The sequence below is a fragment of the Acetivibrio straminisolvens JCM 21531 genome (assembly GCF_000521465.1).
In the GTDB taxonomy this organism is placed as follows: Bacteria; Bacillota; Clostridia; order Acetivibrionales; family Acetivibrionaceae; genus Hungateiclostridium; species Hungateiclostridium straminisolvens.
Window position 1 is genome coordinate 1 of the sequence record NZ_BAVR01000014.1, and the last position, 57,671, is coordinate 57,671.

General features: G+C 39.2%; 39 protein-coding genes and 12 pseudogenes (1 of these 51 running past the window's edge). All 51 read left to right on the forward strand.

Going from position 1 to position 57,671, the window contains the following annotated elements:
* Positions 1–25: 25 nt before the first annotated feature.
* Complete coding sequence (locus JCM21531_RS20780; RefSeq protein ID WP_243467272.1) at positions 26–199, forward strand: hypothetical protein; 174 nt, start codon at positions 26–28, stop codon at positions 197–199.
* A complete protein-coding gene (locus JCM21531_RS05435) occupies positions 169–2,148 on the forward strand; it encodes a condensation domain-containing protein (protein ID WP_243467273.1) in 1,980 nt (659 codons plus the stop codon). Before JCM21531_RS20780 ends, JCM21531_RS05435 begins: the two co-directional genes overlap by 31 nt.
* A gap of 56 nt (positions 2,149–2,204) precedes the next feature.
* A complete protein-coding gene (locus JCM21531_RS17620; protein ID WP_243467274.1) occupies positions 2,205–6,779 on the forward strand; it encodes a non-ribosomal peptide synthetase in 4,575 nt (1,524 codons plus the stop codon).
* 14 nt (positions 6,780–6,793) lie between these two features.
* Positions 6,794–8,059, forward strand: a complete 1,266-nt coding sequence (locus tag JCM21531_RS20785; protein ID WP_038288055.1) for a hypothetical protein — start codon at positions 6,794–6,796, stop codon at positions 8,057–8,059.
* The gene (locus JCM21531_RS05450; RefSeq protein WP_038288058.1) at positions 8,046–9,908 is read left to right on the forward strand and encodes a B12-binding domain-containing radical SAM protein; all 1,863 of its coding nucleotides are present in this window, start codon (positions 8,046–8,048) and stop codon (positions 9,906–9,908) included. The genes JCM21531_RS20785 and JCM21531_RS05450 overlap by 14 nt, the downstream gene beginning before the upstream one ends.
* A gap of 205 nt (positions 9,909–10,113) precedes the next feature.
* Positions 10,114–10,767, forward strand: coding sequence for a copper amine oxidase N-terminal domain-containing protein (locus JCM21531_RS05455; protein WP_038288061.1), 654 nt, complete (start codon positions 10,114–10,116; stop codon positions 10,765–10,767).
* Positions 10,764–10,988, forward strand: coding sequence for a hypothetical protein (locus JCM21531_RS05460; protein ID WP_038288064.1), 225 nt, complete (start codon positions 10,764–10,766; stop codon positions 10,986–10,988). The genes JCM21531_RS05455 and JCM21531_RS05460 overlap by 4 nt, the downstream gene beginning before the upstream one ends.
* Positions 10,951–12,915: a tetratricopeptide repeat protein gene (locus JCM21531_RS05465; protein ID WP_038288066.1), complete on the forward strand. Its 1,965-nt coding sequence runs from the start codon at positions 10,951–10,953 to the stop codon at positions 12,913–12,915. The genes JCM21531_RS05460 and JCM21531_RS05465 overlap by 38 nt, the downstream gene beginning before the upstream one ends.
* A 116-nt stretch (positions 12,916–13,031) precedes the next feature.
* Complete coding sequence (locus JCM21531_RS05470; protein WP_038288069.1) at positions 13,032–14,144, forward strand: hypothetical protein; 1,113 nt, start codon at positions 13,032–13,034, stop codon at positions 14,142–14,144.
* Positions 14,145–14,178: 34 nt separating this feature from the next.
* Positions 14,179–15,135, forward strand: coding sequence for a copper amine oxidase N-terminal domain-containing protein (locus tag JCM21531_RS05475; protein WP_038288072.1), 957 nt, complete (start codon positions 14,179–14,181; stop codon positions 15,133–15,135).
* A gap of 38 nt (positions 15,136–15,173) precedes the next feature.
* Complete coding sequence (locus JCM21531_RS05480; protein WP_131464395.1) at positions 15,174–15,740, forward strand: hypothetical protein; 567 nt, start codon at positions 15,174–15,176, stop codon at positions 15,738–15,740.
* A 180-nt stretch (positions 15,741–15,920) separates the two neighbouring features.
* The gene (locus tag JCM21531_RS05485) at positions 15,921–17,261 is read left to right on the forward strand and encodes a dockerin type I repeat-containing protein (protein WP_038288079.1); all 1,341 of its coding nucleotides are present in this window, start codon (positions 15,921–15,923) and stop codon (positions 17,259–17,261) included.
* Between the two features lie 222 nt (positions 17,262–17,483).
* On the forward strand, positions 17,484–18,398 hold the full coding sequence (gene hprK / locus JCM21531_RS05490; protein WP_038288082.1) for an HPr(Ser) kinase/phosphatase: 915 nt from the start codon (positions 17,484–17,486) through the stop codon (positions 18,396–18,398).
* A gap of 59 nt (positions 18,399–18,457) precedes the next feature.
* The gene (locus tag JCM21531_RS05495; protein ID WP_038288085.1) at positions 18,458–19,183 is read left to right on the forward strand and encodes a phosphatase; all 726 of its coding nucleotides are present in this window, start codon (positions 18,458–18,460) and stop codon (positions 19,181–19,183) included.
* A 114-nt stretch (positions 19,184–19,297) separates the two neighbouring features.
* Positions 19,298–20,211, forward strand: a pseudogene (gene murB, locus JCM21531_RS05500) (UDP-N-acetylmuramate dehydrogenase).
* A 40-nt stretch (positions 20,212–20,251) separates the two neighbouring features.
* A pseudogene (gene rapZ / locus JCM21531_RS05505) lies at positions 20,252–21,126 on the forward strand (RNase adapter RapZ).
* Positions 21,123–22,441, forward strand: a pseudogene (gene mgfK, locus JCM21531_RS05510) (gluconeogenesis morphogenetic factor MgfK). Before rapZ ends, mgfK begins: the two co-directional pseudogenes overlap by 4 nt.
* A gap of 26 nt (positions 22,442–22,467) precedes the next feature.
* A pseudogene (locus JCM21531_RS05515) lies at positions 22,468–24,434 on the forward strand (amylo-alpha-1,6-glucosidase).
* A gap of 98 nt (positions 24,435–24,532) precedes the next feature.
* A pseudogene (whiA, locus tag JCM21531_RS05520) lies at positions 24,533–25,476 on the forward strand (DNA-binding protein WhiA).
* Positions 25,477–25,478: 2 nt separating this feature from the next.
* The gene (locus JCM21531_RS05525; RefSeq protein ID WP_038288088.1) at positions 25,479–25,745 is read left to right on the forward strand and encodes an HPr family phosphocarrier protein; all 267 of its coding nucleotides are present in this window, start codon (positions 25,479–25,481) and stop codon (positions 25,743–25,745) included.
* 191 nt (positions 25,746–25,936) lie between these two features.
* Positions 25,937–26,272 carry an anti-sigma F factor antagonist gene (gene spoIIAA, locus JCM21531_RS05530; protein WP_038288091.1) on the forward strand — a complete coding sequence of 112 codons (336 nt, stop codon included), beginning with the start codon at positions 25,937–25,939 and terminating at the stop codon, positions 26,270–26,272.
* 13 nt (positions 26,273–26,285) lie between these two features.
* Positions 26,286–26,734, forward strand: a pseudogene (gene spoIIAB / locus JCM21531_RS05535) (anti-sigma F factor).
* Positions 26,735–26,811: 77 nt separating this feature from the next.
* Positions 26,812–27,559 (forward strand): annotated as a pseudogene (gene sigF, locus JCM21531_RS05540) (RNA polymerase sporulation sigma factor SigF).
* Between the two features lie 157 nt (positions 27,560–27,716).
* Positions 27,717–27,944 carry a hypothetical protein gene (locus JCM21531_RS05545; protein ID WP_054847010.1) on the forward strand — a complete coding sequence of 76 codons (228 nt, stop codon included), beginning with the start codon at positions 27,717–27,719 and terminating at the stop codon, positions 27,942–27,944.
* Positions 27,922–28,365 (forward strand): stage V sporulation protein AC, encoded by a 444-nt coding sequence (gene spoVAC / locus JCM21531_RS05550; protein ID WP_038288093.1) that lies wholly within the window; start codon positions 27,922–27,924, stop codon positions 28,363–28,365. Before JCM21531_RS05545 ends, spoVAC begins: the two co-directional genes overlap by 23 nt.
* A 46-nt stretch (positions 28,366–28,411) precedes the next feature.
* Positions 28,412–29,432 (forward strand): annotated as a pseudogene (spoVAD, locus tag JCM21531_RS05555) (stage V sporulation protein AD).
* A gap of 56 nt (positions 29,433–29,488) precedes the next feature.
* Positions 29,489–29,845 (forward strand): stage V sporulation protein AE, encoded by a 357-nt coding sequence (gene spoVAE / locus JCM21531_RS05560; RefSeq protein ID WP_157833649.1) that lies wholly within the window; start codon positions 29,489–29,491, stop codon positions 29,843–29,845.
* Positions 29,846–29,899: 54 nt separating this feature from the next.
* Positions 29,900–30,463, forward strand: coding sequence for a stage V sporulation protein AE (locus tag JCM21531_RS05565; RefSeq protein WP_038288098.1), 564 nt, complete (start codon positions 29,900–29,902; stop codon positions 30,461–30,463).
* Positions 30,464–30,537: 74 nt separating this feature from the next.
* Entirely contained in the window at positions 30,538–31,002 is a 465-nt protein-coding gene (locus JCM21531_RS05570) for a chemotaxis protein CheX (RefSeq protein WP_038288101.1), read from the forward strand.
* Between the two features lie 219 nt (positions 31,003–31,221).
* Positions 31,222–31,716, forward strand: coding sequence for a tRNA (uridine(34)/cytosine(34)/5-carboxymethylaminomethyluridine(34)-2'-O)-methyltransferase TrmL (gene trmL / locus JCM21531_RS05575; protein WP_038288104.1), 495 nt, complete (start codon positions 31,222–31,224; stop codon positions 31,714–31,716).
* 248 nt (positions 31,717–31,964) lie between these two features.
* Complete coding sequence (locus tag JCM21531_RS05580; protein WP_038288106.1) at positions 31,965–33,482, forward strand: bifunctional diguanylate cyclase/phosphohydrolase; 1,518 nt, start codon at positions 31,965–31,967, stop codon at positions 33,480–33,482.
* 203 nt (positions 33,483–33,685) lie between these two features.
* Positions 33,686–34,162, forward strand: coding sequence for a beta-ketoacyl-[acyl-carrier-protein] synthase family protein (locus tag JCM21531_RS20790; RefSeq protein WP_243467275.1), 477 nt, complete (start codon positions 33,686–33,688; stop codon positions 34,160–34,162).
* The gene (locus JCM21531_RS20795; protein ID WP_243467276.1) at positions 34,096–34,428 is read left to right on the forward strand and encodes a beta-ketoacyl-[acyl-carrier-protein] synthase family protein; all 333 of its coding nucleotides are present in this window, start codon (positions 34,096–34,098) and stop codon (positions 34,426–34,428) included. Before JCM21531_RS20790 ends, JCM21531_RS20795 begins: the two co-directional genes overlap by 67 nt.
* Positions 34,429–34,469: 41 nt before the next feature.
* A complete protein-coding gene (locus JCM21531_RS20800; protein WP_243467277.1) occupies positions 34,470–34,706 on the forward strand; it encodes a 3-oxoacyl-[acyl-carrier-protein] synthase III C-terminal domain-containing protein in 237 nt (78 codons plus the stop codon).
* Between the two features lie 128 nt (positions 34,707–34,834).
* Entirely contained in the window at positions 34,835–35,080 is a 246-nt protein-coding gene (locus JCM21531_RS05590; RefSeq protein ID WP_038288108.1) for an acyl carrier protein, read from the forward strand.
* Positions 35,081–35,161: 81 nt separating this feature from the next.
* Positions 35,162–35,896 carry a thiolase family protein gene (locus tag JCM21531_RS05595; protein WP_243467278.1) on the forward strand — a complete coding sequence of 245 codons (735 nt, stop codon included), beginning with the start codon at positions 35,162–35,164 and terminating at the stop codon, positions 35,894–35,896.
* The gene (locus JCM21531_RS23565; protein ID WP_279378983.1) at positions 35,853–36,089 is read left to right on the forward strand and encodes a 3-oxoacyl-[acyl-carrier-protein] synthase III C-terminal domain-containing protein; all 237 of its coding nucleotides are present in this window, start codon (positions 35,853–35,855) and stop codon (positions 36,087–36,089) included. Before JCM21531_RS05595 ends, JCM21531_RS23565 begins: the two co-directional genes overlap by 44 nt.
* Positions 36,086–36,196, forward strand: a complete 111-nt coding sequence (locus tag JCM21531_RS23570; protein WP_279378984.1) for a 3-oxoacyl-[acyl-carrier-protein] synthase III C-terminal domain-containing protein — start codon at positions 36,086–36,088, stop codon at positions 36,194–36,196. The genes JCM21531_RS23565 and JCM21531_RS23570 overlap by 4 nt, the downstream gene beginning before the upstream one ends.
* Positions 36,197–36,327: 131 nt before the next feature.
* Positions 36,328–37,811, forward strand: a pseudogene (locus JCM21531_RS05600) (class I adenylate-forming enzyme family protein).
* Positions 37,812–37,831: 20 nt separating this feature from the next.
* Entirely contained in the window at positions 37,832–38,818 is a 987-nt protein-coding gene (locus JCM21531_RS05605) for an alpha/beta hydrolase (protein WP_038288109.1), read from the forward strand.
* A gap of 52 nt (positions 38,819–38,870) precedes the next feature.
* Positions 38,871–47,100: pseudogene (locus tag JCM21531_RS25015) on the forward strand (SDR family NAD(P)-dependent oxidoreductase).
* Positions 47,097–47,822 (forward strand): 4'-phosphopantetheinyl transferase family protein, encoded by a 726-nt coding sequence (locus JCM21531_RS05615; protein ID WP_243467281.1) that lies wholly within the window; start codon positions 47,097–47,099, stop codon positions 47,820–47,822. The pseudogene JCM21531_RS25015 and the gene JCM21531_RS05615 overlap by 4 nt, the downstream one beginning before the upstream one ends.
* A 263-nt stretch (positions 47,823–48,085) precedes the next feature.
* The gene (gene gap / locus JCM21531_RS05620; protein WP_038288110.1) at positions 48,086–49,096 is read left to right on the forward strand and encodes a type I glyceraldehyde-3-phosphate dehydrogenase; all 1,011 of its coding nucleotides are present in this window, start codon (positions 48,086–48,088) and stop codon (positions 49,094–49,096) included.
* 262 nt (positions 49,097–49,358) lie between these two features.
* Positions 49,359–50,552: a phosphoglycerate kinase gene (locus tag JCM21531_RS05625; protein WP_038288111.1), complete on the forward strand. Its 1,194-nt coding sequence runs from the start codon at positions 49,359–49,361 to the stop codon at positions 50,550–50,552.
* Positions 50,553–50,566: 14 nt separating this feature from the next.
* Positions 50,567–51,322 (forward strand): triose-phosphate isomerase, encoded by a 756-nt coding sequence (tpiA, locus tag JCM21531_RS05630; protein ID WP_038288112.1) that lies wholly within the window; start codon positions 50,567–50,569, stop codon positions 51,320–51,322.
* 179 nt (positions 51,323–51,501) lie between these two features.
* Positions 51,502–53,035 (forward strand): annotated as a pseudogene (gpmI, locus tag JCM21531_RS05635) (2,3-bisphosphoglycerate-independent phosphoglycerate mutase).
* A gap of 268 nt (positions 53,036–53,303) precedes the next feature.
* Positions 53,304–54,389, forward strand: a complete 1,086-nt coding sequence (locus JCM21531_RS05640; RefSeq protein WP_243467282.1) for a GGDEF domain-containing protein — start codon at positions 53,304–53,306, stop codon at positions 54,387–54,389.
* A gap of 28 nt (positions 54,390–54,417) precedes the next feature.
* Entirely contained in the window at positions 54,418–54,921 is a 504-nt protein-coding gene (locus tag JCM21531_RS20830) for an HD-GYP domain-containing protein (RefSeq protein ID WP_243467283.1), read from the forward strand.
* A 181-nt stretch (positions 54,922–55,102) separates the two neighbouring features.
* A pseudogene (eno, locus tag JCM21531_RS05645) lies at positions 55,103–56,403 on the forward strand (phosphopyruvate hydratase).
* 172 nt (positions 56,404–56,575) lie between these two features.
* A complete protein-coding gene (secG, locus tag JCM21531_RS05650; RefSeq protein WP_038288114.1) occupies positions 56,576–56,812 on the forward strand; it encodes a preprotein translocase subunit SecG in 237 nt (78 codons plus the stop codon).
* 314 nt (positions 56,813–57,126) lie between these two features.
* Positions 57,127–57,671, forward strand: the 5' portion of a protein-coding gene (locus tag JCM21531_RS05655; protein ID WP_038288122.1) for an HDIG domain-containing metalloprotein. 7 nt of this gene lie beyond the right edge of the window; the window shows 545 of its 552 coding nt (coding positions 1–545); the start codon lies at positions 57,127–57,129; its stop codon lies off the right edge, out of view.

Below are 57,671 nucleotides of genomic sequence, written 5' to 3' on the forward strand. Positions count from 1 at the left end.
AAAAGTTTAATACCTGTACCCGTAGGTGAGGGGTGAAATATATATATCCGGTGAAGGTCTGGCAAGAGGATACTTGAACAATCCTTCTTTGATAGGTGAAAAATTTATTTTCAATCCTTTTGCGAAAGATATGGGCAAATTCCCGGCCGTATGTACAGGACGGGAGATATGGGAAAATATCTGCCCGATGGAAGCATAGTGTTTTATGGAAGGTCCGACAATCAGATAAAAATCCGGGGTTACAGGATTGAACCCGGGGAAATAGAAGCTCAGCTCTTAAAATTTGAAAAAGTTAAAGAAGCCTTTGTCATGGCAAAGGAGGACGAAAACAGGGATAAATATATCCTGGCGTATATTGTGTGCGATGAAACGGTGGAGGAAAAGGAGCTTAGGGAGTTTTTGTCAGAACGTCTTCCCCATTACATGATACCATCCTACTTCGTAATGATTGAAAAAATGCCTCTTAACTCGAATGGCAAGGTTGACGTAAGGTCACTTCCGGAGCCAAACCCGGTAAAAGGACGAAATTATGAAGCTCCCTCAGACCCAATAGAAGAGAAGCTTGCGGGGATTTGGAAAGATATATTGAATCTGCAAGAAGTAGGAGTTAACGACAATTTCTTTGAACTGGGAGGCCACTCGCTGAAGGCTACGGTTTTGGCAAACAGAATTTACAAGGAATTTAATGTAAAGATGCCCCTAAGAGAAATATTCGCATCTCCTACCATAAAGGGCATTGCAAAATACATAAGGGATTCGAAAAACAGTATTTATTCTTCAATAGAACCAGTGAAAAAGGATAAGTACTATGAAATATCCTCTGCCCAAAGAAGGATGTTTGTGTTAAGCAGGCTTGAGGGAACCGGCATTGCATATAATCTGCCGGGGGTGGTTCAGATATATGGAAACCTCTCTAGGGAACGTTTTGAAGAGGCCTTTAATGAATTGGTAAGACGGCATGAATCACTGCGAACAACCTTTGAGTTTCAAAATGAAAAACCGGTTCAGGTTGTCCATGAAAATGTAAAGCTTCATATAGAGTACGAAGAAGCGGACGAGAGAAGCATAGAATCAATGATAAAAGAGTTTGTTCGGCCGTTTGACCTTGGAGTTGCCCCGCTTTTGAGAGTCAAGCTTGTAAAACTACCCGAGAATGATGAAAGCAAGGAGGACAGGCATATTTTAATGTATGATATGCATCATATCATATCCGACGGGGTATCAAGAAAAATTATGATAGATGAATTTGTCAGCTTGTATGAGGGAAAAGAACTTAAGCCTCTAAGATTGCAATATAAGGATTTTGCAGCTTGGCAGAACAGATTGTTTGAGTCCGAAGAGATTAAAAAACAGGAAAATTATTGGAAGAAAAAGTTTGAAGGAAATATTCCGGTGCTCAACATGCCCACTGATTTTGAAAGACCCGGTATCAAAACCTTTAGCGGAAGCAATATAAGCTTTTGGGCAGGAAGTGAGTTGACATCGAAGTTAAAGGAGCTTTCCGGAAGGACTGGCACGACCCTCTATATGGTGCTTCTTACCGCATATAAGGTTCTTCTTTCCAGATATTCGGGCCAGGAAGATTTGATAGTGGGTTCGCCCATAGCCGGAAGACCTCACGCAGATTTGGAAAATATTATGGGAATGTTTGTAAACATGATTGCAATAAGGAGTTTTCCGGTGGGAAGCAAGACTTTTGCAGAATTTTTGAATGAGGTAAAAGAAGACTGCCTTATGGCTTATGAAAACCAGGACTACCAATATGAAGAACTGGTAGAGGCATTGGGGGCAAGAAGGGACATGAGCAGAAACCCATTGTTCGATGCATCCTTTACCTTGCAGAATCTGGATATAGAGGAGATAGAGACAGAGGAACTTAAATTTAAGCGCTATCCCTTTGAAAATACGGTGGCAAAATTTGATTTGACACTGTGGTGTGCTGAGGCAAACGAAGATATAGAATTCATTTTGGAATACTGCACTGCACTTTTTGAAAAGAAGACAGCCCAAAGGCTGGGAGAAGACTATTTGAAGATTCTTAAAAGCATTGTTGCAGATGAAAACATAAGACTTAAGGATATTGAACTGGAGGGAAGGTATGTTAGAAGAGACAAAGTCTTGGTAGAGGATATACAGTTCAATTTCTAACATAGTATCGCTTGACGGTATATGACTTGTTTACGCTAATTAGAAATTTGGGGGGTATGGTGATGAAAATTGACAGGTATTCTAAAAATATTTTAATGTCCGCAGGGGAGTTTGAGACGGAAAGGAAATATTGGACAGAAAGGCTTCAAGGGGAAGCGGTATCGTCAGGTTTGCCCCTGAGCTTTGCCCGGACTAAAAGTGAGCAGCCTAAAAAAGCTCTAAAGAGCATTGAATTTCCTCATGAGACTTCCAAAAAGTTTATTTCCATGAGCGGAAATTCACCTTATGCACTGTATATGATACTGTTGTCCTGTGTAAACTGCCTAATTTACAGATATACGGGAATTGAAGATATAATTGTAGGAATGCCGGAATTTAAGCAGCAGGGGAGTGAGAATGTAGAAACCCGAAACATTCTTCCTTTGAGGGTTCATATAAAAAATCAAGAGACTTTCAAGGAATTGCTGATGGATGTCAAGGATGCCGTAAAATACTCAGACGAAAATAAAAACCTTCCGATGGAGATTATAGAGGAGCTTTTGCACTATGACCCTAATGATATTTCTCCTTTGTTCAAAACGGTAGTAATGCTGGAAGGAATACAGGATAAGGCTTGTGTGGAAGAAAGAGAATACGATATGCTGTTTTGCTTTTCCTCAGAGCAAGAATCGATAAGGCTTGAACTAAGTTATAGAGAGGATTTGTTTAGGGAGCAGTTTGCCGCTCAGACAATGGTCCACCTTGTCAATATTGCTGCTAATTTAGCTTTAAGTCCCGATAGTGTGATTTCACAAATGGAGATTCTTTGCGATGAGGAAAGAAAAAGAATTCTGTATGATTTCAACGACACCCGAAAAGCGTACAGTGACAGAAAGACAATTCATAAAATGTTTGAGGAACAGGTTGAGAAAACTCCGGACAATACGGCAGTAATATTCGGAAACAGGGAAATTACATATAGAGAGTTGAATTCAAGGTCCAACAAGCTTGCATCATTGCTAAGAGACAGAGGGGTAAAAACGGGGACGTTTACAGCCGTCTTGATGGAGCGCTCTATGGAAATGATAACGGCAGTAATGGGAATAATTAAGGCGGGAGGAGCTTATGTACCTTTTGAGCCTTCGTTCCCCAAGATGCGTATTCAGAAAATTCTTGCGGATCTCAACATTAATTGCATTGTTACCCAGAGTACATTTCTAAACATGGTAAGGGAAATGCAGTGGAGCCTTCCATGTCTTACTGATGTTGTGTGTATGGATGTAGAGGATGAAGAGATTCCCATGGAGCAAATTGACCAAAAGGTAGTTTCGGAATTCTGGGATCATATTTCCGATGAATCTGTAGATGACGTAACAGCCGGAGGATTTATAAGCAGCTATACGGGAAAACCTTTTTCAAAAGAAGAAGTTGATCAATACAAGAATAGGGTAATTTCGCTTATAAGTCCTTTGCTTGACAAAGAGAAAAAAGTTTTGGAAATAGGCTGCGGCTCAGGAACCGTAATGTTTTCTGTCGCTCCTTTGGTAAAAGAGTATACCGGCATTGACCCTTCCGAGGCAACCTTGGAGAAAAACAAAGAGCGCATAGCTTCAATGAATATCGGCAACATCAGGATTTTAAAGGGATTTGCCCATGAAGTGGATGCTTTATGCCAGGATTCCTATGATGTTGTAATTATTGCCAGCACCGTTCAGTTCTTTCCGGGATATGTATATCTCGAAAGGACAATAGAAAAGGCGTTGAAGCTGCTTAGACCGGGTGGAACTCTTTTTGTGGCGGATGTTATGGATGCGGAAAGAAAAGAGGAATTTAGAAGGTCGCTGGAGGAGTTTCGGAGCAAAAACAGGGATAACAAGGAAATAAGAACCAAAACCGACGTTGATGGAGAGCTTTATATTGATAAACAGTTCTTCTGTGAATTGGAAAATAAAATACCGGAAATTGAAGAAGTAAAGGTACAGCATAGAGAGGATGAATTTGATAACGAACTTGCGTACCGCTATGATGTTTTGATTGAAAAAGGTCATGCGGAAAAAGAAGAGTATTTATCCAGGCTATCCAAGAGAAGAAATGACTGGACTCTTTGGCACATTTCCAAGTACTCCGGAGAGAATCTTGACATAGAGATAGATTCAAAAGAGCTGGCCTATGTCATATATACTTCCGGTTCCACAGGAGTGCCCAAGGGTGTTGCCGTGTCCCACAGACCGGTTATAAACCTTATTGAGTGGGTTAATCGTACCTTTAGAATTGATTCTAAAGACAGGCTGCTTTTCGTAACCTCTTTGTGTTTTGACTTGTCGGTGTATGACATTTTTGGAATTTTGGCATCGGGAGGCTCAATACGTGTGGCATCAAGAAGTGAATTGAGAAATCCCGAAGCCCTTTTGGATATTCTCCATAATGAGCCTATAACTTTCTGGGATTCTGCGCCTGCGGCGCTAAATCAGCTTGTACCGTATTTTAATGCAGAAAAAGGCCGATTTGCTTCCTTGAGGTTGGTGTTCTTAAGCGGCGACTGGATACCTGTGACATTGCCGGACAAAATAAGGGAAGTTTTCCCCAGAGCGGAGGTTATAAGCCTTGGAGGGGCAACGGAGGCAACGGTGTGGTCAAATTATTACCCCATAGGGGAAGTGGATCCGTTGTGGGCAAGCATACCTTATGGTAAACCCATTCAGAATGCATTTTATTATATTCTTGATTCCAATCTAAATCCTTGTCCTATCGGGGTTATTGGGGATTTGTACATTGGCGGAGAATGCCTTGCCACAGGATATATCAATGATGAAAAGTTGACGAAAGAAAAATTTATTCCCGATCCCTTTAATAAGAGTGTGGACGGACGCATGTATAAAACCGGAGACACTGCAAGATGGTTTGAGGACGGCAATATGGAGTTCATGGGAAGAAAGGACTTCCAGGTAAAGATTCGGGGCTACAGGATAGAGCTTGGGGAAATTGAAAGCCACCTTATAAAGTACGAAGCCGTTAAGGATGCAGTAGTCGTGGTGAGAAAAGATGATGGCGACAATTATATATGTGCCTATTATGTTTCAGACAGGGAGCTTACGGTGTCCGAGCTTAGGGAATACCTTCTTAAGGAGCTGCCGTCCTATATGATACCTTCATACTTTGTACGTCTTTCCCATATGCCTGTTACGGACAACGGAAAGCTGGACAGGAAAGCATTGCCGAAGCCTCAGGAGAATGTAAACACCGGAACGGAATATGAGGCACCAAGAAATGACGTTGAAAGAAAGCTTGTGGAAATCTATAAAGAAGTACTTGGTGTTGAAAGGATAGGAATAAGGGATGATTTCTTTGACCTTGGGGGCGATTCCATAAAAGCGATACAGGTAACATCTGCGGCTGAGCAGCAGGGGATTAATATTTCCGTATCGGATGTGCTTAAATATAAAACCATAATGGAAATTGTAGAAAACGTGGATTATTCAAAGAAGAAGGAAACAGCATCCCAGACAGAGGTTGAGGGAGAAGTACCGCTTACTCCTGTGCAGAAATGGTTTTTCGAAGAAGAACGGGGCTACGCCCACTACTGGAACCAGACAAATCTCTTTGCATTGGATAAAAATGTGGATTTAAAGCTTTTGGAAGATGTGTTTAAAAAGGTAATCGAACACCACGACGCCCTGAGGATGGGATATAGTTTTAAGGGTGAAGAGGTGGTGCAGTATAACAGAAAGGTAAGTGAGACAGATTTCAGACTTGAGGTTATTGATCTGTTGTCATATGATTATGAGGTTCAAAAGCAGAAGATAAAAGAATTGAGCGTAAAAATACAGGAAAGTCTTGATCTGGAGAAGGACCTTCTTATCCGTGCATATGTGTTTGATTTAGGTGAAAACGGCAAAAGGCTTTTAATCCCTGTGCACCATCTTGTGATAGACGGAGTTTCATGGAGAATCCTCATAGAAGATATAGAAAGACTGTACAGGTCCAAAATGGAAGAGTCTCTGCCTTTGAAAACCACTTCCTTTAAAGAGTGGAGTGAAAAGCTTTACGATTATGCTGCTAACGGACCTGTAGACATAGAATATTGGGAAAGCATTGACAGTACCAAAATAAAATCTGTTGCCAACAGAAGAGTGGATGATAATTATTTGAAAGACCATAAAAAGATTAACTTCACATTGTCTAAAGAGAATACCAAAAAGCTTTTAACTGAAACCAATAAAGCTTACGGCACAGAGATTAATGACATTTTGCTGTCAGCCCTTACCCTTTCTTTGGGAGAAGGTTTTGGTCTTGATAATGTGCTACTTATGCTGGAGAGCTACGGCAGGGAGGAAATAATTGAGGGTGTAAATCTATCAAGAACTGTGGGATGGTTTACTGCCATGTATCCGGTATGTCTTGAAAGAAAGAATGGAATAGAGGATACCATTGCCCAGGTAAAGCAAAATCTTGGCAAGATTTCATCGAAAGGTATTAATTTCGGTGTTGCCAGATATATAAGCAAAAATGAGAAATTAAAAGTTTTAGAGCCTGAAATTTCTTTCAACTATTTGGGACAATTCGATAATCCCGGCGAAAAGGACAGTCTTTTGAAAGCTCAACTGAAGATTTCGGAAGGAGTATCCATGAAAATAACAGGCATGGTTATCTGATAGACGTAACCGGCATGACTGTAGATGGGAAGCTTCAGTTCCTTATCGGATACAACGAAAAGTATGTGGATGAAGAGGCAGTGCAAAAAACGGCACAATGCTTTGAAAAGACCCTTGTTGAATTGGTGGAGTACGCCGAAAAGAAGCTTGCAAATGCCATTCGAGTAAAAAATCCGGCTCTTTATCAGATAAACCGGCCAGATGCAAAGGAGCTTAAAGTAGTACTTCACAACGATATAGTCACCTATTTGTGCCACTCTCTGGCGATATGTATCATATTGGCGGATGAAAGGATTCATCCTTGGTACTATGAACATTATGTCAAGCTTTATACCGAGATGCAGTCAAGCGGCATGCTGATCATGGATTTTCTTGAGCTTCGAGCGCCGTACAATGAGGTGATTCAAGAGGTCTACATGGGTTATGAATTGTTAAAGGATGTAAAGGACATTGTAGACTATATAATTGATAAGATAAATCTGGGTTACTATGTCATAGTAAATGTTGACGAGTATTATCTTCCGGCAAAAAAAGCCTATAAAACCAAGCATTATGTTCACCACTCCCTTATTTACGGTTATGACAATTCGAAGAGGGAGCTTAAGGCAATCGGATTTAATGCGGAGCAAATGTTTGCAAAAATGACCTTTGACTATGATATGTACCGGGAGGCTTTTGAAAGTGGAAAGATGTATTACAAGGATTCGGCGCCTTGGGCTGAAACCAATGCCATCGAACTTTTGAGGCTTAGGGACTTTATACAGGAATATCCCTTCAGCCTTGAGAAGTTTACCAATAGGTTGCAGGATTATGTAGACTCCAAAGAGGACCTTCAGGTAATTTATGCCCAGAGATTTGACCAATATTTTTTGGGCAAAGAACAACTGAAATTCGGCATGGATGTTTATGACGAAGTAATCCGTCACCTTGAGAATCTTAAAAAAGGCGTTGTAACTGTCGATTATAGAGCGCTTCATCTTATGTATGAGCACAAGAAGTCTATACATAAAAGATTGGAGTTTATTTCGTCGAGGTTTGACATGCCTCTGAGATTTAAAGAACTCGTAGAAGAGTATCGCAATGTAATGGATACGGTTGATTCGGCAAGACGTCTTATGTTAAAGCATACCATCGGAAGCGGTGAAGGCTATAACCTGTTACCGGACAAAGAGGTCATTGATGAAATATCTAATATTTTAAAGCAGGTAAAAGTTATGGAAAAGCAGGTTCTCACAGAAATATGCGATAATCTGCGGGAGGTATATAATGCGATCGGATAATAAATTGTGTGTAAAACTTATTCATTGCGGCAATAAAAATATCGCAAACCCTGCGGATAATGCCCAGAAAAACGTGTTTTTCATGCCTATAGGTTTCTGTGCATTAGGATATGAGCTAAAGAAAAATGGATTTGATGTAGAGATAATCCATTCAGACCTTATTGACAGGAATGGAATACTTGACACAATCGATTTTAGCAATGTGGATGCTGTGGGCTTTGATTGCCACTGGGCCAATCAAAGCCTTGCAGTAATAGAAACTGCCGAATATATAAAAAAAGTGAATCCCGATATATTTGTATTCCTCGGGGGATACACAGCCAGCCTCTTTGCGGAGGAAATAGTGCGGGAATACCCGCAGGTAAATGCTGTTATAAGAGGGGATGGAGAGGTGCCCATAGTGGAGCTGTGTAACGCCCTTTATGAAAACAAAGCTTTCCCAACTCCTAATTTCGGACTTCTTTGGAAACTTCTTAAAAAGGTTCAAAACCTGGTTTGGAAAGACCCGGAAGGCAATGTAAAATCCAATGAATTTTCGTATATCGGAACACGGGATATAATTGACAACATGAATTTTGCAGCACTGGATCTTCTAAAGGATTGGAAGCAATACCAAATGCTCTGCAAATTCTGGACAAGGTTTGACGAGATAAACTCAGGTCCGTTGTTTTTCCTTTGCGTAGGAAGGGGTTGCCAGTATGCTTGTCTGTTTTGCGGAGGCAACTGTGAAGCCCAAAGAAGGATGAACAATAGAAATTCTGTTGCAATAAGGTCCGTAGATTCGGTTCTAAAAACTGTAAAAGATGCTGTATCTAAGGGTTTTACCACAATGTATACATGTTTTGAGTTTGAAGGAAGTGAAGAATGGTATATTGAGCTTTTAAAAAGGATAAAGCAGGAAGGACTTGACATAAACTTTATTTACGGCTCCTGGAGACTTCCTTCAAAAGAGCTTGTGGATGCCTTTTCGGAATGCTGCAGACAAGTTATGATGGAAATATCGCCGGAAACTGGGGATGAAGAGCTTAGGAGAATAAACAAGGATGTCCGCCTTTACTATTCCAATGAGGAACTGGAAGAATGTTTGGAGTATATAAGAGCAAAAAAGAACATTAAAATACAGCTTTATTACGGATATTTCCTTGTAAAGGATACGGAGCAAACCATAGAAAATACTCTTAAGTATATAATGAAACTGGCCATAAGGTTTTCCGATTTTGTTGAACAGGAATATTTCAATTTTTCCACGGATCCCGGTTCGTTGATATTTTTATACCCTGAAAAGTATGATATTGAAATGGGAGTTCGTAGCTTCAGAGACTATATTGAGTATATAAAAGAAAACTATATTAATAAAAAGGAGAGCTCTGCTGATCTTAGGGTGTTTAATCCTAAGAATATGTCCCTTGAGACTGTAGGGGAGATAGATAGAAAAATAAGGCTGTTAAATTATCTGTTTAGCACATATAGAGGAACAGTTTCAACTATACTTAAAAAGACACACAATCCCGATATTATAGTGAGCCTCCTAAAAGACAACAACTTGTTGGACAGTACCAAGAGCAAGATTTTGCCTGAGGAATTCAAAGAATTGCTGATAAACGCATGCAATAAGAGCAATTGTCTTGATACGGAGCTTATTAGAATGATAAGCATTGAATGTGAAAAGCAAAAGACGGAATACAAAGCATCAAAACCTGCACCGCAGATATGGCTTGATGAGGTGTCTCACAGTCTTGATGAAAGCGATGCGGTTAGGGCGATGATGGAGTTTATTAATAATGAGAGCAAAATTTCAAAAGAAGATAAAGAAGATATGGATTTTGATTTCGATTTGTCTGTTTTGTGAGAGGATTAAAGTACATATATATCAGTTTGTATGATATGTTTATAATATCTATTAAAAGCATATAGTTATATATTTTGAATAAAAATCATGAGTATTCTGCATTAAATAATGGAATATTACATGGTTTTTCTTTTTTTATTACAGGTAAGTGATAAAATAATAAAAAAGAAAACGATACGGAAAAAATATGTAGGGGGAGTAGGGGATGACAGTCAGAAAGATAAAAGTATTTGTTGTTTTAATAATTTTGACAGCAATATACTCAACAGGACTGGCAAGTTCAAACGGCATGAAAGTAAAAATAAACGATGTGGACGTCAGATTTAACATATATCCCCGTATTGCAGATGACAAGCTGCTAATTCCGGTAAGAGAGCTTTTTGAGTTTTTCGGATATAAAGTTATCTGGAACGGTACCGACAGAACTGCTTTGTGTACCAAAGACGGCAAAGAAGTATTGTTTGATGTTGACAAAGGTGAAATTCGATTTGACGGCAGAAGTGAAGTATTGGATTCTCCTTTTCCCATAATTGAAGGAAGAATTTTTACACCGCCAAGAATAATTGAACAGACTCTGGACGTGAAGGTTCAGTGGCATGAAGATGAATCTACAGTTTATTTTTGGGACGAGGAAAATGCGGATATATCTGTTTCGGGAAGTGAAAATATTGTTGCAGTAGGAGAGAATATAATTGTAAACATAACCAGAAGATATAGAATAGAGAAGGTAAATGAGATTATTGCCGAGGCAGACAGATTGTATCTTGACAATAATCTTGTCCGGGCTGTCGATAAATATGAGGAAGTGCTAAAACACATTCCAGTACTGAAAATCCCGAAGAATACGGACATGTTATGATTAATCTCGGAAGTACCTATCTTGAACTTTCAAAGATATTGGACAAAGAGGAGAATATCGGTAAAGCAATTCTGATATTTGAAGAAGTTCTTAAAAAGATTCCTAAAGAGCAATATCCTTCTATTGATGCTTATGCCCATATAGGCTGGGAGATGCTATATGAATCTTTCCATGATACGGGATATGAAAAACAATTCTTTGAAATCCCTTGCGGAATATGATGAAGCCTTAAAGTTCATTAATAAGGAGGATTACCCCTATCATTACGCAGGGATTTGTCATTCAAAGGGAGTGGCTTTTATATGCTTGGCGCAGACTGAGCAAATGGAGGAAAATATTGAAAAAGCCTTTAGGTCTTATGAAGAGGCCTTGAGCATATACCGGGAAGAGGATTATCCAAAGGAATTTGCAAAAGTTAAAATCAATCAGGCTCTGGCCTATACATATCATTTCAGAATGAGAGGAGAGAATGATGATTTAGAGAAAGGAATTGATGCATATAATGCCTGTCTTAAATACGTTTCGAAAGACGAGGATCCGTTAGGTTACGCGAAAACACTGAGTAACCTTGGAATCTTATACATTCAAAACTTCATGGTAAAACCTACAAAGGAGAATCTGAATAAAACTGTAAGTACGATAGAAGAGGCATTGAAGATTTATACAATGGATAAATACCCTTTACTTTATGCTGCAAATCAAAACAATCTGGGTTTTGTATATTTAGTGTCTCCATACAACGAAGATAGGGAGAAAAACCTATACAGAGGACTTGAAGCTTTAAACAATGCATTAAAAGTATATACCGCAGGTGATTATCCGTACTATTACGGTATAGCTCATATAAACAAAGGGCGAGTATATACTTACTTGTCTGATTTTAAAGACAGTGAGGAGAACTGCCGGGAGGCCATAAGACATTTTGAGGAAGCATTAAAGGTTTTCACCGCAGACAGATATCCGTTTTATTATGCCGAGGCGTGTACCCACATGGCTCTGGCCTATAAGAAGTTGTCCAATTATGACGATCTCAAAGGAAATACTCTTAAGTCCATAGAGAGATATAACGAGGCTTTGAATTTTTACACCCTCGAAAGTTATCCGGTTTACTTTGCTTCAATTTTGCAAAGCCTTGGGAGTTCATACATTCAATTATCCTATGTTGAGAATTCAAAGGAAAACATATATAGGGCTATCAGAGCTTATGAAAATGCCTTCAAGGTATATACCGAGGAGAGCTTCCCTTATTATTATTCGGATACTCTTATATATATGGGGGATGCATACGAGTATCTGTCGACCATAGAAAATACAGTCGAAAACAGTCTGGAGTCCATAAGATATTACCAAAAAGCCCTGGATTATTCCATTGAACAGGGAATAAATCTAAGAACGTCATGGCTATATCTTAGGATGGCGAAAAGTTATGTCCATATGGCTTGGGCAAAGGACAGAAAGGAAAATATCAAAAAGGCCTTGGAAGCCTGTAATAAGGCTTTAGAAATAGAAGACACGAAAAATAATGCTACAGCCTATGGGAATGCAAATTTTGTGTTGGCACAGATTCATTTAATTCTTTCGGATTTTGAAGAAAAGGAAGAAAACCTTGTCAAAGCATTGAATGCCTCTGATGAAAGTCTAAAGATTTTTGGAGTTAATGACGGTAAAACCCGTGTTGAGATTTTAAGAATCAAAGGAGATATTTACTGTAAATTGGCTGAGGTGAAAGACAGCGAAGAGAATCTTCAAAAGGCACTGGATATCTATGATGAGGCATTGAATATTTTTAAACTGAGAGGAGAGCGTTTTCCTGAAATATATGCAAGCATTTATTGCAGCAGGAGTGAAGCCTTAAACAGACTTGCCCATATAAAGGACAGGGAAAAATATATTGGGGAGGCTTTACTGTCCTGTAAAGAAGCTATGGAAATTTATACTGTTGATGCTTATCCTTTAGGCTATGCAAGGGCATGGCATATCATGGGAGACATATACATGAACCTTGGAAGTATAAGAGACAGAAATGAGAACTTAAGATTGGCTAGAGAAAGCTATGACAAGGCTCTTAAGGTATATACAATGGAAAAGAATCCGCAGTTCTACAAGGAGATAACAGAAAAGAAAAGTATTATATATAATGAAAAATAATATTTCCAAGATTCAAAAGAATAAGATACAAAAGGCAATACATACATAATATCACAAGCATAAGGATGTGACGGGTATTCAATTAACAAAAGATTAAGGGTTTAGGGGAGGTAAAAATGGATAAAGCTTTTTTAAGTATTAGGGATATTCTGGATATTATATTCAGAATCACCAACAAGAATGCAAATATTCTTGCCGACTGTTACCTTATAAAGGACTCTTCCATTATCTCGAAATGGAAGAATAACAGGGCAAAACCCAAGAGCGAAGATTTAATGAAGATCGTCGACTTTACGTATGGAGAATCTACAGCAACGCAGCGCAAGATGATCAGAAATGAGATTGAGATTTTAATTTACAACTCTTCTTTGAATAATGAGATTAAGGAGTCATTGCTGCATATCGTAGAATTTAAGGAGTTTTTGATAGAAGTTTTAAATGTGTCGTCATCCTCTCTTGGAAGAATTTCCAAACAAAAAAACTTAATCGTTCAGCCTTCAGATGAGGACGAATTTGATAAGGCATCCGTTTCCGAGCCGATTACAGCATTTCACAATTTTGTGGAGGGCAATTACTCCGGGGTGGTGGAGTTTAACCTGGTTTTATCAAAAAGTGGAGAGAATGGTTCAAAAGGAACATTAAATGGCGTGGTGAACTATAAGAATAATATCAGTGAGAACATAAAAAGCAGAGTGGGAAATCTTAGAAAGCAGCTTAAATCTAAAAGTATACTGGGTACAATTATAATTATTGTTATTACCGGTTTTATGGCTGCTCAGGCTGCAAGCGGCAATCAAAACGCAAAAGCTGCCGTATCTTCGAAAAATCCTTCTGAGGTTTTGCAGAACATATCAAGTACCGATTCCGGCAACCCTAACAATTTACCGGACACTTCGGCTCAAGCAAACATATATGAAGATAAGTTTGAAGAAATGTCTGATAAAGCTGAAGTTGATGCCGGCGTTGAACATGGTAGAGCTGAAAGCAATGGGGATTTAGCTAAACCAAATATCGAAGCGGAAATTGATACAAAAAGTGATGCTCAAACTGATGCAGCAAGTTATCCAACAGCAAGCACAACGGCAACTGCCGGTGAAGCAACCGATTCAACTGCAGATAAAGTAACCAATACTTCTGACAATGCAACAATAAATAATAGTGTCGTTATTGAAGGAGATAACAATATATTGGGGCAAGGAAGCAATATTTATATACATATCGGGGATTAATTAGAACGGTTGTAAAAACTGGGAGGATTTATTTATGAAGAGAAAAACTCTGGTATTGTTCTCTATTGCAGTAATACTGGTAACGGCTTTTTCAGAAATTACTAATGTGAAGTCTTTTGCTGAAAGTAGTGACAAAACCCGAAAAATAACGTTGAATCTGAGTGATAACGGAAGGATATCGGAAGTTCGTCAAGTCATAATTAATAATGTTGTTTATATTCAGTTAAGACCCATTCTTGAAGCACTTGGATGGATAATTGAGTGGAACCCGGTTACAAAAGATATTATATGTAAAAACGGAATGAGGAATTTAGTTTTCAATTCAGGCAATGGAACGGTTTTTATTGACGGCGAATATGTAATTTTGGATAACCCATTGGTGATTTTAGACGGAGCTGCTTATTTACCCGGAAGTTTTATTGCCCGGCAATTTGGGACCCAAATAAGCTGGGACGGAAGCAGTAACCTTATAATTACAACGGGTTATGATGATGAAAAAATATCGGTAAAAGGCGAAAAAAATATTGTTATTGCCGGAAATGGAATTATTGTAAACATATTCGAACCCTATAGTATTTTTACCGTTTACGATATGGTGAGTTATGCAGACGGTCTTCTTGCAAGAAACAGAGCAGAAAGTGCCGTTATAAAGTATAAGGAAATACTTGGTAATCTTTCTGCTGATGATTTCCCGGAAATATATGTTCATGTGTTGAGCAATTTGGGCAATGCGTACAGCCTGCTTGCAGAGAAAAAAGATGTTAAAATGAACCTGCTTCTTGCCAAAGATATGTATGAAAAGGCCTATCAGTTTTTCAAAACCCGAAACATCAAAGAGAATTATGGCTCTTTTCTACTCAATTTCGGAAATGCCTGTAGAATTTTATATGAGATTAGTGGTGACAGAGGTTATTTGGTACGGGCTGTAGACTTATATAATGAGGCTTGGGATTATTGTTCTTCTAACGGATATTCGCCCGACAGCGGTTGATTCAGTATAATCTTGGTTTGGTATACAGGGAACTTAAAATGAAAAATTCGGCCCATTCCTGCTTATTACAAGCTGCTGATCTATTCATAAAGGCTCTTGATGCATATGCCTTGGAAGCTAATCCTTCTTTTTATGCCTATATTCAGTATAATTTAGGAAATGTTTATCTATTGCTTTCGGAGAGCGAGGATACATATATTAAGAAGTCTAAAGCGGCCTATGAAGAAGCATTAGAGGTCTGGATTCCGGAAATCCATCCGTTGAACTACGCCAGAGTCCACAGAAGTATGGGCGATGTCTACAACAAGATGTACCGGATGGACGAAAATGAGGATAATTTGAAATTCGCTTTGGCAGAATATAATGAGGCTTTGAAGTTTTTTACTATAAAAACTTATCCATTGGACTATGCTAAAACAAATACCGAGCTTGGAAATACGTATTTAATGTTGGCACAAGAGGAGAAAGACGGAAAGTGGACTGAAGATTGTGAAAGGGCATATCGGCAGGCCTTGGAGATTTTTAATTCAACTGATTATCCTGTATATTACAAGTATCTGGCTGGAAAGCTTTATGAGACAGAAGATGTTGAAATCTTGTACTGATAATGGTAAAATAATTATGTGTAATTATTTTTGCCGATCATATATGTATAAACGCAATATTTCTTTTGATATTGTCAAACTCTCTTTATTGTATAAATTGTGGTTGTATTTGCTCTTAACATTTCCACATTTTTAGCAAAATATTAATTTTTTTAAATTATTTTTAAGGGGGTTTGGAAAATGTCAAAAGGAAAAATTTCATTTCTTCTCGTCGTTTTCTTGCTTATGACTGCTCTTTTACCAACGGTAGTATCGGCTGAGGCATCGGAAGAAACTTGGATAAAGTTTGCACCTAGAAGTGAAGATGTCTCGATTTCTGTAAAACCGGATGACACAGGAGAGTATGTTGCTACTGTAAAGATTATGTTCCCAAGCTCCGGTTACAGAGTTAACTATGAGGATGCTGTAGAAGTTGTGACAGGCCTTTTACCGGACGGTACAAAGAAAGTATCTATTATAGGTCAGGCTGATATCGAGGCATGGACAGGCGGTTCTCTAACAGTTATGACTGAGAAAACTCTAACATACCATTTGGGTAAGCTCGATAGGGGTGTTTACCTTTTTACCTTTAGAAGCTACAACTTTAGTAAGACATGTGAGTTTGAAGTTACTGAAGATTATGTGGATTGGATTCTCAAAGATGATCAAGTATCAATTTCCGCAGAACCGAACAGGAATGGAGAGTATATAGTTAGTGTCAAGCTCACTCTTCCCCATCCATGTTTTATGGTAGATTATCATGAAATCTATCCGATAGTTCCTCCTGACGGTTCGGAGAAATTTCCGTTTCTGGGAGGGGCTACTGTCAAGGAGTGGACAGGGCCTGCACCACGAGTAATAACCGAGAAGGTTCTTAGGTATAATGTGGGTAAGCTTAAACCTGGAATATATTATTTTGAGTTCTTTGCCAACGACTATAAACAATTATTCAAATTTGAAGTACCCGAAGATAAGTATATAATCTACGATGGTCTAAATGACAAAAATGTATCAATTTCTGCAGAACCGAACAAAAATGGAGAGTATGTAGTTAATGTCAAGCTTACTCTTCCCCATTCAGGCTTTAGAGTAAGTTATGATGACACCGTGTCGATTCCGGAAATAGATCCTCCTGACGGCTCGGAGAAATCTCCGTTTTTAGGAGGAGCTATTGTTGAGGAGTGGACAGGGCCTGCTCTTCAAGTAATAACCGAGAAAGTTCTTAGTTACAATTTGGGTAAACTTAAACCGGGAGTATATTATTTTGTGTTCTTTGCAAACAATTATAAGCAATTATACAAGTTTGAAGTAGCCCAAAATGTACGCATATGCTACGGTGATCTGAATGATGACGGTAAAGTTAACTCAACAGATTTTAGTTTAATTAAAAGATGTATTCTTGAGAGAATATATGATGATAGAGCAGACGTAAATGCAGATGGGAATGTGAATTCAACCGATGTGGTAGTATTTAAAAGATATATATTCAGAATGATTGATACTCTTCCATTTAACAGCGATAGTGAGTATGTGATACATTAAGCGGAGTAAAATTTTAATCTGTGAAAGGTATTTAATAGTAAGCTTTAAAGAGGATGGTGAATAATTTGCCATCCTATTTTTGTGTGTTAAACCTATGTTTTTTTATTGCTATGATATAATATAATAAATTATGGATGAATTTTAGGTATCAGTGTCTTTTGGTGATATTATGTAAAGGTTAATCGGAAAGGTATAAAATATTTTGTGTAAGGGGGAGAAATTGTGTTTTCGGTAACATTAAAAAAAATAAAGGAAGATTTTTCGCTGGAGCTCGTTACAAATGATGAGAACAGGTTGGAAGATATTCTGGTAACGTCTACAGATGTGAATAGACCCGGTTTGCAACTGGTTGGATATCTTGAGTATTTCGGAACCGACAGAATACAGATGATTGGTAAGGTTGAGACCAGCTATCTTGCAGGCTTGACACCTAAGGAAAGATACTCCCGTCTTGATGAGTTTTTTAAGTGTGGTTTTCCATGTATGGTGGTGGCAAGAGGGCTTGAAATTTTTCCTGAAATGCTGGAGGTAGCTCAAAAATACGGTATTCCGATTTTAAGGACGAAAGATGTTACATCAAGAATATTAAGTGCGTTAATCAGCTACCTTAATGTTGAGCTTGCTCCAAGGGTAACAAAACACGGAGTACTTGTTGAGGTATATGGAGAAGGTATCCTGATACTGGGAGAAAGCGGTGTGGGTAAGAGTGAGACTGCTTTGGAGCTGGTGAAGAGAGGTCACAGGCTTGTGGCAGATGATGTGGTGGAAATCAGAAAGGTATCCGACAAGACATTGTTTGGAACTGCTCCCGACATTATAAGACACTTTATTGAAATAAGAGGAGTTGGAATACTTGATGTCAAGAACCTTTATGGTGTGGGTTCGGTAAAGGTTACTGAAAACATAAATCTTGTTATACAGCTTGAGTTTTGGGATCAAAAGAAAAACTATGACCGGCTGGGCCTGGTTGACGAGTATACGGACATACTGGGAATCAATGTTCCATGCCTCACCATTCCTGTAAGGCCGGGTCGAAATCTTGCCATAATCGTGGAAGTGGCAGCTATGAACAACAGACAGAAGAATATGGGTTATAATGCTGCCAGAGCTTTAAATGAGAGGGTGCTGGGGAGATAAGCAAATCATCCGATGAGTAAGCCTTAAGGCCTGACGCCTTGATGATTGGAGGAGTAGTTTTGAAATTTGTAGTCGATACACATACACACACCATATCCAGCGGTCATGCGTACAGTACCGTTCAGGAAATGGCTAGAGAGGCTTCGGTGAACGGCATTGAAATGTTTGCAATCACTGACCATGGTCCCGCCATGAAAGGAGCTCCATATCTTTATCATTTCGGCAATCTCAGGGTTATACCGGAGATTATATATGGAGTAAGAGTACTAAAGGGTGTGGAGGCAAATATTATTGATTATTCGGGCGGGCTGGATGTGCCCGATGAGTATTTAAGGAGGCTGGATTTTGTCATTGCGAGTTTCCATGATATTTGCATTGAGCCAAAAACTCAAGAAGAACACACAAGAGCTGTGATAAATGTTTTGAAAAATCCTTATGTGGATGCAATTGCACATCCCGGAAATCCCCAGTTTCCGGTAGATATCGAAAAGGTTGTGAGCGCTGCGAAGGAAAATGGAAAACTGATAGAATTAAACAATCAGTCTTTTGTGACAAGAAAAGGCTGTGAGGAGAATTGCAAAGAATTTGCCCGAGAGTGCAAGAAGCAGGGAGTCAGGATTGTATGCGGAAGTGACTCTCATATCAGCTTTGATGTAGGACGTTTTGAGAAGATATACAAGCTCCTTGAAGAGATAGATATGCCTTCAGAGCTCATCATGAATACATCCGTAGATAAACTAGATGAGTATATAAAGCAGAAAAAGGCGAGAATCAGAAGGAAATAAAGTGTACAAAGCTTAATTTTTGTTTAAAATAATATATTGAATTCTATATGCTGCGCTGCTCAAGTAGAATAATAGTATGGACTGCAAAATAGTTAGAGTAAGGAGCTGACGTTATTGGAAAAAGAGCTTTTTGTGGGGAGAATTAAGGAAATTGTCGGTTCGGAAAATGTCAAACTGGATGAACCTATGAAGAATCATACTTCATTTAAAGTTGGGGGACCGGCAGATATTTTAGTTACTCCTGTATCTGTCTTGCAATTAAGCCAGCTTATGAAGTTTTGCAAAAGTGAAAATGTTCCCGTATTTGTTATGGGCAATGGAACGAATTTGATCGTTAAAGATAAAGGAATAAGAGGAGTAGTTATAAAAATATATGATAATCTAAATGAATTTACCGTTAAAGACGATATTATTACTGCATATGCCGGCGTGCTTCTTTCAAAAATTTCCATGGCTGCTTATGAAAACGGTCTCGCAGGTCTTGAGTTTGCCTCCGGCATACCCGGGACGCTGGGAGGAGCTGTTGCAATGAATGCAGGAGCATACGGCGGGGAAATGAAGGACGTCATAATTGAAACCGAATTTATGGATAGAGACGGTGAGATTAGGGTCATACGAAATGATGAGCATCAGTTTGGGTACAGGACCAGTCTTATCCAGAAACTCTCCGGCATAGTTATAAAGTCTTCAATGAAGCTTAAAAAGGGAAATAAAGAGGAAATAAAAGCATTGATGGATGATTTGACCAAAAGGAGGCAGGATAAACAGCCTCTGGAGATGCCCAGTGCAGGCAGTGTCTTCAAAAGGCTGAAGGGTACTTTGCAGGAAAGTTGATTGAAGATTGCGGACTTCGCGGATACCGTATAGGGGGAGCTGAAGTTTCAAACAAGCACTGCGGTTTTATTGTCAATTCGGGAAATGCAAAAGCCAAAGATATATTGGATTTAATACAATATATTCAAAATACGGTGAAGATGAAATTTGGGGTTGAAATGCAAACAGAAGTGAGAATTGTTGGGGAAGGGTAAATAGTTTCCCGCTGACAGATGGATATTTTGGGAGGTACAAATGAGATTACTGATAATTACTGGAATTTCGGGAGCTGGAAAGAGTCTGGTTGTTAAATATCTGGAAGATATAGGTTTTTTCTGTGTAGATAATCTTCCGCCGTTGCTTATAGGTAAGTTTGCCGAAATTTGTGTTAAAAGCAGGGGAAAGATAAGCAAAGTGGCTCTTGTTATAGATATTAGAGGGGGAGAGCTTTTTAACGACCTTGTGCCTGAGCTCAATGCTTTAAAAGAGTCGGGAATTGATTATGAGATTCTTTTTCTTGAGGCATCGGATCAGGTGCTAATTAAAAGATATAAGGAGAGCAGGCGTATTCACCCGCTTGCGGCAGAGGGAAGACTGGTTAAGGGTATAAAAGCCGAAAGGGAAATACTGTCCCAAATCAAAAAAAATGCAACTTATGTTATTGATACGTCAAATTTGACGCCAAGGCAGCTAAAGGAAGAGATTTTGGCCATATTTGTTGATGGCAGAAAGTTTGACGGGATGATAGTGAATATTATTTCCTTTGGTTTTAAATACGGTATTCCCATTGAATGTGACTTGGTTTTTGATGTCAGATTTATTCCAAACCCATATTATATAGAGAATATGAGGCATAAGACGGGCAAGGAAGAAGCGGTCAGGGATTATGTGATGGGGTTTGACGAAACTACTGATTTTCTCACTAGACTTAAAGAGATGCTGGATTTTTTAATACCCAACTATATAAGGAAGGCAAGTCCCAGCTTGTCATAGGAATCGGTTGTACTGGCGGAAGACATAGATCCGTGGCTATTTCCGAAGCATTATTTTCATATCTTTGCGGCAAGGAACACAGGGTGTTTATTGACCACAGAGATATAGACAAAGATGGCAGGAGCAATCGAAAATGAAAAATTATAATTTGCTGCAAAAAATCATTGCAGGATATAAGAGGTATCTTTTGACTGTTTTTGGGATTATCCTGATAAGTGCAAGTATGTTTTTGGCATATAAGCAGGACAGCATTTTGGACATCATTTGTTCGATACTTCTGATTATGTCGGGCTGTATTTTTATTGTTGCTTCTATACGGCTTATCCCAACCGGCATTATGTCAAAATACATGGGAAACAGTACGAAAGGAACATGCGGCAAAGACATAGACGATTACTCATATGAAAAGAAAATTCTCGACAAGGTCCTAAAATAGTGGCTATTGGAGGAGGCACCGGCCTTTCAACCATGCTTAGAGGGCTTAAGGAATATAGCTCGAATATAACGGCAGTGGTTACGGTTGCCGATGATGGGGGAGGATCCGGAGTTCTGAGGCAGGACTTGGGGATACTTCCTCCCGGAGATATCAGAAACTGCATTATGGCGCTTGCCAATACTGAGCCTATTATGGAAAAGCTGCTTCAGTACAGGTTTCAGGATGGAATGCTGAAAGGACAGAGTTTCGGAAATTTATTCCTTGCAGCAATGGACGGCATTTCTTCAAGCTTTGAGCAGGCTGTTCAAAGAATGAGTGATGTGCTTGCGGTAAAAGGGAGAGTGCTTCCGGTTACCCTTGAGGATATCAAACTTTGTGCAGAGCTGGAAGACGGATATATTATTGCCGGAGAGTCTAAAATCGGTAATCATAACAGCTTTCACAGGTGTGCAATTAAGAGGGTGTATTTGGAACCGGGAAGGGTAAAGCCTTTGGATGAGGTCATTCATGCAATTGGAGAGGCGGATGTGATTGTCTTGGGGCCGGGAAGTCTTTTTACGAGTATAATTCCCAATCTTTTGGTTGACGGTGTATGCAGCGCGATAAAGAATTCAAAGGCTTTGAAGGTATATGTGTGCAATGTTATGACCCAGCCTGGGGAAACTGACGGATATACAGTTTCGGATCATATAAAGGCTCTTGAGAGACACTCTTTCGAGGGAATTGTAGATTACTGCATTTTTAATACCTCCGATATACCGGAATTGCTCAAAAAGAAGTATAGTGAGGATGGAGCGCAAATTGTCAGAATTGACTTTGATGAATTGGATAAATTAGGTATTAGATTCTTGGGAGGGGATTTTGTCTGTATAAATAACGGCTATATTAGACATGATACAAGGAGATTGGCACAGGCCATAATGGATTTGGTTTTTGAGAACGCATTTGGGAAAGACAATAGAGAGTCAGCCGGGTATGTTAATGCAATTAAGCAGTATAAAAATATGGTTGGATAAAAAACTAAAAATGCGGAGGAATGCTCATGAACTTTGGAAAATCAAGTTGGAGAACTTACGAACAAGGTATTCAGAGGGAATGGCTTTTGACCAATGGCATAGGAGGATTTTCGTCATCTACAATTATAGGTGCCAATACCAGAAGATATCACGGTCTATTGGTGGCAGCCTTGAAACCTCCTGTAAGCAGGCACTTGATATTGTCGAAAATTGATGAATGCGTGACTGTTGATAATGAATCGTACAATTTGTTTTCCTATGAAGTGCCGGGTTTTGTAATGGCTGGACATCATCATCTGGAAAGATTTGAGTATGATTTTATTCCAAAGTACATTTACAGGGTCAAGGATGTTTACATTGAAAAGGAAATATGCATGGTTTACGGTGAAAACACTGTTGCAGTGGTTTACCGTATCATTAATGGACCAAGCAGGACCAATTTGAGACTTACCCCTCTTGTAAACTTCAGAGACTATCATTTCAATTCCAGTAGAGCATATATGAATTTCGACAGGAAGGTTGAAAAGGATGTTTTAACGATTCGCCCTTCCTTCTACGATATTGATATTAAATTGTACTTAAGCGACGGAAAGTTTGCAGAGCTTGACGATACCTGGTTTTACAATATGGATTATGCGGTGGAAAGGGAAAGAGGCCTATCTTCTACTGAGGATCATTATATTCCCGGGTATTATGATGTTGAAATTATGCCTATGGAAGAAAAATGTATTACCTTTGTTGCCACCGTGGAAAAGAGCATAAATCATAGAGATGGCCTTGCAATAATAGAAAAAGAAAAAATGAGACTGAAAAAGCTGATAAGCAAATCCGGATATAAGGATGAACTGGCAAAAAGACTGGTTTTGGCAGCAGACAACTTTATAGTGCATAGACAATCTACAAATGCGAAAACCATAATTGCCGGATACCCATGGTTTACCGATTGGGGAAGGGATACCATGATAGCTCTTACCGGCCTTACTTTATCAACCCGGCGTTTGACGATGCAAAGGAAATTCTCTATACATTTTCAAAATATGTCAAGGACGGATTGATACCGAATATGTTCCCCGATGCAGGGCATGAGCCGCCATACAATACTGTTGACGCCGCATTATGGTATTTTGAGGCTGTAAGCAAATATGTGAAATATACTCATGACTATAAATTTATAAAGGAAAATATTTACGATGGTCTAAAAGAAATAATTGACTGTTACTCAAAAGGAACTCACTTTAATATAAAAGCTGATGAGGATTATCTGATTACTGCCGGTGATGAACATACACAGCTTACATGGATGGATGCCAAGGTGGGTGACTGGGTGGTTACTCCCCGTCATGGAAAAGCTGTAGAAATAAACGCATTATGGTACAATGCATTAAAGATTATGTCTCAGCTTTCAAAGCATTTTAAAGAAGATGCCGAAATGTATGACAAGATGGCTGAGAAAGTAAAAAAATCCTTTGTCGATAGCTTCTGGAATGAGGAGAAAAAGTGCCTTTATGACTGTCTGACGCAAAGCTACAAGGATGACAAAATAAGACCCAACCAGATATTGGCCGTAAGCCTTTCAAATCCGATAATAGAGGGAGACAAGGCAAAGAGTATTGTAGACACTGTTTTAAAAGAGCTCTATACTGCCTACGGTTTAAGGAGTCTATCCCCTAGAGAAAAGGAATATGTAGGAGTGTATGCCGGCGATCAGTACAAAAGGGACGGAGCATATCATCAAGGCACAGTCTGGACATGGCCTTTAGGTCAATTTATAACTGCATATCTTAAGGTAAATAATTATTCACCGGAAGCCAAGAAAATGGCCATGAGGTTTATTGAGCCCTTTAAGGACCATCTTGAGGATGCATGCCTTGGTTCCGTTTCCGAGATATTTGACGGAAATGAGCCGTTGATACCTAGGGGATGCTTTGCCCAGGCATGGAGTGTGGCAGAGATACTTAGGGCTTATGTTGAGGATGTAATGGAATTAATATAGTTAAAACACTAGAAATTTATTGCGATATAGGGTATAATTTGTGTGCGATTTGTAGCTTTTTGTAATAAATCAATATTTTATTATATGGGGTGTCCGCCTTGTCGTTTTCATCGGCAGTTAAGAATGAGTTGTGTAGAATTGATACGGAACATAATAGCAGCTTGTTTGAGCTTGCGGCTGCAGCGAGGATAAGCGGGCTTATAAAGGTGGTTAACAGCAATGAGATTAATTTGAGGCTCATAACCGAGAATGCTGCGTTTGCCCGCAGGATATTTTCTCAGATTAAGGATTTGTATGGGATTAACACCGAAATAAGCATTAGAAGAAGCCCTAAACTTAAAAAAAATATTGTTTATATCCTCGTGCTGACTTCATCGAAAGGTTTGATGAAGGTGCTTGAGGATATTAATATTAGAGTATCCGAAAAGGTGGAGTATGTGCCCTATGCCGAATGTATGAAGAAAAAGGAATACAGAAAGGCATACTTGAGGGGTGCATTTTTAGCGTCGGGGTCAATGAGTGACCCGGAAAAGACATATCATCTGGAGATAACCTGCACAATATGACCTTGGCAACGGAAGTCAGTGAATTGATGGACAGTTTTAAATTAAACTCAAAGGTTACCAAGAGGAAGGGAAACTATGTGGTTTACCTCAAAGAAGGGGAAAATATAGTCGACTTTTTGAATATAATCGGAGCACATTCTGCGCTTTTGGAGCTTGAAAACATCCGGATTTTAAAGGAAATGCGGAACAATGTCAACAGAATAGTAAACTGTGAGACGGCAAACCTGCAAAAGACAGTGGATGCTTCGGTAAGGCAGGTGGAAAATATCAATTACATAAAAGATAATCTCGGATTTGATAAACTGCCGGAAAATCTCAGAGAAATAGCAAAAATAAGGCTTGATTACAGTGATGCCACCCTAAAGGAGCTGGGAGAAATGCTAAGTCCACCCCTCGGAAAGTCTGGAGTTAATCATAGATTGAGAAAGCTGGATAAGATTGCTGAGAGCTTAAGAAACATGAAAGGAGAGTTATGAAAATGGTTGAGAAGACTATTACGATAACTAATCCGGAAGGACTGCATGCACGGCCGGCAGCACTTTTTGTACAAACTGCAGGGAAGTTTACTTCAAATGTCTGGATTAAGGCAGGAGAAAAAAAGGTAAATGCCAAGAGTATAATGGGACTTATGTCTTTAGCTGTTTCACAGGGGACAGAGGTTGTAATAGGCGCGGAAGGAGAAGATGAAGAAAAGGCCGTAAATGAACTTATTGACCTTGTCACATCGGGTTTGGAAGAGGTTTAAAATAGGATCTAATTTACCAAAAGTAAAGATATCGACAAGTCGTAACTAAATTAACATTTAGATGTTGGTTTTTGATACGGTTTGTCGATATTTTTTTGCCTCTGTTACAAAAGTTTACAATATTCTTTGAAGGGGGAAATAATGTTTTGAAGAATAAAGGTTAGGACAACTGACAGTGGAGGAGGATAAGCTTGAATATAAGATTAACTAACCGGGGTAATACTTTAGTTGCGGTGTTAAATGGCGAACTGGATCACCATACTGCCGAATATATTAGGCAGAAACTGGATGCTGAAATGCTGAAGTCTACTACAAAAAATATGGTTTTGGACTTTTCGAAGGTCACATTTATGGATAGCTCGGGAATTGGAGTTATTATGGGAAGATATAAAAATATACAGAAGTTAAACGGTAAAATGTCTTTGGCCGGTGTTAACGAGCAGATTAAACGCATTTTTGAAATGTCGGGACTCTTTAAAGTAATGCCGGCTTATGATAGCATTGATGAAGCTATTAATAAAATGTAAAGGGGTATTAAGAATGAATCCAATAAATGAAGTTAAGCTTGAGTTTGTTAGCAAATCAAGTAATGAGGCGTTTGCCAGAGTTGTGGCGGCGGCTTTTGTGTCTCAAATAGATCCGAATATTGAAGAGCTTGCGGATGTGAAAACGGCAGTTTCTGAAGCTGTGACAAATGCTATAATCCATGGATATGAAAACAAAACAGGTTTGGTGAAAATGATCTGCAAACTCTATGAAGACGCTGTGGAAATAAGTGTAATTGATGAGGGGAAAGGAATAGAAGATATAGAGAAGGCACGACAGCCTATGTTTACCTCAAGGCCTGATATGGAAAGGTCAGGTATGGGATTTACCGTAATGGAGAATTTTATGGACAGGGTTGAGGTTGTTTCTGAAGTTGGCGGGGTACTACCGTAACAATGTTTAAGGCTTTTAAATCTGTCAGGGACAGAAACGATACCCCGTGACAAAAATCATTTTTTTGCTTGCGTCATAAAAGTGCAGGTGATTTTTCAATAGAACTAATACCTGAGAGGATATGGGGATGAATATGGACGAATTGTATGAAAAGGAAACTCTGGAATTGATAGCCGCTGCTAAAGCAGGAGATAAAGAAGCCCAGTCCGTATTGGTGGAGAAAAATGTCGGTCTTGTATGGAGCATCGTACGAAGATTTCAAAACAGAGGGTACGAGGCCGAAGATATTTTTCAGATCGGGTGCATAGGTCTTATTAAGGCGATTAACAAGTTTGATTGTTCCTTTGATGTCAAATTTTCTACCTATGCGGTTCCGATGATAATTGGAGAAATAAAACGCTTTATTCGGGACGACGGAATAATAAAGGTAAGCCGCTCCCTCAAGGAATTGTCAAACAAGGCCAGGATTACGAAGGAAATTATGTCAAAGGAATTGGGGCGGGAGCCGACCGTAAGTGAAATATCTGCTCAGCTCGGCATTCCTGTTGAAGAGCTGGTCATGGCAATGGAGGCGAACTGTACTCCCGAATCCTTATACAGTACGTTGGGTGAGGGGGAGAATTCTTCTACCCTTCTTATTGATAAAATTGCAAATGAAAGCGATAGCCAAGAAGTAGACATTGTCGACAGGATTGATTTAAGGAAGGTTCTGGATACCTTAAAGCCAAGAGAGAAACAGATTATAGTTTTGAGGTATTTTAAAGAAAAAGACACAGGTTCAAATTGCAAAAATGCTTGGAATATCCCAAGTACAGGTATCAAGAATTGAAAAGAAAATATTGGAGGAAATCCGGAAAAAAATAAAATACAATTAGACTAAAATCTATATTTTTTTGATACTAATATATAAAGCAATATGTTCCTGCATATTGTTTTTTTATTTCCTAATAATAAGTAATAACAATTTGTATACAAAGTTTTAAAAAACCTATTTTTATAGAAATTTATAGCATAAGGGGATTGAGTTTAAATATGACTGAAGCACTAAGAAGGTATAAGATGATTTTAATAATTCTGGGCCTGACATTGGTGATAGCGTTTTTGACTCTTGCTATTTTTGCTCAAAAACCCGAAAAAGTTCCTTCAAAAGGAATTTTCGTTTTTGAGAATACAAATGACGCAGGCTCGGTAAACGTATTCATAAAAAAAACAGCTTGGCAAGATTTGGAGGTTTTATATGCAGAAAACAATGACCAATAAAGAGTACCAGTCCTATGTGGAAAAGAAGACACCTAATTCCAAAACAAGAAGAAATGTGCTCAGAGCTTTTTTGGTCGGGGGACTGATTTGTGTGGTCGGTCAGTTTATAACCAATACTTTGAAGATGATGGGCTATGGACAGGAGCAGGTTTCTTCGGTAGTATCGCTGATAATGATTTTTTTGGGTGCGCTTTTAACAGGGCTAAATATTTATGATGACTTAGGAAGGTTTGCAGGAGCGGGTTCTATTGTGCCTATAACAGGCTTTGCAAATTCAATAGTCTCACCTGCGATGGAATTTAAAAGTGAAGGATATGTTTTGGGTGTTGGAGCAAGAATGTTTGTTATTGCCGGCCCGGTACTGGTATATGGCATTTCAACATCAATTATTGCGGGAATTATTTACTTTCTTTTAAAATAGCGTGCTGATTTACCGGCGCTGCTTCAAAACCGGAGGGGAGTGAATTATGGCATCTAAAAGATTGGGAAAACAAACTGTAATGCTTCAAAATCCGCCAAGTATTACTTCGACAGCTTCGATTGTGGGACCGAAAGAAGGAAAGGGACCTTTGAGACTCTATTTTGACAATATTATTGATGATGAGATGTGGGGAGAAAAAAGCTGGGAGAAGGCTGAAAGCAAGCTGATTAGAGAAACTTTTTCAAAAGTTTTGCAAAAAGCCAATAAGACAAGTCAGGAAATAAATTATGTAATTTCAGGAGACCTTCTTAATCAATGTATTGCTGCAAACTTTGGGCTAAGAGAGTCGGATGTGCCGTTTTTTGGGGTTTACGGTGCCTGCTCCACAATGGCGGAGTCTATGAGTATTGGAGCCATGCTGGTTGATGGCGGGTTTGCCGATGATGTTGTATGTATAACATCCAGCCATTTCTGCTCTGCGGAAAAACAGTTCCGGTATCCGCTGGAATTGGGAACGCAAAGACCGCCTTCTGCGCAATGGACAGTAACCGGCTCCGGAGGTGCACTGATTTCGAGCACGGGTGCAGGTCCCTATATTACGCATATTACTACCGGCAAAATCGTTGATATGGGAATTAAGGATGCAAACAATATGGGAGCTGCTATGGCACCTGCAGCAGTTGACACAATAGTTACCCATTTTAAAGATACGGCTTTACTCCCGAAAGCTATGACCTTATAGTAACGGGAGACCTTGGTGCCATAGGAAAAGAAATATGTATTGAACTTGTAAGGGAACAGGGTTTCAATATTGCCAATATATACAATGACTGCGGTGTGATGATTTATGACCGTGATAGACAGGACACACATGCGGAGGCAGCGGCTGCGGCTGTGCAGCAACTGTATTTGCGGGATTTATTTATAAGAAACTTATGGACGGAAGCTTGAAAAATGTTTTGTTTATTGCCACAGGGGCTTTACTAAGCCCGGTAAGTACACAGCAGGGAGAATCGATACCTTCTATAGCTCATGCAATCAGCATTACAACATCCCTACAGCAATAGGGGCTGTATAAATATGCTATTACTCGTTTTGAGGTGGTTATATGGATAAAGTTTTAATGACATATATAAGTGCGTTTATTGTTGGAGGAGTGATTTGTGCTGTAGGACAGGTACTAATCGACAAGACCAAGCTTACATCGGCAAGAATTCTTGTGCTGTTTGTATCTTCAGGTGCAGTGCTGACAGCACTTGGGGTTTATCAGAAATTGGTTGATATCGGCGGTGCGGGAGCTACTATACCGCTTACAGGATTCGGTTACAACCTGGTAACCGGGACCTTCAAGGAAGTTGATAAATTGGGTGTGCTTGGTGCGTTTACAGGAGGAGTAAAAGCCGCAGCGGCAGGAATTGCTGCAGCTATATTCTTTGGATATCTTATGTCTGTTGCTTTTACACCCAAAGCAAAAAGATAGCCGAATGTGTTTAAAGTATTAGGCAAATTTATTTGAAATGTGGGTATGATAACTATGAGTAAAAGAAAAGTTATCCTTGTTACCGATGGTGATATGGTAGCTAAAGCAGCAGTGGAGATTGCCACTTCAAATATCGGAGGAAGGTGCATTTCTTTTTCTGCCGGAAATCCCACTGTTTTGACAGGACATGAAATTGTTGAGCTTATAAAAGCGGCCGAAAAAGACCCTGTGGTTGTTATGGTTGATGACCGGGGACGTAAAGGTATGGGACCCGGAGAAGCTGCAATGGAGTCGATTTTAAACAACAAGGATATTGAAGTAATCGGTGTTGTGGCAGTATCCTCCGACGGTAAGGATTGCAATGGGATAAAGCTGACTTGCTCTATTACAAGGGAAGGAAAAGTAATTAAGGGCTCTGTGGACAAAAATGGAGTGAAAACTCGCAATGGCAAGATTTGCGGAGATACTCTGAGTATTTTAAGAGGACGCGAAGACTTGGTTATTGTTGGAATAGGTGATCCGGGAAAGATGAACTTTTATGATTCGATTGAAAAGGGTGCTCCCATAACTACAAAGGCACTGGAAGAGATAGTAAAGAGAAGTACTGTAAGACATTAAGTCTTACAGTAAGGCTTTATACCTGCTTGTATGTGCCTGCTCTATCCGGCGAAAGTGAAAGGTGGTATTATTTTATGAATGTTGAATACATTAATCCCTTCATAGAAGCAAGTCAAACAGTTTTAAAGCAAATTGCTGGAATAGATGTTAAGCTGGGCAGCGTTTCTTTAAAAACCTCTCCTTACACTAGCGATAACATAGTAATTTTGGTTGGTCTTACGGGAAAAATCAGAGGACAAGCGATTTTTTCCATGAATAAAATTGCTGCTTTGACTATTGCTTCAGGCATGATGGGAGGCGCGGAATTGACGGAGTTGGACGAAATATCAAAAAGCGCACTGTCGGAGCTGACCAACATGATTCTCGGAAATACCGCTACCATTCTTTATAATAGGGGAATTGGTGTTGAAATAACTCCACCATCTTTTCTAGTGGGAGAAAATATGCAGATATCACCTTCGAAAATGAAGACTATATGCATTCCTCTTCTTTTAGGGGAAAATAAAAAAATTGAGTTGGATATTTCGGTGGTTGATTAACTTTTATGTGTAATTTAAAATAGAGCATAGCAGAGTTTGCTAAAAATAAGTTCTGCCATGCTCTATTTTTCGCTTGGTCTCTTGGAATTAAATAGAAAAGGCGAAATATATTTAGCATTTTTTATAAGGATAGGTCTTAAATATAGCGGACATATGTGTTATTATGATATTTATAATCAAGAGAGATATAACAGTTAATTAATGAGAGGGAGAAAAACAATGGCAATTAATGTTGTACTGGTAGAGCCGGAGATACCCCAAAATACTGGAAATATTGTAAGGACTTGTGCAGCAGTGGGGGCAAATCTTCACTTAGTCAAGCCTTTGGGGTTTTCGGTTGAAGACAGATACCTAAAGCGTGCAGGTTTGGACTATTGGGATAAAGCAAATATAAAATATTATGATAGTTTCAATGAATTAAGGGATAAGTACAAGGAGCATACTTTTTATTATTCTACTACTAAAGCTCAGAATACATATGCAGATGTAAGATATCCGGAGGATTGTTTTATTGTGTTTGGAAAGGAAACAGCAGGTTTGCCGGAAGAGCTTCTTAGAGAAAACAGAGAATGGTGTATTCGAATTCCGATGAAAAATGATATCCGTTCCTTGAATCTTTCGAATTCTGTTGCTGTAGTTGTTTATGAAGTATTAAGACAGAGTAATTTTGCCGGACTTGTTACTTGTGGGAAATTATCTAAATATACATGGTAAAAAGCAGCATTTCATGTCGTAATAATTGCTTCCTTAAGACAAGTAAAGTAATGGTAATATTGGGGCGATATTGTTGCTGATGTATTCGAGAGTTGTTTTATTTGAATATTTTTGTACTTTATGGGGCCTTTATTCGTTGTTTTTGTAGAAATATTTCGAATACTAAAGTATAATATATAGATATAATGATAGATATATAGAGATTATGTTGACGACTCAATGATAGTTTATTCGGGTGGTAGGATGTTATGAAAAATCATATTGATTTGTTGAAAAAAAAATACAGTAATTTGGCTGATACATATCTGAATACTGAGTTCAGAAAAGTTGAATTGCTTTTATATATCTTATTTTCAGTAATACTTGGTCTTATACAGTGTATGCAGATAGATTACAATGCTACAAATAACATTCGGGGTTATATAAGTCATGTACAATCATCAATTGTTATTCTTATGGCTTTTCGATTCGGTTATTTGGGATTATCGATAGCACTGGTATTGATTTTAGGCGAAACAGCATTCATAGTTGCAGAGTACTTCCTGAGCTTCAACAATTACCTGCTGCTGGGGATTACGCTAAAATTGTTTACAATATTTGTAACCAGTTTTATTGCGATACTTACAAACAGACAGCAGATTCAGAAAAAAAAGCTTGAACAGCTGGCAATTACAGATGAATTAACCGGAGCGTATAACCAGAGATTTTTTCACATGATTCTTGAAAGTGAGCTTAATGAGGCGCAAAAAAATGAAAGCTCCGTCAGTCTTATTATGATAGACATTGATAACTTTAAAATGTACAACGATATTTACGGACATGACTGTGGTGACAGTATATTAAGGACAACCGCATCAATTCTTTTGGAAATATTAAATGAAGGCAGCTATTTGTGCCGGTACGGTGGGGATGAATTTGCAGTTGTTATTACAAATGCCCAAAGGGAAAATCTGGAGAATATAGCAAACGATATTCGGCAGAGGTTTGAAAGACTGAAGCAAAAATATTATAAAGACGAACTGTATGAAAAGGTAACATTGTCCATTGGTTTGTCGGAATATCCCAATATGTCGCGGAACAAGAATGAACTCATTTACCAGGCTGACACTGCCTTGTATCATGCGAAGAATCTGGGAAAAGACAAAGTACACCTCTATCAGGACGCGCTGATGCAAATACGCAAAAATATAAGTTCCGACCATCAGCAGCTTATAGGTATATTCAAGGGATTGTTAAGTACCATATCGGCAAAGGATAAATATACCCATGGACACTGTGAGCGGGTAGCTGCTTATGCTGTATTGATTGCCGAAGCAATGAAGCTGAGTGCCAAAGAAATCAGTATAATTCAATGTGCGGGTTTGTTGCATGATATCGGAAAGATAGAAATACCCAAACATATATTGAACAAAAAAGAAAAATTGACTGATGATGAAATAAGTTATTTAAGACAGCACCCAGTTTATAGTGAAAACATTCTTGAACCTTTGGAGGATATGGACAAACTGACGGATTATGTAAGGCATCATCATGAAAGATTTGACGGCACAGGATATCCGGACGGACTTAAGGGAACGGAAATAAGTCTTGGTGCAAGAATTCTGTGTGTTGCGGATTCGTTTGATGCCATGGTGTCCGATCGTCCGTACAGCAAAAGCATGACAATGGAGCAGGCCTTTAATGAGCTTGAAAACAACGCCGGGACTCAATTTGATCCCGAAATTGTAAAGATTTTTATAAAAGCAATGGATTCATGTGTCTTTTGAATAGAACAAGTTCAGACTTGTGACGGTTGTGTGTTTTTATTGTCGATTTTTGGGTTTTTACAGATAATACAAACAAAATATTGAAAAATATGTTGATTTAATGGTAAACTAATTGTAAGGCAATACAAAGGAATTGTTTTCCCGTAATCTTGATTTGACATAAAAAATAATTATAATATTTGCTAAATGTTATGAGGGGGATTATGACTGAATTATTTTATTTTCCAAAGAGAAAGAAGAAAACAATTCGAAGATTTTGCAAGATATTATCTACTGACTCTTATGTTCCTGATAGAGTAATTGACAATGAAGAAATAATAAAAAAATATCACCCTTTCTTTAGAAACGAAGTAATTATAAAAACCATTGGCGTAGAAAGAAGACATGTTGAGGAAAAAGACGCGGATGACAGTGACGTTCTTGCAAAATCAGCCAAAGGGTGTCTTGAGAAATATGGAATATTGCCGGATGAACTTTCGAGAGTTATTGTGAACAAGTTTGTGGGTGATAATTTCCTGCCTATGACAGCAAGCAGGCTCCAAGGCAAACTTGGAAGTAAGACGCTGTGCACGCCTTTGACATTGATGGGGGTACTTCGGCTTTTATTCATTCATTGGATGCGGCATCAAGATTTATTAATTCCGGTGACGAATATATTCTTATTTCATCAGGAGGCATAGTCTCAAAGTTTGTAAGCAAAACAGATCCAAGAGTTGCATTTCTGTTTGGAGATGCTTCGGCTTCTGTACTTTTAGGTTATTCGGAAGAGAAACACATATTGGCAAGTTATTTTTATTCAAACTATCAGTATTATGATATGGCCGTAATGCAAAGTCCTTTAAGCCTTGCAGAGAACTTTTCCCCGACTGAGTTGGTTTCTGCAATAGGTGATTTGTATAAAATGGAGAACTGGAAGATAGCTGAAAGCTTTATAGAGAGGCAGTAAGGGAAGTATCAAGGAATGTACTCGAAGAAAGTGGCCTTGAAATGAAGGATATTGATTTGGTCTTGGTTACAGAAAATAATGTCAAGATATGGGAGTTGACACTGGAAACTTTGGGAGTATATCCTGAAAAAAGCATTTCTTTGATCAGAGAATATGGTAATACCATGTCGGCAATGCTTCCGCTTCTTATAGATCATGGATTTCGTTCAGGTAGAATTCAGAAGGGTATGAATATTATGCTGATATCCCATGGTGAAGGGTTCAGTGGGGAGGTCTAATATATAGGGTTTAATCTTAAATATATTGTCAAATTATATAAAAAATTCATATGAATCAAGACTGGATATGTTTATTTTGTAGATTGCTTTTTTTTACAACTTACATTATTTTTAAGAGGGGGATTGCTATGAACTACGAAGAAATCTTTAGCAAAGCAAAGGAACTGATAGCAGATTATCTAAAGGTGGATGAGAATGAAATTACTCCCGAAACCAATCTTGTTGATGACCTTTGTGCCGATTCTATAGCTTTGGTAGAGTTGGGATTCAGGTTTTCTGAGACTTTTTCGGTGCCTATGATTGAAGCTAAACCGGATTTGTTTATTATGGATAATGTTGTAAAGTTTATATTGGATAACACCGGTGAGAAATGATTCGACGGCATTTGCAACCTTGTACGACAAATAAATACTTGTTTGATTTACCACATCAAGGGATTGTGAATGGGGGAGACTATGAATACTAATATCAGATTTCCAGAAATAAAGCCACTGAAAATAGAGAGATATGCAAAAATAATTTCAACAGGCGTCGGTCTTCCTGATAGGGTTGTTACAAATCAGGATATCATTGATACATACGGCATCATTGCAACTGACAGAGCAGTAAGGTATTCGGTAGGCATAATTGAAAGAAGATGGGTAGAGGACGAAAAACTTGAAGACTTGGTGGCGATGGCTATTTCCCAATGTCTTGACAGAGCAGGTGTGGGTATTGACAGTGTGGATAGAATCATATATTCAAGACTTTTGGGGGATTATCAGATTCCAGCTACTTCTATAGGTGCTCTCAGAAAGTTAGGTGCAAGGGCGGGGATACCAGCCTTTGATATGACCTGTGCTTGCAGCGGATTTATGCATGCCTTGGATCTTGCAATACGATATATCGATTCCGGTGATGACTATGTCCTTGTTATTGGAGGAGGCATAACTTCAAAGGGTATTCAAAAATGGAAACATCCAAATCAAAAAACAGTATTTTTATTTGGAGATGCTGTAGTTGCTATGCTGATAGGATGTTCCGAAGTTAAGCATTTCCTGGCTTCTTATCTTATGACCAATCATCTCCTGTATGACAATGCTTTTATTCCGTTTGGAACAAAAACTTCTAAAAGAAGATGTAAAAATCGAACCCGAGTTATTCAACATGAATGTAGTAAACGGAGATGTGGTTCTTCAAAGCTCTGTTGAATATTGTAAAATGATAACAGATAAGCTTTTGTCCGAATCAAAGTTGACTTTGGACGAAATTGATTATTTTATTACATCCGATCAATCAACGAGAATATGGGAGGCTCAAGTAAAAGCGCTGGGAATTCCGTTTGAGAAGAGCCTTAGTCTGTTCTATAAACATGCGAATACAGTTTCGGCTATGAGCCGTTGATTCTCGATGAACTTATCACATCGGGCAGGCTAAAAAGGGGAGATCTTGTGATGATGCATGCTCATGGCGCAGGTGCAAGCAGTGGGGGAATGATTTTTAGATACTAAAATATGAAGAATAATCAATGTCTCTTCTAAATACAGCCAATCTTCAAATCAATCAATATTGCAGAAATTAGAAAATTAGGATTTTTTTGTCTTATATTAAAATATAATACTTAGTTTGGGGGGAAGCTAAAATGAACTATTGTAATTGGTTGTTTGATACTCAAAAGCAGGACCTTGGAAGAGAAATCATCATTGACGGGGAGACCGGAAAAAGGCTGACTTTTAAGGAACTTCAAACAGAAGTGCTGAAGGTTGCCAATTTCCTGAAGTCAAAAGGATATGAGCCCGGAACGGTTATAGCAACACATCTTTATAACGGTGCTGAAGCAGCAATTGTTTTCTGGCTATTGAGTATATTGGGTGTGTTGCGTGTCTTGTAGATCCGCTTTTTAAAGCAGATGAGGTACCGTACTATATAAAAGATTCCGCCTCAAAATGCCTTGTTACTCACCTGGAAAAAGAGGAGATAGTTGGGGCATTAACATCGGAAGTTGATGTGGTAAACGTAAGAGAGATTCAAGAAATATGTGAAAAAGATGAGTTTGAAAAGCCCCTTTCAATGTATGATTTTGAAGAAAATGAGCTTGCACTGCTTTTGTATACCTCAGGTTCTACCTCCACTCCCAAGGGTGTAATGCTTACAACGGGCTGTTGTTATACATTTCTTAGAAAGAACCATCAGTCGATGTACAGATATGAGCCTGATGACAGAATTTTGTGCTTTGTACCCTTTTCCCATGGGTTTGGTTCAATCTCTGTCCTAATCCCGGCATTGGCATACAAAGCGGGAATTGTATTTCAAAGAACATTCCACCCTGCAAAAGTTGCTGAAATGGTATTAAAAGAGAATATTACCCATATGTTGGGTGTTCCGACCCATTACCGGCAATTGTTAAGATATGAACCCTTCATAAGCAATCTTGGAAAGCTGAAAGCGGCTTTTTGTTCCGCAGCGCCTATTAGTTGCGAAGTGGCGAAGTTGTGGTACGAAAAAACAGGGATATATTTGGATGAAGGCTATGGAATGAGTGAGGCAACTACTCTTATTACCACAAGGATGTCGCGGCTTCCTTCAACCTCAGGAGATGTGGGTTTTTGGCCGGAGGGGATAATATCTGTCGACATTGTCGACGACAATGACAGGGTTGTGGAAAACGGAGCAATAGGAGAAATTCGTGTAACCGGACAAGGACTTATGCTCGGTTATCTGAACCGTCCTGCGGAGACTTCAGAGAGACTCAGAAACGGATATCTTTATACTGGGGATTTAGGATACAAAAATCCTGACGGTTCCCTTGTTGTTTGCGGCAGAAAAACAGAATTTATCAATGTTGCAGGGCTTAAAATATCTCCTGTTGAGGTTGAGACTGCATTAAATTCTCACTCTGACGTAATTGATTCTGCGGCTGTGGGAGTTGAGGATGAAGTATATGGAGAGGTTGTTAAGGCTTTTGTCATAAAGAAACAGGATTCGAGTTTGACCGAGCGGGAACTGATAAAATATGTTTCGGACAAGCTGGCGAATTTTAAAGTGCCTAAATATATATCCTTCGTAAAAGAATTTCCGCGAAATAATGTCGGGAAAGTCGATAAAAAGGCATTAAAAAATATGTAGCATACAAAGGGTGTTTTATTATGAATGAAGCAAGTTCAAAATTTGTGGATAATCTGGCCATAGAGAAGCTTCTAAATGAGAAGCTTTTGAAGGTGTCTCACAAGCCCAAAAACTTAGTTTTTGATAACGATGAAAAAATATTTGACAATATTTACAAGTATGAGCTGGATATGTCCAAAGTTAAATTTGTGGAAGGTGATAAAAATTTAAAGCGTTTTGAAATTCCGTCTTTCATAAAGACAAAGGTGTATACTGAAAATGATACGATATACCTTTATTATCATCCTGCGGAAAATCCTGCATGCAACATTTTATTATTGCATGGATTGTATGATGATAATATGATTAACTACACATTTTTAATAAAGTTGTTAAATGAACTTAAGTTCAATGTCTTTTTTATGGAATTGCCTTACCATTTTAACAGGAAGCCGGAGGACAGCGCTTTTAGCGGAGAATATTTCGTAAGCGCGGATCTTTTGAGATCCCGCAATGCTTTTACCCAAAGTCTGTATGATATTGAAGCGTCTCGCAAGCTTATTAATAACATCAATACTTTGCCGTGTTTGCTTGTTGGGTTTAGTATGGGAGGGTGCATATCTTTCAGGTACCACATACTAAGAGATAGCTTTATCGGAACTTTTTTAATCAATCCGGTTACGGATATGTTGTCGTTGATATGGGAGAATCCGTTGCTGATCAGGGTTAGAAAAGATCTTGAAGACCACGGCTTTGGGAAAGAAAGGGTTGCTGAAGTTTTTAAAATTTTGGACCCTTGTGAAAATATTAGTTTCGCTTCTAACGTTGATAATATTGCGATTGTATATTCTTTATACGATCAGATTATCGGAATGGAAAAGAACACTATATTTATAGAAAAAGTTAAGTACGCAGGTTTGAAAAAAATATTCGAATATCATGCAGGGCATTTGAATATTTTGAGAGTCCCCAGGCTTTCCAATGATATATATGATTTTTTTACGAATTGTTTCCAAATTATTCAATGATTTGGTGATTTTTAGACATTAGAGATATTATTTATTGTGGGGAGGTAATACTATGAAGAACTACTTTTATCCCGAGGAAAGAATAGCGATTGTAGGAATGGGAGCGCTGCTTCCCGATGCAAATAATGTTGATTCATTTTGGAACAATGTTCTAAGCAAAAAGGTATCCATCAGAGAAGTACCCGACAGTATTTTAAAACGAGATGTATATTATGATCGCAATGCTTTTGGTAAAATCAATAAAAATGACAAATCTTATACGAGAGTTGTAGCTCCTGTCGATGTTGATGACTACACTTCATTAAGCAGAAAATTTAAGATTCCCCCTGCGGTAGCAGAACACATGGATCCAAACCAGCATGTGGCGATTTACTGTGTAGATCAGGCTTTACAATCCCTTGCAAACAGCAATATAAATAGGGAACGTACAGCGGTTATATTAAGTACCGGTGCTCCGGGAATTCGATACAACAATATAATAAGGAGAACCTATTATTCAAAAATAGAGCATTACCTTCGCAATAATCCGAGACTGAATTCAAATTTAAAAAAAGAGGAATTGGATGAACTGGTTCAAGGACTTTCAAACATGGCCCTTGACGGTACAATTCCCATTACCGAGGATAGTGCACCGGGAATGCTTCAAAGTATTACGGCTGCAAGGATTGCCAACCTGTTTGATTTTTGCGGTCCCGCCTATACCATTGATGCTGCATGTGCATCCAGCCTTGCTGCAGTTATAAACGGTGTTACCGGGCTTCTGAGAAAGGACTATGATGTATTGGTCACCGGTGGAGTGGATGTGACATTGGATGAAAGTCCCTTTGTAGTTTTTTCGGCAATAAACGCATTGTCGCCAACCGGCTCATATCCCTTTGATTCCCGTGCAAACGGATTTGTAATCGGTCTTGGGGGAGGGGTGTTAATTTTAAAAAGGTTGGAAGATGCCCTGAGGGACAATGATAGAATATATGCGCTGATATCCGGTTTCGGCCAGGGAAGTGACGGTAAGGGCAAATATATTGCCGCTCCCAATGAAGAGGGACAATTACGTGTCATTAAAAGTACTTTGGAGATGACCAACTATGCTGCGGATACCATAGAGTACATAGAAGCTCACGGTACGGGAACAACTGTGGGAGATGTTGTTGAAATAAAGGCATTGAAAAAGGCCTTTGAAGCTATGGGAGTTACGAAGAAAAACTTCTGTGGAATTGGCTCTGTGAAATCAAATATAGGACATTTAAGGTATGCGGCGGGAAGTCCGGGAATTATTAAGGCGTCTATGGCTTTATACAACAAGATATTACCTCCTACCGCAAACATTGAGACCATCAATCCGAAGCTTGAGATTGAGAATTCTCCTTTTTACATACTGACGGAGAAAAAACAGTGGAAGGAAAATTCTTCTCATCCGAGAAGAGCAAATGTCAGCGCCTATGGATTTGGCGGAGCGGATTATTGTGTTGCGCTGGAAGAATTCCGGCCGGAATTTGTGAGAAAGACTTATGCTTTTTCCAAATCGTCCGAGGATACTAAAAACTCAACAGATGCACCTCAAAAGGAGTCTTCAACGCAGGAAGTTGTATTGTTCTCCGGTTCGGCGATTGAGGAGATTGAGGATGCATACAGATTGTTTGTTGAAGAAAATAATCAAAGTTCTGATTTTGAACAGACGGTATTTTATAATAACTCCTCAGTTTCGGCCAAAAAAGAATATCGCCTGGCAATATGTGCCTGCTCGATGGATGAACTAACGGAAAAGTATAAGTTTTTTGAGGAATTTATAAAAGAAGGTAAAACGGAAAACCTTCAGGCGCTTAGTGTAAAAGGGATATATTTTGGAAAAGGAGAAGCGGTGACGCCGGACAAAGTGGCGTGGATGTTCCCGGGACAGGCTTCCCAGTATCCCAATATGTTAAAGGGTGTGTATGAGAGCTATCCTCAAATTGAAGCTCTTTATATGCAGGCAGATGCTGCATGGAAATCAAAATACGGTTATAATATTACATCCCTTGTTTTTGGAGATGACGAAGAGAGTCTACAGGCAGTGCTCAAAGATACGAAAAACACGCACCCTGCAATGTTTTTAAGCAATATTGCTATGTTCAAGCTCCTTTCGGAGTCAGGTATAAAGGCTGATTACATGATAGGTCACAGCTTGGGAGAAATATCAGCCCTTCATGCAAGCGGTATGCTGGACTTGAAAGCCGCCCTTTGTTTGATAGGCGAGAGAGGATTTGCCTTTGACGGTATTCCCCAGGAGGACCGCGGTATAATGATGAGCATAAAGGCCGGCAAGCTCAAAGTGGAGGAATTGATTAAAGAAAGCGGCCTTAAAGTGTTCGTCGCAAACCTCAATTCCCCGGAACAGACAGTTGTAGGCGGAAGAGAAGAAGAAATAGACAGGATGGCACAAGTGCTGGAGCAAAATAAAATTACATATACGAAGCTGAATGTTTCTCATGCCTTCCATACGGAGCTGGTGGCAAGTGCTGCAGAGCGTTATCATGAAAAAATCAAGGATATGGTTTTTGCCGTTCCTAAAGCCCATGTCATGGCATGCCATAGGATGGATTTCTATCCCGAGGATAAGGAAAAAATGGATAATGTTCCGTCCATGCTGAAGGAACAGATAGTCTCATCTGTTAACTTCACAGACTCCGTATTAAAGCTTTATGAAAAAGGTGTTAGAGTCTTTGTGGAAACCGGACCTTCTTCGGTGCTTACAAACCTTGTAAAGAGCATTCTTCAGGGCAAGGATGTCAAAGTTGTGGCTTCAAACAATAAAAGAAAGAATGCTGTGGATGCATATAAGCAGGCTTTGGCAGAGCTTTTTGCGTACGGTATGGATATTTCTGTACTGCCTTCCGGAAAGGTTCTGAGATGCTCGAAAGGTACTGAAAAGACAGTCAGTGAAACCTGCGGATTCCAAGCCGGGATGAATTTGCCGGTTGAAGTACAGGCTAAGGTATCAAAGCCGCTTGACAAGGAAAGTATTGTATATAGCGGTGTTTCGGTAGGTTTGCCCGGTACATTTAAAAAAGTGTTCTCCGATGACAATTTCGATCTTCTCTTTGAAGGAAAGAACCTGATTGAAAGACTTACGGACGATGAAGCAAGCAGCATATTGGATTTAAACATCACAAGGCTTTTAAAAACCGAAGCGGAAACAACCTTCAAAAGGCTTTCGTCCATTAATGAAGTCATACAGCTTGCGGGAAAACTGGGCAAGATTGATATGCTCAGCGACTATCAGATTGATGAGAAGGCATTAAGGCAGATGACCGTGACGGTGTGTGCCGGAGTGGCAGCAGGATACGAGGCCTTAAAGGATGCAGGCATTCCGTTGGTGAGGGAGAGAATAAAAACTTCCAGCGGTTCCTATTTGCCGGGCAGGCTGGTGTTGCCGGAATACATGCAGGATGACACCGGAATAATATTTGCCAACGGTTTCTTCCCGGTTGAATCTTGCATAAGCGAGGTTTCAAAATATGTTGCCGGCAAGTTCGGAAGAAAAACAAGAAATGACTTGATAGATTTTTATGAATCGATTATTTCAAAAGTTAGCGATTACAGTGTAAAAAAATATCTGACGGATTGGTTTAATCTCCACTATTCAAGGCTTATGTACAATAGCGGGGAAGAGGAAATATACGAATTCAACCATGACTTCTTGGCTCTTCTTTGCTCACAGGCCAACAACAGGCTTGCTCAATTTATCGGAGCAATGGGACCCAATTTCTTCTTGAGTGCCGCATGCTCTTCAACAATTACGGCAGTTACTGTTGCAGAAGACCTGATTCGGGCAGGACATGCAAGAAGAATGATTGTTATAGGTGCTGAAGATATTACGACAAAAACAACACTACCTTGGTCTGCAGCCAGCTTCTTAAGTATGGGTGCTCTCACCACTTCTTCCGATCTTTTCGAGGCTGCGGTGCCTTTTGACAACAGAAGGAACGGAATGATTTTGGGAGCGGGTGCTGTAGGACTTGTCATTGAAAAAGAGCCGGATGTGGCTGAAAGAGGTATGAACGGCATTTGCCGCATTTTAGGTACCCATGTCTTTAATACTGCCGGACACCAGTCAAAAATTGACAGCAACAAATTTGCTGTTGAATTTGACAAATTCATGACCAAGATGGAAGAAGAGTATGGATTTGATAGGAAAGATATTGCAAAGAGGACGGTATACTACTCCCATGAAACCTTCTCTCCAAGAAAGGGCGGATGCGCAAACGCCGAAAAGGCAGCACTGGAGAAGACTTTCGGCAGCAATTTCAGGGATATAAAGGTTATCAATACGAAGGGTATGACCGGACACACTATGGGTGCCTCAATCGAGGAAGCTGTGGCGGCAAAAGCTTTGCAATATCAGAAAATTCCTCCTATTGTAAACTTCAGGGAGCCGGATCCGGATCTTGAAGGCCTGAATTTATCCCAGGGCGGTTCATACAGCTTTGACTATGTAATAAGAATGGTGACAGGCTATGGAGCCCAAGGTAACTATCACCTTCTTAAAAAAATAGCAACCGGTGATGAAAGGATTTTTGACCGGGAAGCTTATCAGAGATGGCTTGACAAAATTACGGGTTCGAAGGATGCAAAGCTTACAAAGTGTGGAAGAATTCTTGTGGCAGAGGAAACAGAAGGAAGAATTATTGAAGATTCTACTGATAAATTGTCTTTTAGCAATAGTGCTGCGGGAGTTTTAAACAGCGAATCGGCCATGATGTGAATGCCGGAGCTGCTACTTCTTCTAAAAAGGATAATCCTCAGGTGGCAGATGAAAGCATTGTGGATGAGATACTGGGTATATATTCCGAAATAACCAGGTATCCGAAGGATATGCTGGATCTAAACATGGAAATTGAGGCGGACCTGGGAATTGATACGGTAAAACAGGCTACAATCCTTTCGATAATATCGGAGAAATTTAATATTCCTCAGGAGGATAGCATAAAGCTTTCAAACTATCCTACGATTGGCCATGTTGTTAGTTTGGTTCAGGCAAGATGCGCAAAGGAGGATGGCATATGTAAAGAAAGCTTTTCTGCTCATGCTAAAAACGATGATTTCCGAGATAATGGGAACACCGGCAGTGCCGCAACCGGAAATGTTGAAGAGGAAGTGTTTAAAGTAATTTCGGAAATTACGAAGTATCCCGCAGACATCCTTGAAAGGAACATGGAAATGGAAGCGGATTTGGGGATTGACACGGTTAAGCAGGCTACTATATTTTCCATCCTGGGCGAGAAGTTCGGCATTGAAGGAAATGGTGCAAATATATCCCAGTACAAGACCATAGGCTCTATCGTGGACCTTGTGAACCAAAGTCTCAAACTAAAATCGTCAGAGCCCGTAAATGCAGGATTTGGAATAACAAATTCCAATATAGATAATTTCGAAACAACGACTTATAAAGCCCAAAGCGGCAAAGAGGCCGGAGAGCGTGTAGGTAATAAGGTTGAAGTACATAGAGAGAACAATGAAAAGGACGTTGAAGAAAAAGTCCTGGAGATAATTTCCGAAATTACGAAATACCCGGCAGAAATGCTGGAAAGAGATATGGAAATGGAAGCAGACTTGGGGATAGATACAGTTAAGCAGGCCACCATATTCTCTTTGCTCAGTGAAAAGTTTGATATCGGCAAAAATGAAAGGATAAATATTTCGGAATATAAAACTATCGGCAGTATTATTGAACTGGTTGCGGGCAGTTTCAAAAAATCAGAATCCTCAAACGAAGATGCCAAGAGTGAAGTAGCGGTTGTTGAAAGCATCGATGATGAAGACATTAATATTGAAAGGGATCTTTGCCTGCAGATACCGGTTTTTTTGGAAAAACAAGCAGAGGGAACGGATTTTGATCTGAAGGACAAAAAGATATGGGTTGTTGGTGACAATGAAAAGCAGGTTCAAAAGGTGTCAGGGTATTTTGCAAAACTTTCGGCTGGGGTCGAAGAGTTTGTGTTTGAATACTTAGGTGATGGGGCCGAACTTGAAAGAAAAGTTGCCGATTTTCTTAGCGAAAACCATAAAGTGGATGCAATTATAGATTGTACTCACTTTGGTACTTTGATTGATTTTGATAAAATCTCTGAGAATGAACAGGACAGGATGCTGTTTTTAAGCAGCGAGGCGAGGTTCATATTCTACAAAGCTCTGGCACAAAAGTTTAGTGAGCCTAGAATAAGAATTTTATGTGTAATATCAATGGATGGCTGTCACGGTTATTCCCAAAACGAACAGGTTGGAATTGATCCGTTCTACGGTGCTTTATCCGGCTTTTACAAGGGACTTGGGAAAGAATGGGACAAATCCACCGTCAGGATTGTGGACTTGGGCCAGGGTAAGGGCAATGTATTGGATAGCTGGCATTTGCCGGTGCTTGCCCAAGAACTTCAGAATAGATGCGACGATTATGAAATTGGATATTGTGACGGCAAGAGAGGTGTAATCAAGCTTAAAAATGTGGAGCGCAGCAGTTTTAAGCAAATGAATATACCGGATAATGCCCATTTCGTCATTACCGGAGGCGGAAACGGAATCACTTCGGAGATTACAAAGGGACTATCCCGAAGATTTAAGGCAAAATTCACGATAATCGGCAGGACCGAACTATTGGATGGTTCTGAAGTAATTCTTGAGGGTGATGAAGCTTATGTAAATAATATCAAGCTGGAAATTCAAAAAAGACTGGAAAAGACCTATGAAAGGGTAACTCCGGTAATGGTCCAAAAGGAATTTGACAAGCTTGTGAAGTCAAACTCAATTAAAAGCTTTTAGAGAGCATAAAGAAGGACGGAAACAATGCAGTATATCTATCCTGTGACGTAAGAGATTATAAGGAGCTTAAAAAGGCCATAGATAAGGCTGTACAAGAAAACGGACCTGTCCACGTACTTATCCATGGAGCAGGACTGGAAAAAAGCAGGCATCTAAACCAAAAGGAAAAAGAAGAGTTTTATGAGGTGTTTTCTGTAAAGGCCAAGGGTCTTTGCAACCTCTATAGGATACTGGACAAAAAAGAGCTGAAGATTGCCATGGCTTTCTCATCCATATCCGGAAGGTTCGGCAATGAAGCCCAAATTGACTACTGTGCTGCCAACAGCTTTGTAAACAGCTTTATGTCTATGGTTGGAGCTGCTTACAAAGACATATATTCTTTAAGCTTGGCATGGTCAGGGTGGAAAGATTTGGGTATGGCTTGGAGGAATGAGTTTATAAAGATAAATTCTGAGGAAATGGGCCTTCATCTAATTGAGCCTGAGAGGGGAACCAATGAGTTTATCAATATTTTAACCGGGGGTCTTGACTCGAAAGAGGTGGTTATAAGCAGGGGACTTGGTGCTCTTGCCAATAACAAGGTAATGGATGAAAACCTGGATGACAGGCCGATGATTGATTGGGTAAGCAAAAAAGACGGCAGGATTGAAAAAGTATTCAAAGTTGTTTCTGTCAAAAGGGATGCCATTTTTGATCATCACAGACTCGGAACAGTGCCCCTGGCTCCGGCGGTAGCCTTCATGGAACTTGGTGCGGAAACCTTAAGCTTGATGTCCGGAAAGAACGGTCAATTCTGCTTTAGGAATATCAGTATCGATAAGCCTTTGAAGCTTTTTCATGAAGAACCTCGGGAAGTTATTGCTTTGATTCATCAAAAGGAAGGAACGGAAAGTTTTGATATGGAAACATATACTTATCTGAATTCCAGATTTGGCATTTCAAAGCTTATAGGCTTAAACAGCATGAATGTCAGCGGCAATTTGGGAGAATACCGTCACCTTCTTGAGATGATGAAAATTGAAAACGAACCTATGGAAGAAGGCTTTACGTCCGAGTCACTAAAAGCCTTCCTGCAAAAGAACAGTAATTCTATTAATCTGGGAACTTTGTTTATTGACGAGAAAAAGGAAAACAATATTTACAGGAGAAACAAAAACGGAGCGGTATTTTCAGTGGTTCTTCCTGAGGAGGAATTGATCAATAAAAAATATAATCTGGATAAATTACTGATAAATCCGGCTTTTGCCGATTCTATTTTCCAGGTTTGCGGGCTTCATTCCCAGTTTGAGAGCGAAGTGGTATTCCTTCCGTGGCAGGTTGAAGAGTTTGGTGTCGTGAAAGCTCCAAAGGAAAGAATGCGTTACAAGGCATATTCCGTATTGAAACACAAGGATGACGAAATAAAAGTATATGATGCTATTATGGTCAATGAAAAAAATGAGGTATGCTACTATGCCAAAAACGTTAAGATGAGGGTTATACACTCATGATTATTCAAAACGGGATTTCTGAGAAAGACACTGTGAAACTGGCAAATTTTTATTTGGAGAGACAGGCAGAAGAGTATGGGTTTTGCTATCATGTTGTGGATATGGATAAAATGGCCCAAAGGCTTAAAGAGGATGAGGACAGCGTTTTGTCGGTGTTGTCCGATAGAGAACTTGGGCATTTTGGGGATTTGAGAAACCCTAAGAACAGGCTGCAATGGATTTCGGGAAGATATGCGGTAAAGTCGGCAATTTTTAAACACAAGCTGAAAGAACAGAGTCTAATAGATCCCCGTTGTCTGGATGTTCTGAAAGGGGCGGATTCCGCTCCTTTCATTCTGCAATATCCCGGTTTATGCGTATCCATAACCCACTCTTTTCCGTATTGTATCGGCATGGTTTCAAAGAGGGCTGTCGGAATAGACATGGAAAGGGTTTTTGTTCCGGAAGACTCTTTGCTAAAATATTTCTTTTCCCAAAGAGAGGAAAAGTATTTAAAAAGTCTGGGAAATACCGGGGAATATTCAGTACAGTCTACAATTTTATGGACAAGAAAAGAGGCTATATCAAAGCTTTTTCGATTGGGAATGAAGATGGATTTCAAGGAACTGGATACCTTGGAGGACGAGATAATTTATCAGGATAAGAGTAATGTGCGTATACTTTCTTTCGTTTGCAACAATTACTGTATTTCCTTGGCTTTGCCGGATTGTGATGAAAAGTGAAATTATTGACTAAAAGTTTAAAAACTGTTCATAATATTAATGCATGGTAATCATAGAAAAATACATCCATAGAAAGTAAAAAAACTTTGTTAAAAAATTAATTATTTTTTAAGTTAAGTATTGAAAATAAAAATAAAATAATATAAAATGAATCATGGTGTAAGATATACTTGCCAGAGGATGAATTATTTACTGCATTCATGCTGTATGGCAGCTAATATAAGCATTAACTCAAATTTTAATTTACATAGGAGGCGATATTAATGGCAGTAAAAGTAGGTATTAATGGTTTTGGACGTATCGGACGTCTTGTATTCAGGGCTAGTCTCAACAACCCTAACGTTGAAGTTGTTGGTATAAACGACCCATTTATTGACCTTGAATACATGCAATATATGTTGAAGTATGATACAGTACACGGCCAATTCAAAGGTGAAATCTCAGAAGACAACGGAAAGCTTGTTGTAAACGGCAAAAAAATAAGCGTATATGCTTGCATGGATCCTGCTGAAATTCCGTGGAGCGAATGCGGAGCTGAGTACGTTGTTGAATCCACCGGTGTATTCACAACTACAGAAAAGGCTTCAGCTCACTTCAAGGGCGGTGCAAAGAAGGTAGTTATCAGTGCTCCTTCAGCAGATGCTCCAATGTTTGTTATGGGTGTAAACAATGACAAATACACAAAGGATATGAACGTTGTATCCAACGCTTCATGTACAACAAACTGTCTTGCTCCTCTGGCTAAAGTTATTCATGAAAACTTTGGAATCGTAGAGGGCTTGATGACTACTGTACACGCTACAACTGCGACTCAAAAGACAGTTGACGGTCCTTCAAAGAAAGACTGGAGAGGCGGACGTGCAGCAGCAGGTAACATCATTCCTTCATCAACAGGAGCTGCAAAGGCTGTTGGAAAGGTTATTCCCGAATTGAACGGCAAATTGACAGGTATGGCATTCAGAGTTCCGACTCTTGACGTATCTGTTGTTGACTTGACTTGCCGTCTTGAAAAGCCTGCTACTTACGATGAAATCAAAGCAGCTGTTAAGAAGGCTTCAGAAAATGAATTGAAGGGTATTTTGGGATACACTGAAGATGCAGTTGTTTCTTCAGACTTCATAGGCGATGCTCGTACTTCAATTTTCGATGCAGATGCCGGTATATCCCTCAACAGCAACTTTGTAAAACTCGTTTCATGGTATGACAATGAATGGGGTTATTCAAACAAAGTTGTTGATTTGATAGTTTATATGGCTTCAGTAGATGCGAAATAATTGCTTTTGAAAATAAAAATAAAAAGGTTCGGTTAAAACCGGGCCTTTTTGAATTTAAGCTTCTTTAACGAAGGAAAGACTTTTGGCGAAAAAACTTTGTTAAAAAATAGATAAATTTTTTTGTATTCTATTGAAAAGTGTGATAAAAAGATGTAAAATGTTAACGGTTTAATGGTGGCATTTCTTAACGTTAATACATAAAGTATGGCTTTAAAATCAATAATACAAATAATGTTCAATATGTTTAGGAGCGTGAATGTTTATGTCAATGATGAACAAGAAAACCATTGAAGATGTTGATGTGAAAGGTAAAAAGGTCATAGTAAGGGTTGATTTTAACGTACCTTTGGACGAAAACAGAAAAATTACCGATGACAAAAGAATAGTCGGTGCGCTTCCAACCATCAAATATTTGGTTGACAACGGTGCAAAAACTATATTGGTTTCCCACCTTGGAAGACCGAAGGAAGGTTTTGAAGAAAAATACAGTATGGCTCCAACTGCTGTAAGACTTGGCGAACTTCTCGGAAAAGAAGTAATTATGGCGAAAGATGTTATCGGTCCCGATGCAAAAGCAAAAGCAGCTGCATTAAAAGATGGAGAAGTTTTAATGCTTGAGAATGTTAGATTCCACAAGGAAGAGACTAAGAATGACCCTGCTTTTGCAAAAGAATTGGCAAGTATGGCTGAAATTTATGTAAATGATGCTTTCGGAACTGCTCACAGAGCACATGCTTCAACAGCAGGTCTTGCCGACTATCTGCCGGCAGTATGCGGATACCTTATCCAGAAGGAAATCGATTTCATGGGCAAGGCTCTGTCAAATCCTGAAAGACCGTTTGTGGCAATATTGGGCGGTGCCAAGGTTTCAGATAAAATAGGTGTTATCGAGAATCTTATTGACAAAGTTGACACTCTTATAATTGGCGGAGGTATGGCATATACATTCTTTAAGGCAAAGGGATACAGCATAGGAACATCCCTGTGTGAAGACGATAAAGTAGAACTTGCAAAGAGCCTTATGGATAAAGCAGAGAGCAAGGGAGTTAAATTGCTGCTTCCTGTAGACAATATTGTAGGTAAAGAGTTCAAAGATGATACAGAACGCCAGACAGTTCCGTCAAATCAGATTCCTGACGGATGGATGGGTATGGACATTGGCGAACAAACTGTTAAGTTGTATTCGGAGGCTATTAAAAATGCCAAGACTGTGGTATGGAATGGTCCTATGGGAGTATTTGAGTTCTCCAACTTTGCAAACGGAACAAAAGAAGTAGCAAGAGCAGTTGCCGATTCCGGAGCAATCTCAATAATAGGAGGAGGGGATTCTGCGGCTGCTGTTGAACAGCTTGGCTTTGCAGATAAGATTACTCACATTTCAACCGGAGGCGGAGCATCACTGGAGTTCCTGGAAGGAAAAGTATTGCCGGGAATTGATGTATTATTGGATAAATAAGGAGAGACGAGGTCATGAGTAGAAAAATTATTGCAGCTGGAAACTGGAAAATGAACAAGACAGCGAAGGAAGCTGTTGAGTTTGTAGAAGCTTTAAAAGGAAGAGTCGCAGATGCCGATTCCGAAGTAGTAGTAGGTGTGCCCTTTGTATGTTTGCCCGGAGTTATTGAAGCAGCGAAGGGATCAAATATCAAGGTTGCTGCGCAAAACATGCACTGGGAGGAAAAAGGTGCTTTTACTGGAGAAGTGGCAGGTCCAATGTTGGCCGAACTTGGGGTTGACTATGTTATCATTGGTCACTCCGAAAGAAGACAGTACTTCGGTGAGACTGACGAGACAGTCAATAAAAAAGCACATGCGGCATTCAAATACGGTTTAAAACCGATTATCTGTGTGGGCGAATCCCTGACTCAAAGAGAGCAGGGGGTTACTGCCGAATTGGTAAGATACCAGGTTAAGATTGCTTTGTTGGGTCTTACTGCCGAACAGGTAAAAGAGACTGTAATTGCTTATGAGCCTATTTGGGCAATCGGTACAGGAAAGACAGCTACAAATGAACAGGCAGAAGAAGTTTGCGGCATAATAAGAGAATGCGTAAAAGAGCTTTATGGCGAAGATGTTGCCCAAGCTATCAGAATTCAGTATGGCGGAAGCGTTAATGCAGCCAATGCAGCAGAGCTTTTCAATATGCCGAACATTGATGGAGGACTTGTGGGAGGCGCAAGCCTCAAACTTGATGACTTTGAGAAAATTGCAAAGTACAACAAGTAATTAAGTGCCTGTAATTTGTGACTTTAAAAATTTGTGTAGATTACATAAAACAGTCCCGTCCAAAATTAAAGGGACTGTTTTATTTACCTATATTCAAATACCTTAAAATGTGGTATATATAAATAGGATTGAAATCAATTTAAATACATAAATGAATAAATTGAAATGGAGTGTAGAATATGAAAGACAGGCTCGTAACATTGATTATTTTAGATGGCTTCGGTATTAATCCGAAAAAAGAGGGAAATGCCATAGAGGCTGCAAATAAACCGAATATAGACAGGTTTTTGAGGGAATATCCCAATACTATCATACGTACAAGCGGTATGGATGTTGGACTTCCCGACGGTCAAATGGGCAATTCCGAGGTAGGACACACCAACATTGGTGCCGGAAGAATTGTATATCAGGAGCTTACAAGGATAACTAAATCCATTCAAGACGGAGATTTTTTTGAGAAGAAGGAATTTTTAGATGCTGCTGAAAACTGCCGGAAGAACAATTCAAAGCTGCACCTTTTCGGTCTTCTTTCTGACGGCGGCGTACACAGCCATAATACACATCTTTATGGATTGCTGGAGTTTGCCAAAAAGCAGAATTTGCAAAACGTGTATATTCATTGCTTCTTTGACGGAAGAGATGTTCCACCGGACAGCGCAATGGGTTATGTAGAAGAACTTGAGAATAAAATCAAAGAAATTGGTGTTGGCGAAATTGCTTCAGTCATGGGAAGATATTATGCATGGACCGTGACAACAGGTGGGAAAGAGTGAAGCTTGCTTATGATGCCATGGTGCTTGGAAAAGGAAATCAAGCTTCAAGTGCAAAGGAAGCAGTCGCCGAATCTTATAAAAGGCAAGAATTTGACGAATTTGTCAAGCCTACGGTTATTATGAAAAACGGAGCTCCCGTAGCTACCATTGAAGAAAATGACTCAATAATATTCTTCAACTTTAGGCCCGACAGAGCCAGAGAAATTACCAGAACCTTTACAGATGTGAATTTTTCCGGTTTTGAAAGGGAAAAAGGATATTTTCCGGTGTTCTTTGTCTGCATGACTCAATATGACAAAACTTTCGAAAATGTTGTTGTGGCATTTAAGCCGGAAAGCCTTGAAAATACCTTCGGAGAGTATATTAGCAAGAAGGGATTGAGCAGCTTAGAATTGCCGAGACGGAAAAATATGCTCATGTAACTTTCTTCTTTAATGGAGGCGTTGAAGCAGTATATGAAGGAGAAGACAGGGTACTTATAAATTCTCCTAAGGTTGCAACATATGATTTGAAGCCTGAAATGAGTGCTTACGAGGTAACCGACAGCGTGTTGGAGTGCATAAATAAGAAGGAATACGATGTAATAGTATTAAACTATGCAAACCCTGACATGGTGGGCCACACAGGAGTGTTTGAGGCAGCAAAATCTGCAATTGAAGCTATCGACGAGTGCCTCGGAAAGGTTGTACCTGCAATACTTGAACAGGGCGGCGTGGCGCTGATAACAGCAGACCACGGAAACTCCGAACAAATGGTGGATTATGAAACCGGAGGACCTTTCACAGCACACACGACAAATTCTGTTCCCCTCATTGTTATAGGTTTGGGAGATGTCAAGCTTAAGGAAGGAAGACTTGCGGATCTTGCGCCGACAATGCTCAGTATTTTAGGGCTTGAAAAGCCTAAAGAGATGACAGGGGAATCGTTAATTATAAAATAAGATATATCCGAAACTTCGGCATTATGTCCGAAGTTTTTTTTGCCTCTGGGAGCGAAATGAAAGAGCTAAAAGCGAAGAGACTGAGAAAGAAAAGTAAATTAAATAGAAAATATTTCTTGCAAATACTTTCATATTGTAGTAAATTATTGTAGAATAAAATTGTAGTTTTTATGGGAAGTGGATTATTTGACATTGCTCCTTTTAGAATAGTAATGCTTTGCATGGCCTGTAAAGGCAAGCCATATCAATATGAAAAAGGAAGGTCAATATGATTGGAAGAGTTGGCAATACAAATAAAAATCAGCTTCAAAGCGATAATAAAGAAAGTTTGCTGTCGCGGCTGGGTTTGTCAAATAAAAAATCTTCTAAAAAGCTATTTTATATAATTTCCTCAATTCATATAGTCATTGTAATAATACAAGCATCAGGTGTGTTGCCGGTAGAGCTTCGAGCTGTTACAGGAATATTTGAAATCGGACTTTCAATTGTATTGTCTTACCGTTTTGGTTATAATGGGATGACTTTGTCCCTAATCACCAATGGTTTGGCATCTATGCGTCTTTTTGTCATATCCAGACAGATAAATGAGGTAGTAGTGAGTGAGGCGGGCCATTTAACAGGCGATTTAAGAATAATAGCAGACAGCGCATCGGGACTTCTTGTAAATCTTTCGGCTGCGAGGGTGGCTGTTATGATAGTATCGATAATTGTTGCCTATTCCTACGAACAGGAGCGCAAATATATAAAAAAGCTGGAGTGGCTGGCTTGTGTTGATGGGGCTACCGGAGCATATAATCACCGGTATTTCCAGACGAGGCTTGAGGAAGAAATTGCTCAGGCAAGTTTAAGAAACGGTTCCTTGGCTTTGGTGATGATTGATTTGGACAATTTTAAAAAATATAATGACACTTACGGTCATATAGCAGGAGACAGACTTCTATTAAAAGCAGCCAAGATATTTATGGAAAACGCAAGACAGCATGATATTGTCTGCAGATATGGAGGAGATGAGTTTGTCATATTAATGCCTGATGCAGACTCCAAAAACATCATTTCAATGATTAAGCAGATAAGAAAAGAATTTACCGGGTTTTTGAATACTGAAGAATTTCGTATACATAAGAACGAAATCAGCTTGTCTGTAGGATATTCAATATATCCGTGGCTTGCACGGAATAAGGACGACTTGATTATTCAAGCGGACAGTGCTCTTTATCAGGCGAAAAACATGGGAAGAAATAATGTGCGGATCTATAGGGATGTTTTTGAGGATATAAAGACATTTTTCAACTCAGATGAACAACAGTTGTTGGGTGGATTAAGAGCTTCTTGGTACGGTCTCGGCAAAGGATAAGTACACCTTGGGACATTCGGAACGCGTCATGGAGTATGCCGTGAGGATTGGAAAGGTAATGGGACTTGGCAGTGAAAGATTGCGTCTTCTTAAAATAGCTGCTCTGCTTCATGATATTGGGAAGGTAGAGATTCCAGAGTCTATACTGAACAAAACTGAGCCTTTAACTCCTTCTGAAATAAAAAGTCTTCGCAGGCATCCAATGTATAGTGTCGATATATTGGAGCCTTTGTCCAGTATCGAAATGTTAATTGATTCTATAAAATATCATCATGAAAGATATGACGGAAAAGGATATCCTACCGGGAAAAAAGGTAAGGAGATACCATTGGAAGCACGGATTCTATGTGTCGCAGATGCTTTTGATGCAATGCTGTCGGACCGTCCCTATAGAAGGGGAATGAAGATGGATGAAGTGCTGGCAGAACTAAAAAACAATTCCGGCACACAGTTTGACCCCGAGACGGTGAAAGCTTTTTTAAACACTTTTGATATCGGCTATGACAGCGCAAGTCTGGATGAGATAATCTGAATACACCGGTTGTTTCATGAAAATATTAAAAAGATGTTTTAATGCGGACCGTTATGGATAAAATATACTATGGTTTTGCAATAAATGCTTTTCCAATTATTGAGCTTTGTGCAATGCCATAGAAGGTTGAATATTAGTTTTCTAAAGATACAAAATAAGCTATATGAAGGGAGAATGAGAAATGAAACAGTACTTGGAGATTGAAAGTGTATTTGCAAGAGAAATACTTGATTCAAGGGGTAACCCTACAGTAGAGGTGGAGGTTATAGCAGAAGGCGGATTTATAGGCAGAGCGGCAGTTCCGTCAGGTGCATCCACAGGAGCTTTTGAAGCTGTAGAATTGAGGGATAACGATAAAAACAGATATCTGGGAAAAGGTGTGCAAAAAGCAGTAGAGAACGTAAACAATATTATTGCACCGGAAGTTGAAGGTATGAACGTATTTGATCAGGCTGCCATTGACAACCTGATGATTAGCCTGGATGGTACTCCAAACAAGTCAAAGTTAGGTGCCAATGCCATTTTAGGTGTTTCCCTTGCAACAGCAAAAGCTGCTGCTGAAGCACTTGGCATAAGCCTCTATCAATATATTGGTGGAGTTAATGCGAAAACACTTCCGGTACCCATGATGAACATAATAAATGGCGGAAAACATGCCGACAACAGCGTAAATATTCAGGAGTTCATGATAATGCCGGTAGGCGCTTCTACATTTAGAAATGCTCTTCAAATGTGTGCGGAAGTTTTCCACAATTTAAAGAAAGTATTAAAGGATAAAGGATATAGTACTGCTGTCGGAGACGAAGGAGGCTTTGCTCCGAATCTTAAAACCGATGAGGAAGCCATTCAGGTTATATTGGAGGCTGTTGAAAAAGCAGGTTATAAACCGGGAGACGATTTTAGAATTGCAATAGACGCTGCTGCTACAGAAATGTATCAGGAGGATGGAACATATCTTTTCTGGAAGTCCAATGTGAAAAAGACAAGGGAAGAGATGATAAGCTACTGGGAAGAGCTGGCAAATAAATACCCGATTATTTCTCTGGAAGACGGTGTTGCAGAGGAAGACTGGGAAGGCTGGAAAATGCTTACCGAGAAGCTAGGAGGTAAAATACAGCTTGTAGGTGACGACCTTTTTGTTACAAACACAACCAGACTTAAGAAAGGTATAGAAATGGGAGTGGCCAATTCCATACTTATTAAAGTGAACCAAATAGGAACCTTACGGAAACTCTTGATGCCATAGAAATGGCAAATCGTGCGGGATATACCGCTGTTGTGTCCCACAGGTCCGGAGAGACAGAGGATGCAACAATTGCAGATATAGCTGTGGCAACCAATGCCGGACAGATAAAAACCGGAGCTCCGTCAAGAAGCGACCGTGTGGCAAAATACAATCAATTGCTTAGAATAGAGGAAGAAATAGGCGCAGTTAGCCGGTATCCCGGACTTGATGCTTGGTTTAACCTCAAAAACAAATAATGAAAAAGACGTGCACAATAGATGGAAAAGGCCAATTTTTCCATATAGAAGACAAGATATGATAAAAAGCACCGGATGAAAATCTTTGAAAAAACATTGGCATTAATGCTTGTATTCTCCGTATTAGTATGTTAAAATGTATCTTGTCAATTTTTTAGGAGGTGCCTTTAGCATGCAAATAGTAGTTACTATTTTTCATTTGATTTTTTCAATATCATTAATCGTGATTGTATTGCTCCAGTCAGGTAAGCAGGCTGGGTTGTCAGGTTCTATTGCCGGCGGCGCAGAGACTTTTTTTGGAAAGAACAAGGGAAGAACTATTGATGCTATTTTAGGTAAATATACAGCAGTTGCAGCTATAGGATTTCTGATTACTTCAGTTATATTACAGCTTATTATTTCAAAATAAGATAATAAAAAGAGGAAACTGTATTACTTGCAGTTTCCTTTTTTTGCTGCTTTTTACACCATTCTTTATTCTTTGATATAATTCATGCTTTGGTTTATGCTATAACTATGTAATTCAAATGTATTATCTTTTTTGAAAACTCGAAGTTTTTATTTATTCCTTGTAATTATTATTCTAATTTAGTAATATAATATTGGGCTTTGAATTTGTCTGCAAGCTATAAGCAGCTTCGATGATATTTTTGGGTTTTTGGTTGGGTTTTGTTATAATTGATTTAAGCTATTCAATAATTAATTTTGGAGGTATTGGTTTCGATGGAAAGAGAACAGGCACTGGAAGAGTTAAAAGGCAGAATTCAAAATGAGAACTTGATAAAACATTCTCTTGCAGTTGAAGCAATAATGAAAGATCTGGCTTTTTATTTTAAAGAGGATATAGACAAGTGGGGCTTAGCCGGATTGCTCCATGACATTGACTGTGAAAAAACAGCAGGTGACATTTCAAAGCATAGCTTGGTTGGTGCGGAGATTCTTGAGTCTCTGGATATTGAAAGTTCAATTATATATGCAGTAAAAGCCCACAATGATTATCATGGTATTGAAAGAAAGAGAAAGATTGACAAAGCTTTGTACAGTGCTGACCCTGTGGCAGGTCTTATAACTGCTTCAGCTTTGATCCTTCCTTCAAAGAAACTGGAGGATGTGACTGTTGATTTTGTAATAAAAAGGATGAATGAAAAAGGCTTTGCAAAAGGTGTGAACAGAGAGCAGATAAAGGCATGTGAACAGTTGGGCATTTCTTTGGATAAATTTATTGAAATCGCTTTGGAAGCTATGAAGAAAATTTCCGGCGAGTTAGG

Coding starts and splice junctions, on each gene's coding strand:
- JCM21531_RS05435 (WP_243467273.1), top strand. CDS start 169: ATGGGAAAATATCTGCCCGATGGAAGCATAGTGTTTTATGGAAGGTCC.
- JCM21531_RS17620 (WP_243467274.1), top strand. CDS start 2,205: ATGGTGATGAAAATTGACAGGTATTCTAAAAATATTTTAATGTCCGCA.
- JCM21531_RS20785 (WP_038288055.1), top strand. CDS start 6,794: ATGACTGTAGATGGGAAGCTTCAGTTCCTTATCGGATACAACGAAAAG.
- JCM21531_RS05450 (WP_038288058.1), top strand. CDS start 8,046: ATGCGATCGGATAATAAATTGTGTGTAAAACTTATTCATTGCGGCAAT.
- JCM21531_RS05455 (WP_038288061.1), top strand. CDS start 10,114: ATGACAGTCAGAAAGATAAAAGTATTTGTTGTTTTAATAATTTTGACA.
- JCM21531_RS05460 (WP_038288064.1), top strand. CDS start 10,764: ATGATTAATCTCGGAAGTACCTATCTTGAACTTTCAAAGATATTGGAC.
- JCM21531_RS05465 (WP_038288066.1), top strand. CDS start 10,951: ATGAAAAACAATTCTTTGAAATCCCTTGCGGAATATGATGAAGCCTTA.
- JCM21531_RS05470 (WP_038288069.1), top strand. CDS start 13,032: ATGGATAAAGCTTTTTTAAGTATTAGGGATATTCTGGATATTATATTC.
- JCM21531_RS05475 (WP_038288072.1), top strand. CDS start 14,179: ATGAAGAGAAAAACTCTGGTATTGTTCTCTATTGCAGTAATACTGGTA.
- JCM21531_RS05480 (WP_131464395.1), top strand. CDS start 15,174: ATGAAAAATTCGGCCCATTCCTGCTTATTACAAGCTGCTGATCTATTC.
- JCM21531_RS05485 (WP_038288079.1), top strand. CDS start 15,921: ATGTCAAAAGGAAAAATTTCATTTCTTCTCGTCGTTTTCTTGCTTATG.
- JCM21531_RS05525 (WP_038288088.1), top strand. CDS start 25,479: ATGGTTGAGAAGACTATTACGATAACTAATCCGGAAGGACTGCATGCA.
- JCM21531_RS05545 (WP_054847010.1), top strand. CDS start 27,717: ATGACTGAAGCACTAAGAAGGTATAAGATGATTTTAATAATTCTGGGC.
- spoVAC (WP_038288093.1), top strand. CDS start 27,922: ATGCAGAAAACAATGACCAATAAAGAGTACCAGTCCTATGTGGAAAAG.
- spoVAE (WP_157833649.1), top strand. CDS start 29,489: ATGACATATATAAGTGCGTTTATTGTTGGAGGAGTGATTTGTGCTGTA.
- JCM21531_RS05565 (WP_038288098.1), top strand. CDS start 29,900: ATGAGTAAAAGAAAAGTTATCCTTGTTACCGATGGTGATATGGTAGCT.
- JCM21531_RS05570 (WP_038288101.1), top strand. CDS start 30,538: ATGAATGTTGAATACATTAATCCCTTCATAGAAGCAAGTCAAACAGTT.
- trmL (WP_038288104.1), top strand. CDS start 31,222: ATGGCAATTAATGTTGTACTGGTAGAGCCGGAGATACCCCAAAATACT.
- JCM21531_RS05580 (WP_038288106.1), top strand. CDS start 31,965: ATGAAAAATCATATTGATTTGTTGAAAAAAAAATACAGTAATTTGGCT.
- JCM21531_RS20790 (WP_243467275.1), top strand. CDS start 33,686: ATGACTGAATTATTTTATTTTCCAAAGAGAAAGAAGAAAACAATTCGA.
- JCM21531_RS20800 (WP_243467277.1), top strand. CDS start 34,470: ATGAAGGATATTGATTTGGTCTTGGTTACAGAAAATAATGTCAAGATA.
- JCM21531_RS05590 (WP_038288108.1), top strand. CDS start 34,835: ATGAACTACGAAGAAATCTTTAGCAAAGCAAAGGAACTGATAGCAGAT.
- JCM21531_RS05595 (WP_243467278.1), top strand. CDS start 35,162: ATGAATACTAATATCAGATTTCCAGAAATAAAGCCACTGAAAATAGAG.
- JCM21531_RS23565 (WP_279378983.1), top strand. CDS start 35,853: ATGAATGTAGTAAACGGAGATGTGGTTCTTCAAAGCTCTGTTGAATAT.
- JCM21531_RS05605 (WP_038288109.1), top strand. CDS start 37,832: ATGAATGAAGCAAGTTCAAAATTTGTGGATAATCTGGCCATAGAGAAG.
- JCM21531_RS05615 (WP_243467281.1), top strand. CDS start 47,097: ATGATTATTCAAAACGGGATTTCTGAGAAAGACACTGTGAAACTGGCA.
- gap (WP_038288110.1), top strand. CDS start 48,086: ATGGCAGTAAAAGTAGGTATTAATGGTTTTGGACGTATCGGACGTCTT.
- JCM21531_RS05625 (WP_038288111.1), top strand. CDS start 49,359: ATGTCAATGATGAACAAGAAAACCATTGAAGATGTTGATGTGAAAGGT.
- tpiA (WP_038288112.1), top strand. CDS start 50,567: ATGAGTAGAAAAATTATTGCAGCTGGAAACTGGAAAATGAACAAGACA.
- JCM21531_RS05640 (WP_243467282.1), top strand. CDS start 53,304: ATGATTGGAAGAGTTGGCAATACAAATAAAAATCAGCTTCAAAGCGAT.
- JCM21531_RS20830 (WP_243467283.1), top strand. CDS start 54,418: ATGGAGTATGCCGTGAGGATTGGAAAGGTAATGGGACTTGGCAGTGAA.
- secG (WP_038288114.1), top strand. CDS start 56,576: ATGCAAATAGTAGTTACTATTTTTCATTTGATTTTTTCAATATCATTA.